This is a genomic window from Streptomyces sp. NPDC053750 (assembly GCF_044544295.1).
GTDB lineage: Bacteria > Actinomycetota > Actinomycetes > Streptomycetales > Streptomycetaceae > Streptomyces.
Genome location: NZ_JBITXB010000021.1, coordinates 1 through 57671 on the forward strand (window position 1 = coordinate 1; position 57671 = coordinate 57671).

Consider the following 57671-nt stretch of genomic DNA (forward strand, 5'->3'; position numbering starts at 1 on the left):
AACGAGAGCATGGACGCCCTCTACCCCGATGCCCCGACCGTCTTGCCCACCACGTCAGACGACTGATCGCCTACACCACGAGAAGGGACATGACCCAGGACGGAAACGCCCTTGGGACAAGGGGCACAGCGTCTATGGCCCTTACGTAGCCGGGCAACAATCCGGCGGCCCGACGAAGTCGTACTCGTTCTGCAGGCACGATCGATGCGATCGAGCGCACCTCAGAGGCGCCCTGCAGAGCGATCGCCGCAGCGAAGGGATACGCCCGATAGTCCGCCTCCACTGTGACACGGTGCTGTCCGCCATCCGCCCACTCGATGACGAACACGCCGCCGCCAACTCGACCACGTCCGCACCCGAAGGATCCGCGTCCGCAGTTCCGCCACCGACAGCCCGTCCGTGCACAACGGGAAGCTGCACGCGACGGCGAAGAGGCGCGCGGCATCCTCCACATGCGTCGCCGTGCCGATCAGCCGTGTCACACCTCGGTCCGTCTTGCGCACCACGTAGCCGTCATCGGCGCGGACCATGTCGTACCAGGCCTCGAAGTCCCCGAAGTGGATGAGCTGGTCCCCATTACGGGGCGGCAGTAGATCCCGCCGGTAGCCCCTGGACTCGGCCAGGGTGAACAGCCTTTCCTCAAGCCGAGGAAGAGACTCCAATGCGAAGAGATCCTCCGCCGCAGCGGCCGCACCACGCGCGCGGGGGCCGGAGCGGCCGGATCCGCGTCCCCGTTCCGACGGACCCTGGGACAGCAGCGAGATACGCGACCCGGGTGAGGGCCGGCTGCATCTGGGCGGCCGGTTCGTACCGCGCGTCGCCGGCATGGAACTACGAGCTGACGTCTCGGACGACGAAATCGTCGCGGCGACCGCGATCCTGAGCGACAGCGCCATCCAGTTGCAGGCATTCGCCGCACCCGGGCAGCAGAGCATCCCGAGGCCGGAGGAGACAGGCGCGCAACCCGCCTCTCAATGACTCGCGGTCACATCTAATACTTCAGGGCAATACCGGGCATCATCGACATAGTAATGACATCCATTTTCATGTATCGTCTGCCTCGCTCACCGATCACACCCGGAGGTCCTCATGGCCGTACCCAAACGCAAGATGTCGCGCAGCAACACCCGGCACCGTCGCGCGCAGTGGAAGGCCACGACGCCGCAGCTGGTAACGGTCACGGTGGACGGCGTGCCGTACCTCGTTCCCCAGCGGCTGGCCAAGGCGTACGAGCGTGGCCTGCTCCGCCCCGAAGGCTGACCCAGCATGTCCTACGCCCCCTCGCCGCGCCTTCCCGTCACCGTCCTGTCGGGCTTTCTCGGTGCCGGGCATCGGCTGCGGTGACGCAGAAGCGACCTGAGTGGGCTCATAGGCCGGCGTCCGCTCAAGCTCCGTCAAGGTGCGCAGGTCCAGCAGCCGGCCGGCGGCGCGCCTCTGCTGGGGCGGCTTCGCCATGCAGGCGGCGACATCGCGCAGCGCGGGTGGCACGGTGGTCAGGCCGGGATCGACGACAGCCACGACGCGCGGGCCGTCACCGGCCATGATGATGTTGCCCGGCTTCAGGTCATTGTGGACCAGTCCGCAGCTGTGGATGGCCTGCAGCGCTTCGGCCGGAGCCGGCCCGAGCTGCCGCAGCTCCCGTTCCCTCACCGCGCCCTGCGAGGCGAGGAGCCCTGCAAGAGTTGGCCCCCACCCACCGCGCGGGCCGCAGCAACCTCTATCGGAACCGCTCACGGAATCCCGGATCACGTGCCGGCTCCGGCTTGGCCACCTTCACCGCCACCGCACGCCAACCCCTCGAACGTGCGAGACAGACCGTGCCCATCCCGCCCTCACCGAGCACCCGCTCCCCCACACGCGCACCGATCCGCTCCACCACACACCCGTCCCCCGAACGATCCTGAAACGGTCCGTGATCTCGGGGACCCGGCGGCGACTTCCTGCGGTACGGATGGCATGACCCTCTTCTGTGGGAGCCGGATGCACGAAGACGGCTGCGCGCCGTCTCCGACAGTTTCGGTGACGGCTTGCCAGAGTTGGTCGCGTACACGTGCGAAGACACTTCCCGCGAAGGTGCCGGGTACGACTTGGCTGGTCGGCCCCTGCGTCCACCGGCCGGCGGGCAACCGGCGCGTCGCCCGGCCGGTGCGGCAACCGGAACGGCTCACCGACCTCGCGGACGTCCGCGAACAGGAAGGCGCGCGAGGTGACACACCGCCGTAGACCCCGCTTTGTTGAGCCACTCGGGTGAGTCCGCCCGGCACGGGTGCAGGACCGGGCAGGAATCAGCGCATCCGTGTCACGGCAGTCGGCGGAAGCACTGATGTGCAGACACCGAGAGTGAGAAGGGGTTGTGCCATGCCTGGAATGCCGCCGATGGTGGCCGCACCGGTCGACCGTGTCGACGACCCTCTCACCGCGCCCGACGCCGCGCAGGCCGTCGGCACCGTTCTGGAGCAGGTCCTCGACGCACGCCTACGCCATGCCCGTACCGTCGATCCCGTCTTCGCCCGGGAGCTGGCCGATCGCCTGGCCGCGCTGGCCGAGGGGGGCGGCAAACGGTTGCGCACGGCGTTCGCGCACTGCGGCTGGCGTGCTGCGGGCGGATCGGGTGACACCACCGCGGTCCTGCGGACAGGAGCCGCCCTCGAGCTGCTGCAGGCGTGCGCCCTTGTCCACGACGACGTGATGGACGGATCGGTGCAGCGCAGAGGCGCACCGGCCCTGCATGTACAACTCGCCCGCAGGCACTGGGCAGCAGGCATGCACGGCTCGGCGGAGTCGTTCGGAACGTCGGCCGCCGTGCTCGCCGGTGACCTGGCGCTGGCCTGGGCGGACGACCTGCTGACGGAGACGGCACTCGGTGCGCCGCACGGCCCGCGCCTGTACGAGGAATGGCGGGCGATGCGCACCGAAATGGTCGCCGGGCAGTACCGCGAGCTGCACGCCCAGGCCGCTCGCACGTCCGGTGTCGACGAGGCGCTGGCCATTGCCACCCTGAAGAGTGCCCTGTACACCGTCGCCCGGCCCCTCGCGCTGGGCGCTTCGCTGGCCGGAGCCGACGACCACGTGCTGGACGCGCTGCGGGCGGCCGGCCGTTGCGCCGGGCTGGCCTTCCAGCTCCGTGACGACCTCCTGGGCGCCTTCGGCGACCCGGCGCAGACCGGCAAGCCGGCCGGGGACGACCTGCGCTCCCGCAAGCCCACCTACCTCCTCGCCGTGGCCCTGCGACTCGCCGACGCCGCCGGCGATCACCAGGTCGCAGCGGCGCTGGCCCCGGACGCGGACCCGGGGTCCGCGAACGCCGTGCACCAGGCGCGGGCGGCACTCGAACGCACCGGAGCCCAGGACCTGGTGGAAGCGAAGATCAAGGAGCTGACGGACATGAGCTTCGGGCATTTCGAGCGCACGGGAGCACCCCCGGCCGTGCGCCACGAGTTCGCCGCGCTGGTCGGGCGCGCCACGGGCGTGGTCCCGCGCCGCGCGGAGGAGGTCGCGTGAAGAGGGTGCCGGGGCCGACTGGCCATGTCGTCGTGGTGGGTGCCGGGCTGTCCGGACTGGCCTGCGCCCTGCACCTGCTGGGTGCCGGTCGCCGGGTCACCGTGGTCGAACGGGATGCCGGCCCCGGCGGCCGGGCCGGCCGCGTACGCCTGGGCGGATACGAGATGGACACGGGCCCCACGGTGCTGACCATGCCGCATCTGGCCGACGAGGCGTTCGCCGCCGTCGGTGACAGTCTCCACCGCCGCGTCGAGCTGATGGCTCTGCATCCGGCCTACCGGGCGTGCTTCGCGGACGGTTCCTCGCTCGACGTGCACACCGACGGCGAGGCGATGGAGGCGGAGGTGCGGCGCTTCGCCGGACCGGCGCAGGCGGCCGGCTACCGCGACCTGCGGAAGTGGCTCGAGCGTCTGTACCGGGCGCAGATGCGTCGTTTCATCGACACGAACTTCGACTCGCCCTTCCAACTGTTGCACCCGGATCTGGCCCGGCTGGCCGCGCTGGGCGGCCTCGGACGGCTGGACGGCCGCATCGGCCACTTCCTCTCCGACGACCGCCTGCGCCGCGTCTTCTCCTTCCAGGCGCTGTACGCCGGCGTGGCCCCGGCCCGCGCACTCGCGGCCTATGCGGTGATCGCGTACATGGACACCGTGGCCGGCGTCTGGTTCCCGAAGGGCGGCATGCACGCACTCCCCCGCGCCATGGCGGACGCTGCGGCGGAAGTCGGCGCCGACCTGCGCTGGACGGCCGAAGTGAGCGCGCTGGAGCGCTCGTCGGGCCGCGTACGGGCCGTCCGCCTGACCTCCGGCGAGCGCATCCCCTGCGACGCGGTGGTGCTGACGTGTGAGCTGCCCGCTGCCTACGCACTGCTGGGACGCCGGCCTCGGCGTCCGGCCCGGCTGCGCCACTCACCGTCCGCCGTGATCCTGCACGCGGGCACCGACCGCACCTGGCCCCACCTCGCCCACCACACGATCTCGTTCGGCGCCGCGTGGGAGCGCACCTTCGACGAGCTGACCCGGACGGGCGAGCTGATGAGTGACCCCTCCCTGCTGATCACCCGCCCCACCGCACACGATCCCGCCCTGGCACCGCCGGGACGCCACCTCCACTACGTCCTCGCCCCTTGCCCGAACACCGCTGTCGGCCCCTCGGCCGCCACCTGGCGAGACCTCGGCCCGCGCTACCGCGACCGCCTGGTCGCCGAACTGGAGCGCCGGGGCCTGGAGGGGTTCGCGGACAGCGTCCGGGAAGAACTCCTGGTGACCCCACTCGACTGGGCGAGGCAGGGCCACGGCGCCGGCAGCCCCTTCTCGGTCTCCCACACATTCGCCCAGACCGGCCCCTTCCGCCCCCGCAATCTCGTACGGGAGGTGGAGAACGTGGTGCTCGCGGGATGCGGGACCACTCCGGGCGTCGGCGTACCGACCGTACTCATCAGCGGCAAACTCGCCGCCGCGCGCGTCACCGGCGGCAGCGGCTCCCGGCCCGCACGAGCACGTCGGCCCGTGGCCGCAAGCGACCCGTCCCCCGCCCCGGCCCCGGCCCCGGCAGGTGCTGATGACCCGTCGTGAACTCGACGCGGCCGGGATCAACGACCCCGCGCTCCGCGCCGCCTACACCCAGTGTCGACGGCTCAACGCCCGTCACGGCAAGACCTACTTCCTGGCCACCCGTCTGCTGCCGCTCGAACGCCGCTCCGCCGTGCACGCCCTGTACGGCTTCGCCCGCTGGGCCGACGACATCGTGGACGACCTCGACCGGCACCGGACGCCGGAGGAGCGCGACCGGCTGCTGAGCCGGCTGGAGGACGATCTCGCGGACGAGCTCCGTACCGGCGCCGGCGACGAACCGGTGGTCCGAGCCGTTGCCGACACCGCCGACCGGTACGACATCCGTCACGCGCTCTTCGCCGACTTCCTGTCGTCGATGCGTGCCGACCTGACCGTCACGGACTATCCCACCTACGCCGACCTGCAGAGGTACATGCACGGATCGGCGGCGGTGATCGGTCTGCAGATGCTGCCGGTCCTCGGTACGGTCACACCCCTCCAGGAGGCGGCGCCGCACGCGGCAGCGCTCGGTGTGGCGTTCCAGCTCACCAACTTCCTGCGGGACGTGGGCGAGGATCTCGACCGGGGCCGCATCTACCTGCCCGGGGACCTGCTTGCCACCCATGGTGTGGACCGGCCGCTCCTGGAGTGGAGCCGGCGCACCGGGCGCCGCGACCGGCGGATCCGCGCGGCTCTCGTCGCGGCGGAGGCTCTGACGCGGGACGTGTACCGGAGGGCAGAGCCGGGCATCGCCATGCTCGATCCGCGGGTGCGTCCCTGTATTGGCGCCGCGTTCACCCTCTACGGCGGGATTCTCGACGCGATCGCCGAGCAGGACTACACCGTGCTGCATCGTCGTGCGGTGGTGTCCCGTCGGCGGCGTGCGGCCACGGCCGCGGCCGGTGTGCTGCGCGGGGCCGGCGCCCGGTGGGGCGCTCGCGGCCCGCGCCGGGCGGTGGTGGCAGACGGGCAGGCAGTCGAGGGGAAGGGACCGGTGCGGTGAGTGAGCAGACGGGGAGGAAGCGCTGGTCGCCACCCTTGCGGCGTCGGGGTTCCGGCCCGGACTGGGCGGCGCAGACGCCGACCTGGCGTCAGGCGCGACCGGCACTCGTCGCCGAGGCGCTCGCACGGGCGTCCGCCCGGCCGTCCGGCAACTGGTTCGTGGTCGGGGCGTCCCGTCACGTGCGCGTGGGCGACCGCCCGTACGGCAGGACGGTCGGTGGTACGGAGGTCGTTCTGTGGCGCTCGGACGACGGTGCGCTGCACGCGGGTCCGGGCATCTGCCCGCATCTCGGCGCTCCTCTGCGCGAGAGCCGGGTGGTGTGCGGCACGCTGGTGTGCCACTGGCACGGCCTTGCCCTGGACGGTTCCGTGTCCGCCGGCTGGCAGCCGATCCCCGTGCACGACGACGGCGTCCTCGTCTGGGTGCGGCTGGACGAGGTCGGTGGGGAGGAGCCCACTGAGCGACCTGTGGTGCCCGAACGGCCCGCGCCGGGCAGCGGGGTGGACGCGGTGTTCACGACCGTAGGACGGTGCGAACCGCAGGACGTGGTGGCCAACCGGCTCGATCCGTGGCACGGCTCGTGGTTCCACCCGTACTCGTTCGTCGACCTGTCGGTGGTGAGGGAGCCGCAGGGCGAGGAGGACGACGCCTTCGTCGTCGACGTCTCCTTCCGGGTGGCCGGACGCCTGGTGGTCCCGGTGCGGGCCCAGTTCACCGCGCCGGATCCGCGCACGGTCGTCATGCGCATCACCGACGGTGAGGGCGTCACGTCCGTGGTGGAGACCCACGCGACGCCGCTGACCGGGCTGAACCACGAACGTCCACGCACCGCCGTGGTCGAGGCGACGGTCGCCGCATCGGACCGGCCCGGCTTCGTCCTCGCCCGGGCCGCCGCCCCCGTACTGCGCCCGTTGATGCGCCGTACGGCCGGGCGCCTGTGGCGCGACGATCTGGCCTACGCCGAACGGCGCTGGTCGCTGCGCAGCACCGGACGGTTCCCCGGGTGAGCAAGCACCGGTGGTCTCTCGCGCGCGTGTGTGCGCGAGGGAGGGCACCGGTCAGGAGGACGGGCGACCTCCCGCGACTGCTCCGAGCGCCCGAAGCAAGGGAGAACGCCCCGATCGCGGGACCGTCCACAGCACTTGTCCCCGCACACCCCGATCGGCAAGCAGGGCGTTCGCCGCCAGGAAGCCGGTGGTGGCGGCTCGTTCCATGAGAGCGACGGGCAGGTCGCAGCGGATCGCGTCACCGGCCAGGGTCAGCCATGGGTGGGGGGTGCGCACGGTGGGGCGCCGGTGGTGGGATCCGACGTCGAAGAGCGGGCAGTCGGCACGCCACTCGTGCCGGGCGTCGACGACGCGCGCCTCGCGGGTCTCCGGGTACACCTGGTGGAGCCGGTCGACGAGCATGTCCTGCACGTCTTTCCGTTCGGCCGCGGGATCGACGGCGTAGGCGTGCAGTTCCACGACCGAGCCCCCGGTCCGCGCGGCCCAGCGGGCGGCCTCGCCCTCGTACCGCTCCAGGGTGCTGATGTTGTCCAGCCCGCCATAGCCGCTGGTGCCGAGGAATCCGGGCCGGTCGGCGCGGACCGGCCGGTCGAGCCAGAGCCGGGAGACGAGGAAGGGCGGTGCGGTGCGCAGAGCGGCGATGCCGTCACGCCAGCGGGCGGTGCCCAGGCCGGGTGACGCGGCGACGGTCTGTCGCAGTCCCCCGGTGTCGAGGGCGAGCACCACGGCTTGGTGGCGGTCGGTACCGGGATGGGTGTGCACGTCCGCTCCTCCGCCGTCGCACGGAAGGACGGCCTGGACCGGGGTGCTGGTGCGCACGTTCACGCCGAGGCGCTGGAGGTAGGCGCCGAGCGGATCCCAGAGCGCCTGGGGGAAGGGCTCGCTCGGTACGTCGAAGAGCAGGCCCTCGGCCGATCCGAGGAAGTAGATGTGGAACATCAGCAGCAGTTCGGCGGCGGACAGTTCGCGCGGGTCGGCGAAGAAGCTGCGCGAGAACACCTCGAAGGCCAGGTGGTGCGCGGCTTCCGGGAAGCGAACGCCTTCCAGGAATCCCGTGGCGGTGACGCCGTCAAAGCGTTCGTAGACCTCGGGCACGCGGACGTCGAGGAGCGGGAGCGCGGCCCGGGCGTCCATGGCGGTCAGGTCCCGCCAGCCGAACGTGGGACTGAGGGCGACGAATCCGAGCGCGCTGAAGGGCGGGGTCCTCGGGACGCGGGCGAAACTGTCGGTCAGACCGCCGCTGTGCCGCAGGGGGTAGTCGGGCAGCGGGGTGAGTCGCGACAGGGCGGGGTCCGTGCGGCGGAGCAGACCGCGAAGGTTGTAGTACTGGCGGAAGAAGGCGTGGAAGCCGCGGCTCATGGTCACCGCAGAGCCGTCCGCCAGCGTGGTGCGCCGACCGGAGAGCCGGCCGCCGAGCGAGCCCTCCTTCTCGTACAGGGTCACGCGGGCGCCGCGTTCGGCCAGCAGGGTGGCCGCGGCCAGACCGGCGATTCCACCACCGATCACCGCGACGGACGGCTCGTCCCCGCGCCGGAAACGCTCCGCGCCGGGGGCGGGGAACAGGATCTCGGCCTTGCGGTCTCGGCCCCGTCGGGCTGAGGGAGTGCGGCGGGCCGTCACTGTGCGTTCTCCCCCGGTGTGGTCTTCCCTGTCGTGGTCGAGCCGCCGTTGCGGGCGAGGAAGGTGTGCACGATGCCCGTCTGCCATCCGGCGACGGGGGCGACGCGCACCGAGGTCAGGCCGGCTCGTGTCAGCCGGGCGGCGAAGGCGGGGGCGGTGTCGAAGGCGAGGACGCTGTGCCAGAGATGGCGGTACAGGGCACGGTCGCCGGTGACCGTGCCCGCGGGGACGACGAGCCCGCGGCACACCGCCGACCACAGCGCCCGGTGCACCCGGGAGCCGCTGAGGCTGTACTCGTGAGCGGCGAAACGCCCGCCCGGCCGCAGCACAGTCCGAACGGTCTTCAGGACCGCGTCCGGGTCGGTGACGTTCCGGAACAAGTAGGCGGCGAACACTGCGTCGAAGGGGCCTTCGACGGCAGTCGCGAGTTCCTCGGCGGTCAGATGGAGAAAGCGCACACGTGCGGGCCACGGCTTGGCCAGTGCGCGGCGCAGCATGCCCGCGGAGGCGTCCACTGCCGTGATCCGGGCCCGGGGCGCGGCCCTGAGCAGGGCCCGGGTGGAGGCGCCGGTGCCGCAGCCGAGGTCCAGCAGATGCAGTCCGGCTCCGTCGTCGGGGAGTCCGAGACGGCGGGCCGAGCGCAGCAGGTCGGTGCGGTAGCCGGGGTTGAGGGAGGTCAGGTAGTCGTAGGTGTGGCAGGCGTGGTCGAAAGCGCGGGCCAGGTCGTGGTCGCGCAGAAGGCTCATCGGTGGTCAACTCCTCTTCTTCGGGGCGGGCCGAGAGCGGCGGGGCAGGAAAGGCAGTTCGGCGGCTGTGGAAAGCATCGGCCGGACAGGGGCGCACAGTCCGATGCCCCACTCCTCCCGGAGCGAGGTGGCGCCGTCGAGGAACCGCAGCAGGCGCTCGGCGGGGACCCGGCGGAACAGGTCGGTGAAGAAGTCCGGGCCGTTGATCCGCCCGGTGTCCAGGGCACGCAGGAGTACCGCGTCCATGGCCAGCGCCCGCCGTCCGTGAGGGGCGGGGACGGTCCCGTGTCCGTCGCGCAGGGCGGCGGCGATGGCTCGGCTCTGTCGTTGTACCGCGGCGAAGGTGTAGCCGGTGGCCGGACGAGTGGCGCCGCCTGCGGTGCCGATACGGAACACGGCAGCCCCGGCCCGTCGCGAGAATCGGGCGTCGGTCATGGGAATGGCCCCCTGCTCCGTCCGCTCCACCGTGAGCGCACCGAGCCCCAGGATGTCGCGGCAGTAGGTACCGAGTGCCGACTCGTACGCCTCGGTGGTCAGCGCGCTGCCGGAGAACTCGGTGTACTCCACGAGCGCCCGGTCCGGCGCAAGCGGCAGGACATAGCCGAAGGCGAGCCCGTGGGCCGGCTGGGGTACCCGGAAGTCCATCAGCTCCGCGACCGCGGGATCGAACCGGTCGGTGTCGGTGCGCACGAACCAGCCTCGGAAGTGCTGCAGCAACCGCGTGCGCGCCGGTGGCAGGGCAGGCAGCGGCCGCGAGTCGAACACACGCCGGGCGTGCAGCGTCAGGCGCCGGCCTCCCGGCAGGGTGCACCGGACCTCCGCCCCTCCGGGCACGGCGCGCACCGTTTCCGCCGTCGCGCGCAGGACACGCCCGCCGTCCGCGCTTGCCAGACGGCCGTGGACCATGCGTTCCAGGTCGGCGGAGCGCACCATGCGGTAGGTGTACGGGGCCGGATCGACGGTGACCGGGCGGCCGTCGGCGCCGTGCAGGCGAAGCACGGACCAGGAGGCGCTGACGACCTCTTCGAGACCGTCGACGCCCGCGTCCCAGTAGCACCAGGTCCGCTCGTCCGGGCGCAGCGGGCCGTCCGGCGGCTCGATCACGGTCACGGTGGCGGCGCCGGTCTCCGTCAGCCGGTGCGCGAGGCTGAGGCCGGCCGCACCACCCCCGACGACGACCACATCGGACGCTTCGGCGTCGCGAGGCGTCACCGTGCTCGCCGTTCGACGACGGGCATTCCGTCCGGGCGCGTGGGCAGCAGTTCGGCGTCCGCCGCCGGCTTGTCCGCGGCGGCACCGGCCGGCCGGCGCGGGTCGCCGCCCCCGGGCGGCGGCGGGGCCGTACCCGCTACCGGACGGTGGGCGAAGCCCGTGTCGAGAGGCCCCGGCCGGGCCTCCAGCACTCCGACGACCAGGACACGGGCACCGCTGAGCTCCACACTGCACTCCTGGGAACAGAACCGACGAGGTCATTCGATCGGTGAGTACTTCGGTCCTGGGCCCGTCCATGGATGCGGCCGATCACGGCTGGCTCCCCGCCGTCATCTCTGCCGCTCCAGGCCGGCGGACACCTCCCGCGCGGCGCGCGCACCCGACGCCAGGGCGCCCTGCACGGAGCCGGTCGCCCGGTGATCGCCGCACACGTACCTGCCCGGGCCGAGGCGGGTGGTGCGGCTCAGCGGCCAGGGGGGCAGCATCGCCGGTAGCGCACCCTCGACGGTGCAGGTGGCGACCTGCTGCCAGCCGCTCGTGTCGGTGCCGTAGAGCTCGGCCAGACGCCGGAGCACCGCCTGCGCCCTGCCCGGAAGGTCCGTTCCCAGTACGGAGGTGGAGACCAGCCCAGTGCGGGGAGGCGCGTAGGTAGGAGCCACCTCGCTGAGTACGCAGGTGTTCAGGAGCGCTCCGGTGCTGTCCACAATCAGGGTCGGTTCGGCCATCGGTGTGCCGTCGGTGGCGTGGTAGTAGGTGGTGACGGTGCGTGTGTCCGGGACGGTCAGCTCCGGCAGCAGGCGCGCGGCGGTCGCCGGGTCCGTCGCCACCACGACGGTCCTGGCCGGCACCTCGCTGCCGTCCCTCAGCAGCACCCCGGCGTCGGTGACCTCCACGACGGGTGCACCGAGTCGCAGGACGCCGTCGGGCAGGTCGGCGGCGAGCCGGCCCGGTACGGCTCCGATGCCCTCCGCCGGCAGGCACAGGGACCCTCGCACCATGCTTCGCCAGACCAGGTGGAAGAAGCGCGCGGAGGTCTCCAGCCGGTCCTCCAGGAACACGCCGGACAGAAACGGTCGCAGGATGTCGGCGATCACCGCGTCCGACACTCCGGCCCGGGTCAGGGCCTCCGAGGTGGAGCCGTCCTGGCGCCGCCTGGCGGCGGAAGCGGGCAGAACGGCGTCCCGCGCGGTGAGCGCCGCAAGGGCGGCCAGATCGCGGGCGGAGAGGACCCGCCCGGGCAGCAGAGCCCCTGCCGCACCGGGCTCCCTCGTGGGGTCGGCGAGACGAACCGGCCCATTCGGTGTGTGGGCGATGACGCCCGCTGTGAACGGTCGCAGTCGCAGGCTTCTCAGATCCAGGCGTCGCTTCACCTGCGGATAGGAGGTGTTGAACACCTGGAATCCACGGTCCAGCAGGAATCCGTCTCGTCGGTCCGTGCGCATCCGGCCGCCCACGCCGTCGGACGCCTCCAGCAGGATGACCCGCCGGCCGGTACGGCACAGGTCCAACGCGCACGCGAGGCCGGCGAGACCCGCACCGACGACGACGGCGTCCGGTGCCCGGCGGTGTGCGTCGGTCATGCTGCTCCTCGCTCGGCGCGGTGCCTTTAGCCGATCGACGACGAGTGACGCAGCCGCGACCGCCGGTCCAGCGGACCACGTTCCGTCGGCCGATGCCAGGCGCCACGGCCAAGTGCGCCGAAACGACGCGACGTCACTGAGCGACCACCGACTCCACAGTGGTGACGGCCTCGGCCAGTCCCGCCGGACGTGCCAGGCCGGCCACCGCCTGACCTGCCCAACCGGGTCCGAGCGTCAGGACGACCGGCCCGCGACGAGCCCCTCGCACGCCCCACTCCATGCCGGCCACGTGCTGGGCCAGCGGCCTGCTGGCGGTGGTACGGGACTGCGCCCACAGCCCCACTGCGGCCGGACCGGTCCTGCGGACCGCGGCGACGAGCGACTCGACGGGCAGGGCACCGCCGAACATCCGCACCGGAAGGCCCCTCTCCGTCAGCGCGGCGGACAGCACTTCCAGCGGCAGTGTGTGGTTCTCCCCCGGCACGCAAGCGAGCACCGTAGTGGCGCCCGGACGATCGGCGACCGTGTCGGGCGCGGTGCGCCGCAGCGCACCCGACACGTGCCAGGAAAGGAAGTGCTCGACCTCGACGTACTTCTCCCCCGATGTCTCCCACTTGCGGCCGACGGCCTGCAACGTCGGCACGATCACCTCGGTCCAGGCCGCGACCAGTCCGTGCTCGGCGATCGCGGTGCGCAGCAGGTCGTCCAGCGCGGCGGCGTCAAGGCGCAGGGCGGCCCGGGCGATCCCCTTGCACTCCTGACGTACGTCGCCGAGCCTCAGCCCGCTCCCCGCCCGGCTGCGACCGCGGGCCTGCGACCGCGGTGCGCCGTCGGCCGTCCGTCCGGCCGATGCCGCCGTCGGCGGCTCCCCGCTGCGCGCCAGGCGTGCGGCCTCGGCCGGCGGCAGTCCGGTCGCCGTCCAGGCGCACATCCGCTCCAGCCGCGCCAGGTCGCCCGCGGTCCAGCGCCGGTGCCGGCCGGCTGAGTGCGCCTCGGGGCCGAGCCCGTACCGGCGGTCCCACGTACGGACCGTGGTGGGGGCCACTCCCAGACGCCGGGCCACCTCGCCGGTGGTCAGCCCGCCCGTCTGCGGACCGTCCTCGCCGTCCCGGGCCTCGCGGTTTCCCGTCTGCGCGCTCATGCCCTCAGTTTACGACGCACAAACGACGCATGTTGATCGCGTCGTTTGTGCGTCCAAGACTGGAAGCACGCGCCCGGCAGCCGCTCATGGCAGACCGGCGAACTTGCCGTCCGGCGGACGACCTTTCGCCCCGCACCACACACGGCAGGAGGAAGCAGGCCATGAACACGTACACGCGACCGATCACCGCCGTCGTACCTCCCATGGAGGAAACCCGGTACGAGGAGGAGCTGGCTCGTGGTCTCGTCGCCGCCGACGAGGAGGCGTTCGCGGCCATCTACCGGCGCTGGGGCTCACTCGTCCACACCATGGCCACCCAGTCCCTCGGCGACGCCCACGAGGCCGAGGACGTGACCCAGCAGGTCTTCGTCGGTGCCTGGCGCGGGCGGCACGGCTTCCGGCCGGAGCGGGGCGCACTCGGCGCCTGGCTGGTCGGCATCACCCGCCGCAAGATCGTTGACGCTCTGGCGGCCAGGACGAGGCGGCTGGCTCTTGTCGACTCGGCCGCGCACGACGCCACGCCCACCAGGCTCACCCTGGCCGCACCCGACGACGTACTGGACCGCGTGCTGCTCGTCCAGGCCCTGTCCCGGCTGCCTCACGCCCAGCGAGAGGTGCTGTGCATGGCCTTCTACGAGGACCTGACCCAGGTGCAGATCGCGGAACGCACCGGTGTGCCCCTGGGGACCGTCAAAAGCCACGCCCGCCGGGGTCTGCACCGGCTGCGCATGGCGATCGACCAGGACGGCGTGCGCGGCACGGACACCTGATCGCACCGGCGGAACGAACCGACGAGCGCGCATCCGTGGCACCCCGCACCCAAGAAACACCACTGAGGCTCCGCAGCGGGTGGAGACTCCAGCCGAAGGGATGATCCCCATGACCTCCCGCACCCCCATCGCCCTCGCCGCCTCGGCCTGCGCCTGCGCTCTGGCCCTCGGCCTGACCGCACCCGCCTTGGCGGCTCCCGCCCGGGCCCAGGACAAAGCCATGGTGTCCGTCTTCCACGGCATCCCCGGAATGACGGTCGACGTGTACGCCAACGGGGACGAGCTGCTCAGTGACTTCAAGCCCGGCACGGTGACCGACCCGCAGTCCCTCGACGCGGGGACCTACGACATCCAGATCTTCGAATCGGGCCAGGGCCCCGACGGCACACCGGCCCTGGAGAAGGAGGTGAAGGTGGCCGAAGGCGGCAGTGCCACGGTCGCCGCCCATCTCTCCGCCGACGGCAAACCCCGGTTGACGGCATTCACCGACGACGTCTCGAAAGTCGACAGCGGCAAGGCCCGTCTGACGGTCCGCCATGTCGCAGCCGCTCCCGCCGTGGACGTACGGGCCGGCGGACAGCCCGTCTTCACCGACCTGACGAACCCCAACGAGGACACCACCTCGGTCGATGCGGGCACCGTGAAGGCCGATGTCGTCCTCGCCGGCACGGACACCGTGGCCATCGGACCGGCCGATCTCGACCTCGAGGAAGGGAGGAACAACGTCGTCTACGCCTGGGGCAGCGCCGAGGACAAGAACCTGGCCCTGGCCACCCAGACGCTCAGCGGTACGGAATCGATGCCCGACGCCCTCCACACGGGCGGCGCCGCCGTCACCCCGAACTCCGCCTACCAGTGGCTGGCTTGGGCCGCCACGGCCGGAGCCGTCACAGTGACCGGCGTCCTGGTGGCCCGCCGAGTCGCCGGCCCACGTGGCTGACGCTGCGCGACGGCCGACCGGACTGACGATGACGGCTGCCGCGCTGGCAGCCGTCATCGGCGTTGCGGCGCAGCCGTCCGAGCCCGCCTCGGGCACCTCGTAGCCGCGCACGGTGGCGCGGGCGACGATGCGGCAGTGGTCACCCTCTGTGTTCCGCCGTACGGGCGAACCGGTTCTTACGCTGATCACCTCTGAGCCCCTGTGCGAAGGCGCGCGGGGAGGCTGCCTCGCGAACCTGGTCGTCACGGCCGAGCCGGTGCGGGAGTGACAACAACGAAAGCCGAGACACAGGAGGGCGCAGTGGGCCATGTGGACCCGTCGCACCTGGCGGAGCTGGCACTCGGCCACACAAACAGCGACGAGGACGTCAGCGCCCTGAGGCACGTGGCGTCGTGCCCGCGCTGCCGTGAGGAACTGAAGCGGATGACCCGCGTGGTGACCGCCGCGCGCGGTGCGCAGGCGTCGGATCTGTCGGCAGCTCCGCCCGAGCGCGTGTGGCAGAGCATCGCCCATGAGTTGTCCCGCGAAGCGGGCAGGGTGCCGCATTCCGCGGGGCACTCTGCCTGCCGCTCGGTCCCCGAGCGGACTCGCGGCGTTGGGCGCGAGCGGGCAGCCGGCGCCCGAACGAACGAGGGCCTGCTCGTGCTCGCTCTGGTCGCCGGCGTCCTTCTCGTTCGGTGGTTGCGGGTCAGGGCTCGTCGCGGGCCTGATCCTTCGGCGGCGGAGGTCGGACGTGGCGGTGGGTGATCAGGCAGACGGCGAGGCCGAGGAATGCTTCGTGGATGTCGTCGCGTCTATCCCGGCGGATGCGTAGGCGGCGGAAGCCGTGGAGCCAGGCGATCGTTCGCTCGACGACGTAGCGGAAGATGCCCAGGCCAGTGCCGTGTGGCTCGCCCCGTTTCGCGATCACGGGGCGGATGCTTCGTTGCCAGAGCAGGCGGCGCTACTTGTCGTGGTCGTAGCCGCGGTCGAGCGGCGGCTCGAGTTGGGTGACGTCGCCCACGGTTTCCGCCGGTCAGCGACACGGCGAGCGGGATGCCCCGGCCGTCGACGATGAGGTGGTGCTTGCTGCCCGGCCGTGCCCGGTCGACCGGGCCGGGACCGCTTTGGGTCCCGTCGGGCGGCCCGTACGTGCGAAGAGTCGATCACCGCCCGTTCCCAGTCCAGCTGGTTCTTCGACCGCAGCTCGTACAGCAGCAGCTGGTCCCAGACGCCGGCCTCGTTCCAGACCGCAAGGCGCCGCCAGCAGGTCATGCCCGAGCCGAAACCGAGTTCCTGCGGCAGGTACTCCCACTGGATGCCAGTGTGCAAGACGAAATGGATGCCGCACAGGGCCTGCCGGTCCGGCACCCGCCGTCTGCCCTCAGCCTTCTTCGGACCCGGCTTCGGCAACAACGGATCGATCAGCGGTGAGGGCGCCGAGTTCGACGAGGCGTGCGAGGTTGGCCTGGTTGCCCTTGACGTTCTTCGGCACTCGGCCTGCCGCAGCCGTTCCTGCAGGCCGTTGCTCCACTGCCACGAGCAACGGCTGGATCAGCGACCACCGCCCATTCGACAAGTCCCGACACCGGCAAGATCGTCAGAGAACAGCAGCCGAAGCCGCGACCTGCAGCCCTGCCACAAGCACCAGCCAGAATCGGACATCAACTCACGGGCCTTCGAAGCACCCCAGGACGGTCACCTGGTCGAAGCGCCGCGCCTTCACGTCCTTCCTCGCGCTCGTCCAGAAGACGTCACCGCCGATGCGGTAGTTACCGAAGACCAGGACGCCGCCATACCATTGAGCGAGAAGCGCCCAGTCGTCGGGACGAGGCCGTGCCCATGGGCTGGCCCGCCTGCCCTCCGGCTTTCCTGCCCTCAGTGCCGCCATGGCGGCGGACGCGGTGATGGGGTCGTCCTCGCCGTAGGAGTCCCTGGAGTATCCGTCGATCTGCAGGTGAGTCTCGTCGCGATGGGGCCAGTCCTCGTACAGCACGTCTGACCAGGCCTGGCGCAGTTCCTTGGCGTGCGGGTGCTCGACGGGGTCGATGAGCACCTCGTTGTCCGGCAGGGAGAGGTCGTACTTCAGCCGTAGCTCTGCGCGGTCATAGCCGTCGCCCCCAGGGCGTTCAACGAGGGGCGTGCCGGCGGGGACGTACATCACTCGGCCGGAAGCATCAAGGTCGTCGGGATGGAGTTGGGCGAAGAAGAGGAGCCGGCCGTCGGGGGGCAGTACCAGAGTCGTTGCGTCGTCGGGCAGCGCGGCGAGGTCCAGCATCGCGATCAGGTGCAGCCCTGCCGGGAGTTGGGGAGCGTCGGCGGGGAGCAGGTTGGCCCGCCGAAGTGGCCCACGACCGGCCCGTCCACGCTGGACGCCAGGGTGGCGCAGGGGCGGGCGGCCTCGAGCCACCTCTTCACCTCGGCGGACGGGACGCCGCCCGCGAGCGCCTTCTCACGGAACCGGTTCATCTTGTCGAGCATCTCGGGTTTCATGCGGTGAACATAGTGGCGGGTACTGACACATGGGCCGGACCATTGACGTACACCGGGCAACTGCCGGTACCCGCGGGGCGGCCGCCGACGCAGATCCCGGCCGGTCGGCCATCCGACCCCAGGTGTCGTCCTGGCCTTCGCGTTGGTCGTGGCGCTGGGTGCAGCGGCACGGGAGCGGTCGGCGGCGGGCTGTCCAGCGCTGGCGCGCTTTCCTCGGCCGGCTCCGACGGAGCGCATGACCGGAGGCCGCGCACCGGCCACCGGTCACAGCGCCGAGGGCGGGCCCCGGACCCCACAGCCTGACATCACTCGCGGTTGCTTCGCCGCTGGGGTCGGAGCTGGAAGTCCGGGACCCGTCGGCGTCGTTCGTACTCGCCCCCGGCCCCTACCGTTGCGGCACCGGGAACGCCACGGGACTCTTCGCGCCGTTCCGGCTCACCGCGCGCACGCCGAAGAACACGTTGTCCTTCGACAGGTCCACCTCGTGACGCGTCACGTCGCCGACCTCGATGGCACGCGTCCACTCGGGCGCGGTCGTCTCGCGCCACACCACCTCGTACCCCGCGAGATACGGCTCCGTGCCGCGGTCCCACACCAGCTCCGTGGAGTTGGTGAGGTTGCTGGTGACGATCCTGGCGTTCTTCGGCGTGCCCGGGGCCTGGGCGAGGGTCCACAGGGCCGCGCCGTTCACCCGGGTCACCCGCGCGATGTAGTCGAAGTCGCAGAACTCCGGCAGGTCGCCGAACTGTTTGCCGTCCTCGACGCGCACGTCCTGGTGCTGGTGGGCGAAGTCCTCGGCGGGTTCGGTGAACCGGGCTGCGGGATAGCCGCGTTCGAGGAACGGGATGTGATCGCCGCCGCGGAGATAGCGGTCGCGGCGGTAGATCACGCGGACGTTCATGCCGGTGGCATCGTTGTCGGCGGTGTCGCGGACGAAGCGGGCGAGCTGGCGCGACGGCGAGTCGTTCTCGCCGCCCACCGAACGCCGCGTGGCCGCCTGTTCGGGCGTCTCCGAGCTGGGCACGCCCTCGGCGAAGAGCCGGATGGTGTACGGATCGAGGGCGCCGTCGTCCGCCTTGGGGCTGCCGACGATGTCATCGGTGAACATGCCCTGGACGTCCGTGCCCGCGGCCTTGTACTGCGCGGCCATGTGCGTCGCCCCGTACAGGCCCTGTTCCTCGCCCGCAACGGCCGCGAAGACGATCGTGGCGGCGGGGCGGCGCGTGGCCATGACGCGCGCCAGTTCCATCGACACCGCGACGCCGGAGGCGTCGTCGTCCGCTCCCGGGGAGTCGCTGGTCGCGTCCATGACGTCGGTGACGCGGGAGTCGTAGTGCCCGGAGACGACGTAGACCCGCTCGGGGCTGACCGAGCCGCGCAGGGTGGCGACGACGTTGGTGATCCGGGTCGCGACCGGGATACGGGACGCCGGTTCCTGGATGTACGACTGGAGTTCGACGGTCATCCGGCCGCCCGAGGCTTCCGCGTACTTCTGCATCTCCGCGAAGATCCAGTCCCGGGCGGCACCGATGCCGCGCACGGGGTCGTCCTGGACGGACAGGGTGTGCCGGGTGCCGAAGGAGGCGAGCTTGCGCACGGTCGCCTCGATACGGCCGGGGTCGATCTCCTTGAGGAGCGCGCGCAGTTCGCGGGAGGGAGACTGCGCGGTGGCGGGGCGGCTTCCGTGCCCCCGGCCCGGCCCCTGGCCGGGGACGGCCGCGGTCGCCTGACCGGTGGCTGCCGCGCCGGCCGTGACCGCTCCGGCTGCGGCGGTGAGTACCGCTCTTCGGGTGGTGCCGCTGGTGGCGTGTGACCTCTGATGCGACATGGCTGAATCATCATGGACTCGTCAAACTTGTGACAAGTGGTCGGAAGCGGTCCCAGGACCGCACCTCCGACTGTCGTCACGTGCCTCGGCATGAGCTGCACGGGCGTGGGAAGAGGGGCGTGGCAGGTCGGGGCTGCACGGACAGGCACGGAGCCGGGCGGTTTCCGGACGTGTCCTGGGTACGCCCGGCCGAGGTGGCGGAGGGCGGTCTGTTCGGTGTGCGGTACGAGCGGGCCCTGGGCTCGGTGCCGTCCGCGTGGAGACGGCATTGCGGGAGTCGGCAGGCCGCTTGGTGCGCGGCCGCTTGCCCCTCCCGGGCATGCGGCGGCTGAGCACGCCAGGGCGGGTGCGGCGCGGGTCACTGCCGAGGGGCGGTGGGCAACGGCCGAAACCGGCCGGTCCGTAACCTTCCTGCCGGAAACCGGGTTTGCCCGGGGACAGCAAGTACTACAGTCGGCGGGCAGTCGCCGCCGCCGGCAGGCGGGGCCCCTTCCGGGGGAGCCGTGATCCCCCACCCGGCGGTCACCGTGGTGAGCCGTCAGTGAGGTGGTAGCCCATGAGCATCTTGGACCTTGCCGCGCTCGGTGAGTCCTTCACGCGCGACCCGTACCCCGTGTACGCCCGGCTACGGGTCCAGGGCCCCGTGCACCGCATCCGGATGCCGGAGGGGAACACGGAGGCCTGGCTCGTCGTCGGCTACGAGGCCGGGCGCGCCGTGCTCACGAACCCGACGCTCTCGAAGGACTGGGGCAAGGCGTCCCCCTCACTTCCGCTGGGTGCCATCTCCTCCGGTCCTCATATGCTCAGGGCCGACCCGCCGGATCACACGCGGCTGCGCAAGCTGGTCGCCCGGGAGTTCACCGCCCGCCGGGTGGAGGAACTCGCCCCGAGCATCCAGAAGACCACCGACACGCTCCTGGACCGGATGCTCAGCGCGCCCGACGGGCGTGCCGACCTCGTCGAAGCCCTGTCCTTCCCGCTGCCCATCTCCGTCATCTGCGAACTCCTCGGCGTTCCGGACCTCGACCGCGCTTCCTTCCGGACGTGGTCGAACGACGCCCTCGGCGCCACCGACCCCGAAGCCCGCATGGCCGCCGCGGCGTCCATGGCGCGGTACCTGGAGGAGCTGCTGGCGAGCAAGCGGCGGCAGCCCGGCGACGACCTCATGAGCGCGCTGATCCACGGTTCGGACGGCGGCGGCGACCGGCTGTCCGCCGACGAACTCCGCGGTATGGCCTGGCTGCTGCTGGTGGCCGGCCACGAGACCACCGTGAATCTCATCTCCAACGGCGTCCTCGCCCTGCTCACCCATCCCGAGCAACTGGCCGCCCTGCGCGCCGACCTCACCCTCATCGACTCCGCCGTCGAGGAGATGCTCCGCTACGACGGTCCCGTGGAGACCCCCACGTACCGGTTCACCACCGAGCCGCTGACCATCGGCGACACGGTCGTCCCCGGGGGCGGCGAGCTCGTGCTCGTGGCCCTCGCCGACGCCGACCGCGACCCGGCCCGCTTCCCCAGCCCCGACCGCTTCGACATCACCCGCGACAGCCGCGGCCACGTGGCGTTCGGCCACGGGATCCACCACTGCCTGGGGGCTCCGCTGGCCCGCCTGGAGGCACGCATCGCCATCAGAACGCTTCTGGAACGCTGCGAGAGCCTGGCCCTGGACATCCACCCGGCGGCGATCACCTGGCGTCCGGGGCTGATGATGCGCGGCCCGCAGAGCCTGCCCGTGCGGTTCGCCCCGTAGCCGGCGGGCGGTTGCCGGTGCTGCGTCCGGCCCTGATGCCCCCCGGTCGGAGCACCGGCGGAGTCGGTGACCGTGTGGACCGGCACCTTGGTCAGGGTGGCAGACGGACACATATGGTGACATGAAAAGCTCGCGACGCGGCCGGTCACGGAGCCGCGGCGGCGGAACCGGCCACGATCGAACCCGCCGTAAGCCGGTGGCAGTGCGACCGGCGGCGCGCCGCGGGAAGAGGAAGCAGCATGCACATCGGGAACGGTCTGCTCGACTCGGCGAGCCGGGGAACGCGGGTCCCGGTCGTCTCCCCGATCGGCGAGGTCGGCCATCCCTCGTACGACTCGCTGACCACGCCGGCCGCCGTCGCCCGCGCCACCTCGCGTATCGGCCTGGTGACACGGGCGACCACGTCGACACGATCGCGTGAGTCCGGCTGGTGCTGCGTGGCCCGTGCGGGCAGGTGGGTGGACCGGTGCCGGCCGCGTCCGGGAGTGCGCCCGGAGCCCGGCCGGCACCGGCCCTCGGGGGTCAGATGTGGGAGCCCGGGGTCACCGTGAACGTCGCGGGGCCGGCCGGCAGGTTCACCGTGTACTGGCGCAGATAGGTGTCCAGGAACGGCGAACGGGCACCGGCGGTGGGGACGTCGTCGGCCGGGTCGTCCAGGGCCAGCCTGAGCTGCGCGCCCTTGACCTTGATCGTCTCGCCGGACGGCGTGTCGCGCCACGAGCCGGTCTGGATGGAGCCGATCTCCACGGCCAGGACGTGCCCGGCCGCCAGGGTCCAGTCGGTCGACTTGAGGTCGACGGTCAGCCGGCCCGAGTCCACCAGGGAGACCTGCTCGTCGAACATGACGGCGGTGCCGTCCGGGGCGACGTCGTACAGCTTGAGCATCACATTTCCCTCGCCCCGAGCGGTCAAGGACACCTGCGGAGTCCCGGTGATGCGCACGGCACGCTCGACCGGCTGCGACCAGCGGAAGAAGCTCGACGTGACCTCACCGGAAGCCTGCTGCTTCGCGATGCCCTTGGCCAGGCCCTTCGGGGCGGGCTGCTCGGTCGCGGGCGCGTTCTCCATGTCCCACGCGCCGGACGGCTGCTTGGGAGCCTGCGGGGCCGGTTCGCCGGAGGCGGTCAGGGCTCTGCGGGCGGAGGCGCCTCCGTCGTCCACGTAGCTGCCCCCGCCGAGCGGGAGGGTGACGGAACGCTCCACGACCGGCCAGGTGTCCTGGGCGCGCCAGGCGCCGGTGTTGTCCTCCATGGAGTAGGCCGGGTACTCGACCGCCGGCCGGACGCCCTTGAGGTACTGGTCGAAGAAGGAGAGGGTCTCGTCGTACCAGCCCTCGCGGCCCATGGCCAGGCGCCCGTCGCCGACGCGGTCGCCGCCGCGCACGTGGTCCCACTGGCCGAGCCAGCCGCGCTCGGGGCCGGTGTGGTTGTCGAGGTACTCCTCCATCTCCTCGGGCTTGGTGTTGTTCTCGATGAAGCCCTGGGTGACGAACAGCGGGGTGTCGGATCCCTCGGCCATCTTCGCCAGGTCGCGGGAGGTCCAGTGCTCGTCCCACTGGTCGGATATGCGGTACCCGGCCGAGTTCCCGGTGAGGCACTCCGGGTGGGTGTCCTCGTAGGCGGCGTTGGCCAGGTAGTGCGCGTCGTCGTCCGGCATCTGGTCGAACGTGGCGATGCCGTTGTACGCGTTGGCGGTGCCGGTGACGTTCGGGCGGGGCACGCCATTGGAGTAGATGTACTGGTACATGTCCCAGACGGGCTCCTGGGCGACGACGGCCTTGAGCGCGTCCTGGTCCAGGTTGTTGCCGATGAGCCCCGTGACGGCGTCGTACGACTTGCCGTACATGCCCACCGCGCCGGTCGACCAGGGACGGCTCGCGGCCCAGTCGACCGCGGCCTTGACGTCGGCCTGCTCGCCGGGGCCGGCCCAGTCGAGGCAGCCGGTGGAGCCGCCGAATCCGCGCAGGTCCACCATGACGAAGGCGTAGCCCTGGTCGAACAGGTCGGTGCCCTCGATGAAGTCCTGGAAGCGGGACGAGGGGCCGGTGTGCGTCCAGCCCTCGGGACCGGTCTGCCCGGCGTGCCCGAAGTAGGGGCCGACCGACAGGATGACGGGTACCCGCTCGCCCTCGGCAAGTCCCTCGGGCAGCAGGACGTCGGCGTGGAGTTCGGTGCCGGAGCCGTCCGAGGACGGGAAGTAGTGCTGCGTCCAGACCGATCCCTCCGGGACGCGGTCGTTCTCCTCGTGCGTGACGGGGGCGGTCGCGGTGGCGACCGCCCCCGTCCGGGCCTGCGCCGTGGCGGCGGGTTCGGACCCTGCGTCGGGTGCCGCGGCGGCGGGGCCGGCGAGCGTGCCCGTCAACGCGAGGGTGGTGACGAGGACCGAGGCGGCCCGGGGGACCGAGCGGCGTGCTCTCACATGCTCCTCCGGAGTGATCGGTGCGGGGTGGTGCCGGTGGTGCCGGTCGAGCAGCGGCCGTCCGCCTGCCGTCTTCGGGGGTGCCGACGGGCGGCCGCGCGCGGAGTGCTGGAGCAATGGGGGGCAGCAGCCTGACCGCGGGCACGGGCTGGAGCCGCTGGCGGGCGAGCCTATGACTAATCACCAAAGTGCGTCAACGCTACTGTCTGACAGGCGTGTTACGCACGAGGCGGCTTCCCTTTCGAGGCAGTTGACGCTCGGGGCGGCACTGTTCACAGGTGCTTCTGGGGCGTCTAGGGTGACGCAGGAACTGCACGACACCACCCCCCGGGAAGTTCTGAGCGACACCTGAGGAGTAGTGAATTGTCTGCACGCAGGTGGACCGCCGCGCTGGCGAGTACGGTTCTGGCCGCGGGACTCGGTACCGCGGCCGTCACCGCGACCGCGACCAGCGCGGCCGCGATCCCACCCGTCTCCCACTGTGGCACCGAAGCCTCGGGCTCCGGCAGCAACGGCTTCGTGAACCACGAACAACTGACCTCTGCGCTGCAGCGGTTGGAGACCAGCACCGGCGGCACCATCGACGTGGACGTCGCCGGGTACTCCAACCAAGGCCGCGAGATCCACGTCGCGCGCGTCGGCGAGGGCGACGAGGTCGTGTTCGTGCAGACGCAGATCCACGGCAATGAGATGCACGGCACCGAGGCCGCCCTCGAACTGCTGAAGCAGTGGGGCTCCGACAGCCCGGCCGCGCGGGAGCTGCGCGAGAACGTCACCGTGGTCGTCATCCCCCGCCTGAACGTCGACGGCGGCGAGCTCGACCAGCGGCAGAACGCGATGACGTGGGACGAGGCCGTTGCCGACTTCCCGCAACTCCAGGGCGTGGCCCCGGCGTGGAACTACAACGCGCGCGTCGGCGGCTTCGACGTCAACCGCGACTTCAACCCTGACCTGGACCACGTCCCCGCCCCGGAGGACTTCCCCGGCACCAGCGCGGACACCGGTTGGTACATCACCCCCGAGGCACAGACCTCCCGGAACGTCTACAAGGCGCTCGAGGAGGAGTTCGGCACCGTCGACTACTTCGTGGACCTCCACAACCAGTGGTCCTGCTACGCCACCGACGACCTGGAGAACATGTCTCCCCTGTCGATATCGGCGAAGTTCATCGACAACCCCGGCGAGTTCGGCAACTGGCCGAAATTCGACATGAACGCATCGAAACGGGCCAACGTGGCCGTCTATCAGGCCCTGCAGGGGCGGGGCGAGTCCGGCTTCGGTGACCTGACCCTGTACCCGCAGGACACCAACCTGCCGGGCACCGCGCTGGGTTCCTACCAACTGCGCGGCTCCGCCGTCGTCCTGTTCGAGACCTCCTCCCAGACCCAGTACGACGGCATGAAGCGCAACGGCATGCTCACCCGGCAGATCGAGACCGGCCTCGGCGGCCTCGTGGACGCCGTTGCGGACGGCTCGATCGACGCCCTCGAGGAGAACGTGTACGACACCATCCCGCAGCGGGTCCACCTGCCCGCCGACTGAGCAAGGACCACTTGCCCACGGCATCGGTGCCGTGGGCAACAGCCGTGGGCAACAGGGGCGGCGCGGTACGGAAGGGGAACCACCACCGGCCGACCGCGCCCCCACATCACTGAGGCAGATTGAGAAGACCAGCAAGGGCCGGGTGCAGGTCGACGTCGCAGGGCACACGACCCAGGGCCGCGAACTGTGGGCCGCGCGAGTGGGCACCGGCCCCCGCGTCCTGATGGCGACCAGCGCCATTCACGGCACCGAGCGCAGCACGAAGGCCTACCGGCGCAAGGGCTTGTGGATCTTCGTGTCCGGTCTCGTTGCCGTCGGCGCGGTGGCCAACGCCACCAACGAGGACACCAGCGTCGACAACGAGGCCACGCCACACCCCCCCCCCCCCATTCCGACGGCCCCGCCGCCTAACGGCGCGGCCGTCAGGTATGACTGGCGGCGGCCTCCGTGGCGGTGGTGACCCCAGGACTGGTCGTCGACGAAACGGTCACGAGTTTGCTCAGGGTGGCGGTGCCGGAGCGGCTGTCCCAGACGTAGCGGCGGCGGTTCTGAGGGCCGGGGCAACGGTCCGCTCGGACCAGGTACTGAGGTCGCGACCGGGCCACTGCCCTGATCCGGTCGTGTGGTCATGGCCACGTGTTGCCGACGAGCAACCCGCAGGCGCAGCGGCCCCGGGAAAGGCTGGTGCGGCTGGACAGCGAGCCTTGTGGCCGTCGCCTCTGCCGACGGCATCTTGGCGGAGTTCCTTGGGCGCATGTGCCACAGCAGGCCCTCTTGTTGCGTGCGGAATTAACCGATAGACCTGCGTTTCCGCTCACTTCCGATCAACCGGAGGCACGAAACGTATGGGAATGCCCAGACCCGTTCTGGTCGCCACCGCAACTCTGGCCGGCGCGCTGCTGCTCGCACCACCGCCGGCGACCGCCGCTCCCCGGAAGCCACAGCCTCCCGTACGTGCAGGCGGCGGCCTGGACACGGCCGTTGGCGTAGCGCCGGCCGCCGCGGCCGGTCGCGCGCTCGGCGCGCCGACGCCGGCCCTGCGCCACGACACCGGCTATCCGCGCCGCACGGTACTCGTCCCGCCCCCGGTGAACCCGGCGGACAAGTCGGTCAAGCTGGGCCTGACGCCCTATCACGCCATCGCGCCGAAGCTGAATGAGCTTCAGAAGCTGAGCGACCGGGTCAGCGTCGAGGTGGCGGGGCGTTCGGCGGGAGGGCATGAGCTGTATCTGGTGACGGTCACCGCGCCGGAGACCGCGGCGCAGGCCCGTGACCAGGAGCGGATGCGGGAACGCATCGAGCACTCCCCCGCGGCCGCCGCCAAGGATCAAAAAATCAAGTCGGCCTACAAGGCACCGTTGTTCATCAACAACAACATCCACGGCAACGAGTGGGAGGGCACCGACGCCGCGCTGAAGCTCATCGAGCGGCTGGCCACGGCGAACGACGCCCGTACCACCGAGCTCCTCTCGAAGAGCCGTATCCACCTCAACGTCACGGCCAATCCGGACGGGAGGATCGCCGGCACCCGCGCCAACGCCAACGGTTTCGATCTCAACCGGGACTTCATCACCGCCAGCCAGCCCGAGACCCGCGCCATCCGGCAGATCGCCATCGACAAGCAGCCCGTGATGATGCTGGACCTGCACGGATACGTCAACGGCACCCTGATCGAGCCGACCACTCCGCCGCACGGTGAGAACTACGAGTACGACCTCTTCCTCAAGAATTCCTACGCCAACGCGCTGGGCATGGAGGCCGCCGTCAATGGCCTCGGCTACACCCCGCAGAAGGACGGCGTGCAGCCCGCCGTCATCCCCTTCCGCGACCAGCAGGAGGGCTGGGACGACTGGCCGCCGATCTTCACCCCGCAGTACATGCCCTTCCACGGCACGGTCGTGGCCCACACCGTCGAGTTCCCGATGCGGGTCAACGGGCGGGACTACGACACCCAGCCGGTCGGCGAGCTGCGGCGCAGGTCGACGATCAACACCGCCATCGCGGGCGCCGCGATGCGGGCCACGCTCGACTACGCCCTGGACCACCGCGCCACGGTGATTGCCGACCAGATCGAGATCTTCCGGCGCGGCGCGGCGGGCGAGGCTCAGAGGCCGGTATCGGAGGAGACCGTTCCGGGTGTGCCTGGCATCGGCCCCGAGGACGTCTACACCGCCGAGTTCCCCCGGGCGTATGTGATCCCGGCCGGGAGCGGACAGAGGTCCGCGACGGCCGCGGCCCGGCTGGTGGACGATCTGACCGCCAACGACGTGCGGGTGGTGCGGGCAGACGAACGCTTCCGGCTGAACGGACGGACCTATCCGGCCGGCTCGTACGTCGTCGACATGCACCAGCCCAAGCGCGGACTGGCCAATGCGATCCTGGCCGACGGCCGGGACATCAGCGCGGACGTGTCCGCGATGTACGACATCTCGGGCTGGAGCCTCGGACTGCTCTGGGGCGCGACGGTGAACCGGGTCGAGGACGGCCGACTGCGTGTCGAGGGACGTACGGTCCGTGCGGCGGCGCCCACCGGCCATGTCGCGCCGCACGGGGACCTGGCGCTGCGGCTCGACGACCCGAACGAGCAGACGGCGGTCAACTCCCTGCTGGCGCAGGGCGTCCGGGTGCGCCGTACAGACGACGGGACGGCGATCGTGCCCGGCTCGGCACGCGAGCGGGCACGGGTCCTCGCCGACCGGTACGGCGTCGTCTTCCGGGCGACGGAGCAGCGCGGCACGGCAGATCTGCACCGCACCCGGGTCGCCGCGGCGGTGACACCCGGCGAGCTGTTCTCGCTGCGCGAGATGGGCTTCGACGTGGTGCCGGTCTCGACGGCCATGCTCAACGCCGGCTTCGACTGGTCCGCCGCCGATGTCCTGTACGTGTCCACCGGACTGTCGTACAAGGCTCTCGACCCGGCGGCGCGCGCCGCACTCGACGACTTCCTGAAGGGCGGCGGTGGCGTGGTCGGCCTCGGCTCGACCGGCGCGGCCTTCAACACCGACGCGGGGCTTCTCGCCGCCACGGCGGTGGAGGGCCACGGCGACGCCAACGGCGTGGTGCGGGTGGTGAACGCGAGCGGCCCGGTCACCGGTGGCGCCCCCGGGCACAGTTTCGTCTACTCCCCCCTGTGGTTCACCGCTCTGGGCACGGGCGTACGCGCCGACCAGTCGTACGGAAGCGGCAATCCGCTGGTCTCCGGCCACTGGCGGCCCCTGGACAACGGTTCGGGCGGCCCCCTGGACGCGGCGGACCGCGCCTCGGTCGTCAGCGGTACGTCCGCGCAGGGCTCCCCGGTCGTGCTGTTCGGCACCCAGCCGCTGTTCCGCGCTCACCCGAAGGGGATGTTCACGCAGGTCGGGCGCGCGCTGCTGATCACTGGGGCATGACCGCCGACTGAACCCCTGGGCCGGGGCCCCCGGGTACGGCGGAGGGCCGCCCCTGCCGCCGACTGTCGAGGCCGTGTTCCCCGAATTCCGCGCCATCGTGGCCGTGCTCATATCCCTTCTGTCATCGGCCTGTTGTCACCGGGACAGCGGGAGGGCCGGCGGCTCCCCCCTTCCTCGCCGTGGTCGAAACCGATGAGCACCGGGCGTGAAAGCCGTCTCCGGGTACCAGGTGGCCTCATGCCCGGCTGCCGGCCGAGCGTCCCCGGCCCACACCCGTCTCCGCGAAGCAGTCACCGTTCATCCGGGTCAGCGCTCGGTGTCGAGAAGGACGCGGGCGGCGGCCTTCGCCTGGGCGGCCGGTTCGGCGGAGCCGGTGATGCCCGCGACGGCCATGGCGCCGTTGGCGAGCAGGGACAGCTGGTCGGCGAGGACGGGCGGGGCGCCGAGAGCGTCGGTCTGCTCGGCGAAGTACGCCCGCAGGGCCTCCTTGTGGTCGCGAGAGATCGCGGCGACCGCCGGGGAGACCCCTCCGAGCTCCCCGAAGCCGTTGATGAAGGCACAGCCACGGAACTCGGGCTCCGCGAACCAGGCGGCGAGCCAGTCGAAGACCGCGAGGGCCCGCTCGTACGGCCCGTCGGCGGTCCGCGCGCCGTGCGCGGCGAGGGAGCTCCGTACGGCCTCGTCGCGGCGCCGCAGGACTGCCTCGACCAGGAGGTCCTTGGAGGGGAAGAGCTGGTAGAGCCGTTTGAGCGAGACCCCCGAGGCGCTGCGGATGGCGTCCATGCCGACCGCCTGGATCCCGCGTGCGTCGAAGAGCCGCTGTGCGGTGTCGAGCACCTTCAGTTCCGCGGTTTCCGCGTCCAACATCCCTCATCCCTTGCACAGAGAACCATCGTTCTCCTACTCTACAAGGCATGGGGAGAACGATCGTTCTCCCAGACCGGTCACGGAACGGGGAGCACTCATGTCCACCTTCGCCGCGCGCGCCCACACCACCACCGTCGACGGCCTCGACGTCTTCTACCGGGAGGCCGGCGACCCGGCCGACCCCACCCTCGTCCTGCTGCACGGCTTCCCGTCCAGCTCGCACATGTACCGCGGACTGATGGCCGACCTCGCCGACGCGTACCACCTGATCGCACCCGACCACATCGGCTTCGGCTTCTCGGCCGCACCCTCCGTCGAGGGCTTCACCTACAGCTTCGAGAAGCTCACCGAGATCACCCTGGGCCTCATCGACCAGCTGGGCATCGACCGCTTCGCCCTGTACATCCAGGACTACGGCGCCCCCATCGGCCTCCGCATCGCCTCCCGCCGGCCCGAGCGGATCACCGCGATCGTCACCCAGAGCGGCAACGCCTACCTGGAGGGCTTCACCCCGTTCTGGGACGTCCTCTTCGCCCACGCCAAGGACCGGGAGGCCAACGAGGCCGCCGTCCGTGAACTCCTCACCGCCGACGCCACCCGCTGGCAGTACACCCACGGCGTCCCCGCCGACCGGCTCGACCGGATCGGCCCCGAGACCTGGACCCTCGACCAAGCCGGCCTCGACCGGCCCGGCAACAAGGAGATCCAGCTCCAGCTCTTCTGGGACTACCAGTTCAACCTGGACGGCTACCCGGTCTTCCAGGAGTACTTCCGCACCCACCGGCCCCCGCTGCTCGCCGCCTGGGGACGCGGGGACGAGATCTTCGGCCCTGCGGGCGCCGAAGCCTTCTCCCGGGACCTGCCGGACGCCGAGATCCACCTACTGGACGCCGGGCACTTCGCCCTGGAGACGCACGGCCCGGAGATCGCCGCGCTGGTCAGGGACTTCCTCGGCCGCCACGTGAAGTGATGCGGGGCTGACGTGCCCGGAGCCGGTGGCCGCGGTGCGAACCGAGGTTTCTCCCCTGGGAGAGCGATGAACGGGCGCACCAGAGCAGCGCCCGCTGCGCAGCCTCGGAAACGGTCCGCACCTGGGCCGACTCAGCCGTGCGCCGGTCACACACCAAGCAGACGACCACCGCCAGGATCGAAAGGACCGCCGGCCCCACGATCTGCGACAGGTGGTTGGGCGTTGCCAGGCCTCCTTGGAACACGGCGATCACCGCCGCCCTCGCCTTCCTCTTCTCGGACGGCCTGGCCGCTCTACCTGGGTCGTGCCCCCAGATCGTCCGTCACGGGCAGGCACTCGGCGAGCAGGTCGACGACGTCGCGCCACGCGCGCTGCGCGTGCCGTGGGTGGTAGCCGACGCCGGGGACCGTGGGGTGGTCGACCGGCGGGTGGTGGAAGGCGTGCAAGGCGCCGCCATAGACCGCGAGGCGCCAGTCGACGCCCGCGGCCTGCATCTCAGCGGTGAACGCGTTCCGTTGCGCGGGCGGCATGATCGGGTCTTCCGACCCGACCCCGGCCCACACCGGGCAGCGGATGCGCGCCGCCTCGCCCGGTCGGCCCGTGGTCAGTGCGTTGACTGTCCCGATCGCGCGCAGGCTGGCGCCATCACGCCCGAGTTCCAGCCCGATGGCGCCCCCGGTGCCGTAACCGACGGCGGCGATCCGGTCGGGGTCGGTCCGCGGTTCGGTGCGCAACACGTCGAGCGCCGCATGGCCGATGCCCCGCATCCGGTCGGGATCAGCCAGCAGTGGCATGCAACGGGCCAGCATCTCCTCGGGATCACCCAAATAGCGCCCGCCGTGAAGGTCGAAGGCCAGGGCCACATATCCCAGCTCGGCGAGAGCATCGGCCCGGCGGCGCTCGACGTCGCTGAGCCCCATGCCCTCTGGTCCGAGCAGCACCGCGGGCCGGCGGTCGACACCGGCCGGGAGCGCGAGGTGCCCGATCATCGTCAAACCGTCGGCCGGGTACTCGACCGTACGCGTCGTAATCGTCGTCATGAGACTGGACTGTAGTGATCGTCAAGCCCGGTCCGGCCTGCGCTCTGCCGCTGGCAGAACAGCGCGGGTGTCCCTCTGCAATACGGCGAGGGCTCACAAGAACCGACGGGCGCACGGACGTTGGCGTTGCGCCGGCGCAGGTAGGCGTGCAGGCCCGGGGCCTGGACGGTGTGGTGGGGGTGGTGGGAGTTGGCGATGGTGACCTGCCTCAGCGGTCCGACGTGCGCCTGGACGGGGTTCGCCCACGAGGCCCAGGTCGGGATGAAGCACAACTCGACCTTGTTCTTCTTCGCCCAGCTGCGGATGTCGGAGCCTTTGTGGGCGGACAGGTTGTCCAGGATGACGCACCGTCGGGCCGGGCGGTGCGGATCGACTTCAGCGCGGCCAGCGTGTTCGCGGCACCCTTCCTGAGGTGGTTGGCGCCCACAGGCGGTCGTCGCCGACCTCCGCCTGCCTCGGCGGGGACGTTCCTGAGTGGGGTGGGGGCCTCATGGCCCGGCTCTGCCGTGCCATGACGCTTCCGACCTCGATGTACGCGACGACGGCCACGGTGCACAGCGCCGTGACCCAGTACAGGAGGCGTACGCGTCCGACCTCGTCGGTGTACTGGCGCAGCTGGGGCTGGAGGAGTCGCCGGGCAGTACCTCGTCGATGTCGGGGGCGACGGAGACGACGACCAGGGTGCGGTCTCGTTGGCCTGTTGTCACAGGGATAGCGGGAGGGGTCGGCGGCCTCTCCTTCCTCGCCGTGATCGAAACCCCATCGAAGGCGGGAGCCGGGAGCAGCCGCGACGTCCGTGGCCGTGTGTGTCGTGCGCTGTGGGTGCGACAGCGTCGGCGGGGAGTGCCGCCGTGCGCGGGCGGGGCGCTTGGAGCCGGGCGTGCGTGTGCGGCGCGTGCCCGTTGGCGGCGTGCTGGTGAGGTTCTGTTGCGCGCGGACGACCGCCGGTCGCGCTTCATACGGAGGGGGTTGGTCCGCTTAAGACCCGCCCACCCAGCCAATGCTCACCGTGAACACGCCACCGCGTGGAGTGATCACCCCTGGAGCCGACAGGTGCGCGGTTCCTGTGGCGGCACCCGGCTCGGACACCAGAACCACCGTGACGCCACGGCGGGCAGGGCCTTTCCGGGCCTGCACGGCAGCGACCAAGTCCTCCAGGTTCCTTTACGGATGACTCAGCGCGGTGCGCACCGGCAGAACAGCCGAAAGAACCATCATCATCGCGGAATCCTGGGAGGAAATCAGTATGCGCACACTCACCACACGACTGGCCGGCATCTGCGCCGGCGCCGCCGCGCTGGCGGCGCTGGGCGGCGCAACCGTGCTCGCCACCGCTCCCCCGGCGTCGGCAGCCGTCATGGACTGGGACTGCGACGAACAGGTAGGACCCATCGACGGACAGGAACCGGCCCCCGGCCAGCCCGTCACGATCGAAGGAGACCGCTGTACCCCGCAGCCCGGCGACCCGGAAGAGGGCATCCACGTCATCTCCGTCTACTACGGGCAGGACTGGGTATGCCAGCGCGTGGAACAGACCGACGAACCGGGCCACATCATCGGCTACGACTGCGTCGAAGCCGACACCGCCTGACAAGAGCCGAACGCCCTTCGAAGGCCTCTGCCCCCAGGCGCGCCGGGGGGCAGAGGCCCTTCCCCCAGACACCGAACCTGTTGCAACCGCGCCATATGCCACCCCGTGGTCACAGCCCGGGCCCGCGGAACTGGGCCGGAACCGGTCGACGCGCACGACGTGCAGGGCGGGCGCAGCGCGCGGCGCCGCATCTGTCGGCGCTGGCCCGCAGCAACCGCATCCCTCGGCGCCGGGTGGACGAGGTGCTGCGGGAGGTCGGTTTCACCGAGGTCGCCCGGCGCCGCATCGGCGGATTCTCGCTCGGCATGAAACAACGGCTCGGCATCGCGTCCGCCCTGCTCGGCGACCCGCCCGTGCTGCTCTTCGACGAGCCGCTCAACGGCCTGGACCCAGAGGGGGTGAGGTGGGTGCGTGAGTTGTTCAGGCGGCTCGCCGCCGAGGGCCGTACCGTGTTCGTCTCCAGCCATCTGATGTCGGAGACGGAGCACACCGCCGACCAGCTGATCGTGATCGGCCGTGGCGAACTGCTCGCGGCGGAGAGCCTCGCGGAGTTCGCGGCCCGCAGCGACCGGCAGAGCGTCTCCGTGACCACGCCGCCCCCGCCCTGAGGGACCTGCTGACGGCCGCGGGGGCGGCCGTGCATGTGGAGGGCGAGCAGCTCACCGTGACAGGCCTGACCGCGGTGCGCATCAGTGGGATCGCTCGACGGCACGGTCTCCCGCTGCACGAGCTCAGTACCCGCTCCGCCTCGCTGGAAGAGGCCTTCATGGAGCTCACCCGCCGACCGTGTCCAGTTCCCCGGAGGAGATCCCCGATGACCACGACCCATACATGGAACCTTAGGCGCCGTCCCATAGACGATCAACACGCACGACTTGGACCATCGTCGGCGCGGCCCGCCGAGCGAACCCGACATCCCATGGCCACCCCACCTGCGGGTCCGGACCGACTGTCGCCCGTCGACATGCCGGTCCTCGGCACCGGACACACCGACCCCGTGATGAGACGCGCAGCAGCACCCGACCGTCGGCCCAGTGGGCGAGCTGGGCGCGGTAGCTGGCCCACGTCGGCTCCGCCGCCGACCCTCTCCAGGAGCCGAGGGCGCTGTGGGGCCGGCAGGCGCCGCAGGCTTTGGCTCCCTCGGTGAGAGCGCGCCGGGCTTGGTCCAGGCTGATGCCGCGAGTGCGCTTGCCCGCATTCCAGCAGTCGCCGCCGTGGACCTGGACGGGCGGGCTGTCCCGGTGCAGCCCCTGCTCGAGCAGCCGGCCTCCTGGACGCCGGCATCGACGCCTCCATCGGAACGGTCGGCGATGCCCTGGACAACGCGCTCATGGAATCCCAGATCGGCCTTCACAAAACAGAGCTGATCAAGCCCCGCAAGCCCTGGCACGGTCTCGCCGATGTAGAACCTGCCAGGGGCGGTTCACCCGCGCGCCGCAGATGTATGGGGATCGCACGCCGCCTCACTCCGGCACGCCCCCGCGCCTGCTCCAGTCCGTGGCGGTCCTGCGGGCCGATGCCCGGCGCTGCCGTGCGGCTGCGTCAAGCGCTGACGCATGCCGGCGAGGTGGACGCTGTCAGGACCGTCCGGACATCGTCCGGGCCTCCGTCCGGCGTCCTCGCGGTTCTGAGGTGTCGCGGCCGATCCCGTCCCGCCGGCCTCGTGCCACGCGCACCGGCCACCACATTCCCCGGCCCAGCAGTGCCGCGGCCGCCGGGACCAGCAGGAGTGACACCACAAAGGCGGACAGGAGGATGCCCAGGGCCGTGGCGAAGCCCAGCTGACGGGTGCCGGGGTCCGCGTTCACCGCGAGGCTGCCGAAGGAGGCTGCGAGGACCACACCGGCTGTGGCGACGGCCGGCGCCGTGTGCCGTACCGCGCCGGCAACGGCGGCGCGGACGGGGCCCCCGTGGGCCATCTCCTCACGCAGACGGTCGCTGATCAGGATGTTGTAGTCGGTGCCCAACGCCACCACGAACAGGAACAGCACCAGCGGCAGGACGAAGGTCACGCCCGCCTCGCCGCCGATGTGCTGGAAGACCAGCGCGGAGGCGCCGAACGTCGCCGCGAAGCACAGTCCGACCGCGAGCATCAGCACCACAGGCGCGGCCAGGCTGCGCAACAGCACCACCAGGATCAGTGCGATCAGTGCCGCCGCCACCGGGAACACCGTCCGCAGGTCCCGGTCGACTGCCGTCGCCACATCGGCGAACACGGCGGCCGTGCCGCCCACGTGCGTGGTGAGTCCGGCGGGCGTCGCTTCCCGTACGGCTTGGCGCACCGGGCCCGCCACGAGGTCCCGCGCGCGCTGCGACTGGGCGTCCACCGTCAAGTAGGCGTCCAGCCGGGCGGCGGTGCGGTCGGCGTCGAACACGGGGGCGGCCACCTTGCCCACTCCGGTCACCTCCGACAGCGCCCGGTGCACGACGCCCAGCTCTGCGGGGTCCAGGACCCGGCCGTCGTCGGCGGTGACGTACACCGTCGTCGGATCGGACACTCCCGGCGGCAGAACACCGGCGATTTCCCGCGCCGTCGCGGCGGCCGCCGTGTCGCGCGGGGTGCCGCCGGTGCCGAAGTCCATGCGGACGCCCGCCACACCCACCGCCAGCGCGCCGAGGAGGGCCACCGACGCCACGAGCACCAGCACCGGACGGCGTGCCACCAACTCGCCGGTACGGCCCGCCATGCCGGGCCGCGCGGCCTTCTCCGAGTGGATCCGCGACGGCCAGAACATCTTCGGCCCGGTCACCGCCAGCAGCGCCGGCATCAGGGTCAGACTCGCCACCAGCATCACCAGCACCGACACCGCCACCGACGGGCCGAGCACCCGGAACTGACCGAACGTCGCCACACCGAGCGTCGCGAAGGCCGCCACGATCGTCAGCGCCGCCGAGGTCACCGCCGTGCCCACCCGCCCGGCCACGTCCGCTGCCACCAGGCGGTGGTGCTCCTGCGGGCGCCGTCGCAGTTCCTCGCGGAAGCGGAACAACAGGAAGAGGAAGTAGTCGACGCCGATGCCGATCAGCACGGTGCCGATCATGCTCGGGGTGCCCGGGTCCAGTTCGAAACCGGTCAGGAGGGCAGCGCCCACGACCGTGCCGACGGCGGCGCCCCCCACCACGGTGACCGCGAACAGCGGGACGAACGCGGCCAGGACGCTGCGGAACACGAGCACGTTGATCAGAACGATCAGCCCGACCACCAGCAGGCCGACCACCGTCTGCGTGGTCTCCTCCGCGTCGGCGCGGTCCACCACGTCCGCCAGGCCGCCGGTGAACCCCGTGCGCAGCCCGGCCTCGCCGAACTCCTGCTGTGCGCGGTCGTGGAAGACCCGGTACAGGGAGTGCATGCTGGGGTCGGTGGAGTTGCCCCGCAGCCGTGCGTCGAGCAGCGCGAACGATTTGTCCGGGGCGGTCGTCATGAGTGCCACGCGGGGAATCTGGGAGTAGTCCTCGGAGAGCCCCCGTATCTGCTCGTCCGTCCACGGCATCTGCAAGCGCGTGGCGCTCAGGTCACGCGCCACGTCCTGTACGCGCTGCTCGTCCGCGTCCTGCAGCGGCTTGCCGTCGCGCCGCGCCACCAGGACCGTCACCGCATTGGCGTCCGGTTGGGCGCCGAACTCCTCCCGGTCGATCCGCAGCGCCGCGGCCGCGTCGTACTGCGGTGGCAGGAAGCCGGCGCTGTCGGTGTGCGTCACGCGGAAGACCAGCGCCTGACCCATGATCGTCACGAAGATGCCGACCACTGCCCACACGATGATGACCCGCCAAGGTCTGCGGGTCGAGAATCCGGTCAGGGAACGGATCACGGAAAGCCTCCGGGAAGGGTACGGGAGTACGGGTGCCACGAGACCGTGGACGTCCGAGGCGGCGCCTCTGCCGGGTCGTCCCGGCACTCGTCCAGCACATCAGCCGCGCGCGGCCCGGGACTCGGAGCCAAGAACGAGAAACCCTCTGGGAGCACGGCCCCGGATCGTCGCGCCGCTGGGAGCCTGCTCCCGGTCCCCGCCTGCTCCGGGCCTGGAGGCCATGGGCCCGGCGTAGCGGAGCCATGGGACACTCGGCGGAAGAACCGCAGGTCATCGGGCCGCTCCGGCGGCGGGGAAGCGTGGGCACGCACAGGGGGCGGAGATGGGACCAAGCGTGAACGAAGGGTGCGACGTGCGGGCACGGGGCGGGGCCGACGCGCCCCGTGCCGGGTTGCCGGGCCGCGCGAGCGGGACGCGTCGCGACAGGGCCGCGACGGCAAGCCGAATCGGAGGGCCGGGACTGTGGACCCAGCACGACGGACTCGTCGCCGCCGGCGCCGCGGCCATCGATCTCGTGGGCTTCACCGTCACCAGCCAGATGGACCAGGGCCATGTCCCGGTGGCCGGGTGCCTGGTCGCGGCCGTCGCCTCGCTGTTCCTGCTGGCGCGCCGCCGCGCGCCTGTGACCGTTCTCGCGTGCGTCCTCGCGGCGAACCTGTCGGTCAGCTGGTTCAGTTCCGTGGGCCAGCACTACGGGGCGGCCACGATCGTCGCCCTCTACACCGTCGTTCGTCATCACAGAGCCGCGGCCGGCGCGGCGGCCGTCGCCGGCTGCGTCGCGGTGCTCCAGTTCGTCCACCCCGGCAGGCCCGCGCCGTCCCTGATCGAGCTCGCCCCCAACGCCGTGTCCGCGCTGTTCGTGGCCGGCGCCGCCGTCGCCGTCGGCCGCTGGCAGCGCAACGCCGAGGCCCAGCAGCGGCTGCTCGCCGAGCGGGCCGCCTCCGACGAACGGCGCCGTATCGCCCGGGAGCTGCACGACGTCGTCGCCCACCACCTGACCACGATGCATCTGCTCGCCGGAGGCGCCCGGGCCAACCTGGACCGGTCCCCGGATGCCGCCCGCGAGGCACTCGTCGCGCTGGAGGGCTCTGGCCGCTCCGCCCTGCGCGAGATGCGTCACCTGCTCGACGTGCTGCGGGCCGGCGACGAGGGCGAGGAGGAGGGGGACGAGGGCGGGACGACGGCACCGCAGCCCGGCGTCGGCGACCTCGACCGCCTCGTCGAGGACAGCCGCCGCGCCGGCCTGCCCACCGCGCTCACCACCGAGGGCGACCCCCACTCGCTCCCGCCCGGTGTCGCGCTCACCGTCTTCCGCATCGTCCAGGAAGCTCTCACCAACGCCCGCAAGCACGCGGGCGACGGCGCGCACGTCGACGTGCGACTCACCTGCACGGGCCGCGAGGTGCGGGTCGCCATCACCGACGACGGCCCGCGTCCCGGCCGCTCCGTCGCACGCGGAACGGGCCACGGGCTCGTGGGCATGCGGGAGCGCGTCGCCCTCCACGGCGGCACCCTGCGGGCCGGACCGGAGGGCGACGGGTTCGCCGTCCGCGCCTGCCTTCCCCTGCCCGCCGACCGCCAGGAGGCGTACACGTGAGCGCGACCGTGACAGTTCTCATCGCCGACGACCAGCCCCTCGTCCGACGCGGCCTCGCCCTGATGCTGGCCCCCGAACCCGGTTTCCAGGTCGTGGCCGAGGCCGGGGACGGTGCCGAGGCGGTCCGGCTCGCCCACGCATACCGGCCCGACGTGGTCATCATGGACATCCGCATGCCGGTCCTGGACGGTATCGCCGCCACCGAACGGTTGACCACCGAAGTACCCGGTTGCCGGGTCCTGGCCCTGAGCACCTTCGACATGGACGAGTACGTCGTGGACGCCCTAAGAGCGGGGGCGTGCGGCTTCCTGCCCAAGGACATCTCGCCCGAGGACCTCGTCGCCGCCCTGCACGTGGTCCACGAAGGCGAGGCGATCCTCGCCCCACGGCTCCTGACCCGCCTCATCTCCACACACGTCAAGGCCTCTGCCCACCGGTCGCGGCACCAGCTTCCCCCCGGCGCCGAGGGGCTCACCCCCCGTGAGCGGGAGGTGTGGCGGCTGATCGCCGGCGGTCTGGACAACACGGAGATAGCCGACCGGCTCGGCGTGAGCGCCTCCACCGTGAAGAACCACATCACCGGCCTCTTCGCCAAGCTGCGGGTCCGTGACCGGGCCCAAGCGGTCATCGCCGCCTACGAGACGGGCCTGGTCACCGCGCGGCGGGAGGCCTAGACCCGGGCCGGGGCCGCCGGCAGTCGAACTGCCGGCGGCCTGCGCGGCCGAGGCGGCAACCCGAAGAGCGGCTCCACACGAGCAAGCACTCGGAGCCGATCACCTTCGTCCCGCAGGTTGAGACCGATCTCGCGAAGGTCCTTCTGGCCCGAACACGGCTCGAAGCCGTCACGCTCGGACATCTGGACGAAGTGGGCGAACCCGGAGGGCACCTGAGGCACCGAAGAGCCGACCGGCGCCGCGTTTCTGCGGGCAGCGGCTTCTCCGCCCCGAGACTGCTTCGTCCAAGACGTCTTGATCCACCGCACCGTGATGTCCACCGCACCTGCCTTTCATCGAGAGCCTACGGTCAACATTTGCTTGACGTCACCAGCTTCCGACGCAACTGCCTGCTGCCAGTTCTCAGCAACATTCCAGAGGGTTGGAGACCCGGACCGCTCTCCGAAACCGCCCGTAAGCGCTCTCCGATCTCGCCCACGCAGCCAAGCGGAGCTTCGTGCCGCCCACGCCGCAACCGCCATGAGTCCTCGGCCGGAGGTACCGAAGACCCGCACGGATCCGATGTCGGACGCCGGGCCCTCGGTGGGGCGGCTGCTCACCCGTCCGCGCCCGGCTCACGGCGCCGCCGGTTCGGCAAGCGCCATGCCGGCGGCGAGTGTCGTGCCGTCGGCCGGGTCGATCAGGAGGAAGGAACCGGTGCGGCGGGAGTCGGCGTAGGCGTCGAGGGCGAGCGGCTCGGCGGTGCGCAGCCGGACGCTGCCGATGTCGTTGGCGAGCAGCCGTCCGGGATCCGGGCGCTGGGACAGGTCGTCCGGTGCGAGGCAGGACGGGATCTCCTCGACCCTCGCCAACACGGTCCGCGTCGTGTGCCGGACGAGGACCCGCCGGCCGACGGTGAGCGGAGTGTCGGCGACGTGGCAGACGGTCGCCCGGACGTCCCGACGGGTGGCCGGCGCGGACGCGGAGGGGACGATCAGGTCGCCGCGCGCCACGTCGAGGTCGTCCGCGAGCAGGACGGTCACCGACTGCGGGGCGCGCGCCTCGTCGACCCGTGTGCCCAGCAGGTCGATCCCGGTCACGGTCGAGGTGCGGCCGGACGGGAGGACGGTCACCGCGTCTCCGACCCGCAGGACGCCGGCCGCGATCTGGCCCGCGTAGCCGCGGTAGTCGGGGTGGGCCGCCGTGCGGGGGCGGATCACGTACTGCACGGGGAAGCGCCCCTGGGCCTGTGCCGGATCGTGTCCGGCCGGGACGGTCTCCAGGTGTTCGAGGACGGTGGGGCCGCCGTACCAGTCCATGGCGGTGGAACGCCGCACGATGTTGTCGCCCTCCAGGGCGGAGATCGGGACGGCGTTGACCCGGGGCCCGCCCGACGCCCGCGCGTACGCCGTGAACTCCTCGGCGAGGGGGGCGAACACCGCTTCCGCGTAGCCGACGAGGTCCATCTTGTTCACTGCCAGCACCACGTGCGGGACGCGCAGCAGCGCGGCGATCGCGAGGTGTCTGCGGGTCTGCGCGACCACCCCCTTGCGAGCGTCGACCAGGACGACGACGAGGTCCGCGGTGGAGGTGCCGGTGACCATGTTGCGGGTGTACTGCACATGGCCGGGCGTGTCGGCGAGGATGAACCGGCGCCGGGGCGTGGCGAAGTAGCGGTAGGCGACGTCGATGGTGATGCCCTGTTCACGTTCCGCTCGCAGTCCGTCCGTCAGCAGCGCCAGATCGGGTGCCGCCGTGCGCGAGGCCCGGGTCACCGCCTCCAGCTGGTCGGCCAGGACGGACTTGGAGTCGTACAGCAGGCGGCCCACCAGGGTGGACTTGCCGTCGTCCACGGAACCGGCCGTCGCGAAGCGCAGGGTGTCCACGTCCGGCCGTGTGTGCACGGTGCTCATCAGAAGTACCCCTCGCGCTTGCGATCCTCCATCGCGGCCTCGGAGAGCCTGTCGTCGGCGCGGGTCGCGCCCCGTTCGGTGAGCCGGGACCGGGAGATCTCGGCGATGACCTCCTGGACGTCGCCCGCCCGGGAGTCGACGGCGCCCGTGCAGGACATGTCGCCGACCGTGCGGTAGCGGACCTGGCGGACCGTCACCGGTTCGTCCGCGGTGGGGCCGCCCCAGGCTCCCTCCGTCAGCCACATGCCGGACCGGGAGAAGACCTTGCGGCTGTGGGAGAAGTAGATCTCCGGCAGTTCGATGCCCTCGCGGGCGATGTACTGCCACACGTCCAGCTCGGTCCAGTTGGACAGCGGGAAGACCCGGACGTGCTCGCCGGGGGCGTGCCGGCCGTTGTACAGGTTCCACAGCTCGGGGCGCTGCCGGCGCGGGTCCCACTGGGAGAACTCGTCGCGCAGCGAGAACACCCGCTCCTTCGCCCGCGCCTTCTCCTCGTCGCGGCGCGCGCCGCCGAACACCGCGTCGAACCGCTCGGTGCGGATCGTCTCCGTCAGCGGGAGGGTCTGCAGCGGATTGCGGGTGCCGTCGGGGCGTTCCCGCAGCAGCCCGCGGTCGATCCAGTCCTGGACCGGGGCCACGTGCAGGAGCAGTCCGTGCTGCGCCACCACCCGGTCCCGGAACGCGATGACCTCGGGGAAGTTGTGTCCGGTGTCCACGTGCAGCAGGGGCATGGGGACGGGGGCCGGGGCGAACGCCTTGAGCGCCAGGTGCACCACGACCATGGAGTCCTTGCCCCCGGAGAAGAGGATCACGGGCCGCTCGAACTCGCCCGCCACCTCGCGCAGGATGTGCACGGCCTCGGACTCCAGCCAGTCCAGGTGGGACAGCGCGTACCGGCGCGGCGTCGCCCGCCGCGGGCGCGGCGCCGTCATGCCAGCCCCCGTTCGGCGAGCAGCCGGTGCACCGCGGCCGCGGACTCCTGGACGGACTGGGCGTGGGTCCGCACGCGCAGGTCGGGTGAGCCGGGCGCCTCGTAGGGGTCGTCGACGCCGGTCAGTCCGCTGATCTCGCCCGCTGCCCGGCGGGCGTACAGCCCCTTCACGTCGCGTGCCGCGCACACGTCCACCGGGGCGGCCACATGGATCTCCACGTAGGGAGTGCCTGTGGAACGGTGGCGTTCGCGGACGGCCGCGCGGCTGTCCGCGTACGGGGCGATGACGGGCACGAGGGCCAGGACGCCGTTGCGGGCGAGTACCTCGGCCATCATGCCGATGCGCTGGACGTTGGTGTACCGGTCGGCGCGGCTGAAGCCGAGGTCGGGCGAGAAGACCCGGCGGAGCCGGTCGCCGTCGAGCACCTCCACCCGCCGGGCCCGCGCGCGCAGCAGCGCGGCCAGCTCACGGGCGAGAGTGCTCTTGCCGGAGCTGGGCAGACCGGTCAGCCACACCGTGGCGCCGGGCCCGCACGAGCAGACCGGCCCGGTCGTCGCGCCGTCCTGTCCGCTGGTCCGCGTCGTCATGACCGGCCCTCCTGAACGTCGTCCTGTCCGGCCTGCTGCCGGGCCCTGCGGGTCAGTTCGTCGCGGACGGCCTCGGCGTCGGCGGTCACGGAGCGTTCGGCGGCCACCTGGCGTCCGGCGAGCCACAGTTCGACGTCGACCGCGCGGGGCATGGTGAGGGTGGCGAGGAGCACGGAGCCCGCGAGGGCGCGGGACAGGTCGGCCGCGGACAGCTCAGGGGCGGTGGCTTCCAGGGTCAGGCCGTGGAAGCGGCTGGGCGCCTCGCGGGTCACGTTGAGCATGCCGCGGGTGTCGAGGAGCCCCGCGGCCCGCAGTCGTACGGCGCCGTCGGGCAGAAGGGCGGTCAGTTCCGCGCAGAGCGCGGCGAGCAGGATCTCCTGCGAGTTCGGGGCCCAGTCGATGCCCAGCATCTGTTTGGCCTGGTCCACCCCCCAGGGGCCCGACCGGGCGTGTGCACCGGCGTCGCCGACGGTGCTGACATAGCGTCCCTCGGAGCCGTACTCCCAGGTCACGGTGGCCTCGACGGTGGTGCTGCGGGCGGGTGCCGGCGGTGGCGGCGCGGCGGGCGCGGGGAGGCCGAGGGGGGTGGCCCGGCCACCGGGACCGAGGAGGACGGCGGTGTCGGGCGGTGCCTCGTCCAGGACGACCCGGTGGTTCGGGCTGAAGGCGGTCACCAGGCGGTTGATGGAGCGGGCGGTGTCGGGGTCCGCCTCGCAGTCGACGTCGCACCGCCAGGCGAGGTCGTCCAGTGGACGGCCGGGGACGGGCCGGCCGGCCGCGTCGAGCGCGAGGTCTGCGCGGGCGGTGACGGACATCGCGCCGAGCGTGACGCCGCGGGCGGTGTAGCCGTTGACGGAGGTCACCAGGACGCAGGCGGCGACGGCGGCGAGCGCCGACTCGTACGGCGTGGGCAGGGGGCTCGCGGTGTCGTCGGCGGGGAGGGTGGTGCGGTGGCCGAGCCGGAAGTCGCGGGCCACCCGTACGGTGCCGTTGCGGGCGGTGAGGGTGCGGGAGGTGACGGTGCCCGGAGCCTGGGCCCCGGCGGGTGACTCCACCGCGAAGCGTGCGACGGCTTCCTCGGGGATCTCCCGGATCTCGTGCACCATCTCCGACACCCCGGAGACATTCAGTCCGTTGCGCATGCTGCTGGGTCCTTTCCCTCGCGGGTCGCGCGTGTCTGCGGCCGGGTCACAGGCCGCCGAGGGCCTGGTCGAGGTCGTCGACGAGGTCCTCGGCGTCCTCGATTCCGGCCGAGAACCGCACCAGCCCGGGGGCGATCCCGACCTCGGCCCGCTGGCGGGTGGTCAGGAAGCTGTGGGAGGTGTTGAAGGGCAGGCTGACCAGGGACTCCACTCCGCCGAGGCTGGTGGCGACCACGGGCAGGCGCAGCCGGTCGAGGAGCTTGAGCGCGGCCTCGTCGCCGCCGTGGAGTTCGAAGGAGACCATGCCGCCGAAGCCGTCGGGCGCCATCTCGCGCAACCACGGGTAGGGGTAGTCGGGCAGGGAGGGGTGGTGCACCCTGCGGACCGCGGGGTGTCCGGCGAGGAACCCGGCGAGGACGGTGGAGTTCTCGCTGTGCCGGCGCATCCTGAGGGCCAGGGTCTTGAGTCCGCGTTCCAGCAGGTAGCACATCATCGCGTCGAGCGAGCCGCCGAACTTCAGCATCTGGGCCCAGATCCGGTCGACGTACTTGCGGGGTCCGGCGACGGCGCCGGCCGTCACGTCGCTGTGCCCGTTGAGGTACTTGGTGGCGCTGTGCAGGACGAGGTGCGCCCCGTGTTCCAGGGCGCGCAGGCACACCGGCGGGAGGAAGGTGCCGTCGACGACCAGCAGGATGTCCCTCTCCCGTGCGAACCGGCCCAGTTCGGAGAGCGGGGCGGCCTTCAGGAGCGGGTTGGTCAGGGTCTCGAAGAACAGCACCTGGGTGTCGTCGCGTACGGCGGCGCGGATGGCGGCCATGTCGACCGGGTCGGTGAAGGTGACCTCGCGGCCGAGCTGGTGCATGTCCTCGCGCAGCAGGTTGAAGGTGCCGCCGTAGACGTCACGGGAGGAGACGATGTGCCCGCCCCGGTTGGTGAGGGCCAGCAGCGTCGTGGTGATGGCGGCCATGCCGGAGGAGAACAGCAGGGCGCTCTCCGCGTTCTCCAGCGCGGCGATCTTCTCCTGCACGGCCCACTGGTTGGGGCTGCCGTAGCGTCCGTAGATCGGCACGTCCCTGATGTGGCCCTGGTCGAAGGCCTGGTAGGTGTCCTCGCTGAAGGTGAACGTGCTGGTCTGGAACACCGGGGTGCCGACGGCGCCGGTGACCGGGTCCTCGTAGGTGCCGGCGTGGACGCTGCGGGTGCTGGGGCCGGTGCCGTCCACGACCCGCTGCTGGGGCAGCCGGGGGCCGGGCACCCGGCCGCGGCCGAGGGCGTTCATCCAGGGACGGTCCTGGCCGGCTCCGGAAGGTGAGCCCTGGGATCGGGTCATCGGTGTCCTACCTTTCGACGGTGTGGCTGCGGACGTCGCGCAGGGCGAGGGGGGCCAGGCTGACGGCCAGTTGGGCCAGTCCGGCGGCGAGCAGGGTGGTGCGCGTGCCGGCCTGGGCGGCCACCGGTCCGGCGAGCATCAGCCCGACGGGCTGGGCGGCGTAGGAGCCGAACCATTCGTAGGCGCTGACCCGGGACAGCGCGGAAGCGGGGACGCCCGCCTGGAGGGTGGTCTCCCACAGCGGGTTGAACAGCATGAGTCCGGCGCCGCCGACGAAGGCCGCCGCCGCGGCGGACGCGGCGTCGGAAACCTGGGACAGGACCAGGGGTGGTGCGGCGAACAGGGCGGTGGCCAGGAGGCCGAGGCGCAGTGTGTGGCGCGGGCGCAGCCACAGGGCGCCGGCGCCGCCGAGGACGGCTCCGGTTCCGAAGGCGGTGAGGATCACGCCCCAGGCGCCGCGTCCGCCGAGCTCGCGTTCGCTGAGGACAGGGCCGAGGACGGTGAAGACGGCGTACAGCATGTTGCTCAGGGAGGCCATGACGATGACCGACCAGATCCACGTGCGTGAGGTGAACTCGCGCCAGCCGTCCCGGAGTTCGTCGAGCATGCGTCCGCTCCGGCCGACGGGGGCGGTGGCCTCGCCGGCCACGTCCAGACGGGCCAGGCAGTAGGCGCTGACGGCGAAGGTCGCGGCGTCGGCGGCGATCGCCCAGCCCGTGCCGACGGTGAGGACGAGCAGGGTGGCCAGCAGCGGTCCCGCGATCATGGCGGCCGAGTGGGACATGCCGCGCAGGGCGTTGGCGGCCTGCCGCCGGGATGCCGGAACGCACTCCTGCACGAGCCCGGTCACGGCCGGCGTGAACAGCGCGCCGGCCGTGCCGTGCACGGCCTGCAGGACCACCAGGTGCCACAGGGAGGCCTCACCGCCGAGCACCAGGACGGCGGTGACGCCCTGGCCGAGGAGCCGGGCGAGGTCGCTGCCGAGCATCACCTTGCGACGGGGCAGCCGGTCGGCGAGCACTCCCCCGACGAGCATGAACAGGGTGAGGGGCACGACGCGGGCGGCGAGGATCAGCCCGAGGTCGGCGGCCGAGCCGCCGAGGTCCAGGACGGCGAAGGCGAGCGCGGGCGCGACGAGGAAGTCGCCGAGCGACGAGCCGGCCTGGGCGACGAAGAAGAGCCGGAACGGGCGCAGGCGCAGTACGTCCAGGGCTCCGGTCCGGGCGGCGGTGGGGCTCAACTCCCCTGCTGCGGGACGGTTTTCGCCGGTGGTGCCGGGATCGCGTCCTGAGCGTTGAGTACCTGCCATATGCCGATGTGCCGTTCCTCGTCGTGTTCGTACACCGTGACCGTGCGGATCTGCGGGGTGAGGGCGCAGATGTGCGGTGGGACGATCCGGGTGCCCGGCGGTGCCGTGCTGGCGAGCCGCTGGTGGTCGGCGGCGCGCTGCCACGGGTAGGGGTGCTGGTCGAGCACGCGGTCCGCCGCCTCCCGGTCCGTCGCGACGACGGTCACGGCCACGTCCTGCCCAGTGCAGGCGCCGACCGCGAGCATGCCCCCGTCGTGCAGGGCGTACGCCCCCGAGCAGATCTCGGTGACACCGGCTTCGGTGAGGGCCCCGTCGGCGGTGGGAGTGCCTCCGACGGCGACGTCCGGGCAGGGCAGGCCCGCCCTCCCCAGCAGTGCGGCGGTCCGCACGGTGTAGGCGGCCGTCGCGCGGCCGGCCGCGGCCGGGTCCTCGGCGTCGGCGGCGGTGAGCAGGGCCTGGTAGGCGGTGACGCCGTCGAGGCGCAGCGAGGGGCGGGCGGCCGCCGCGCGGGCCACGGTGAGGATCCGGTCGTCGGGTGTGGCGGTGGCGTCGAGGCCGGTGCCCAGCTGCACCCGGACGCCGACGGTGACACCGAGCCGGTCGGCGGCGTCGGCGATCCCCGTGACGGCCGCCTCGCTGTCGACGTGCGCGGACACCCGGCAGTGGCGGGCCAGTTCGGCGGTCTCGCGCCACCTGAGGGGTTCCGGCCAGGGGTGGGCGATCACCACGTCGCGGATGCCGGCGGCGACGTACTGGCGGGCCTGTGCCAACTGGGCGACCGCGATGCCCACGGCGCCCGCCGCGCACTGGCGCAGGGCGAGTTCGGCGGTGCGGTGCCCCTTGACGTGGGCGCGGACCCGGACGCCGTGCCGGGCCGCCCGGGTGTGCAGCCGGCGCAGGTTGCGGTCGACGCGGGCGAGGTCGATCAGGACCTGGACGGGGCTGTCGTCGGGGCGCCGGCGGTCGGTCACGGGGGTTCCCGCTCCGCCGCGGGCCGTGCGGGCGGCCGCGGCCGTGCCCGTCGCGTCGGGGGTGTGGTTCACTCCAGGCCGTCCCAGGCGTCGCGGGGGTAGGAGAAGCTCGCGGGGCCGCCGTCGAGCATCGCGGTCTGCCGCTCGGCCTCCTGGGGGTCGGGGACGCCGAAGCCGCTGACGCCGAGGGGGATTTCGCTGTTCCAGTGCAGGTCCAGTTCGCGTTCCACGGTCTCGTCGCGGATCGCGGCGGTGAAGAAGACCCCCAGTTCCAGTGCCGTGCCGGCGAGGTAGGCCGTCTGGCTGAGGTGGCCGAGGTCGGCGAAGAGCGCACGGTAGGTCCTGCCCATCGGGTACTTCCACGCCGAGCGCTCCAGGACCGCCGTGTACAGGAACAGCACGGGGGCGCGGGCGGTGAAGCTCTGGTCGCCGCACCAGTGCAGGATCTCCTCGTCGGTCGGCGGCTCCTCGCGCAGGGGTTCGAGGGCGTGGATGTCCGGGGCGTAGTGGTACAGGCCCGCGCGTATGCCGTCGGCCGAGCGGATCACCGGGTAGATCTCGACGGGGTGGCGGGCTCCGCCGGAGGGGCTCGTCTTCAGCAGGGAGACGCCGAAGCCGGGCAGGTCCACGCGGTGCTGGACCCCGCCCGTCCAGTGGAGCAGGGTGCTCAGCCGCCGGGCGCTCAGCGGGTGGCCGGCCGCGAAGCGCCGGGTGGTGCGCCGGTGCCGCAGCGCGCGGCCCAGTTCCATGGGCAGCGGGTCCGGGTCCGGGAGCGCGGCCGGTTCGGTGTCGTAGCGCTTGAACGGCTCGGGCTGTGGCTCCTGTTCGCCCTTCTCGCGGAGCCGGACGGTGTCCTCGGCCGCGGAGACGAAGCGCTCGTCGTCGTGGGTGCGGCTGGCCAGGTGAAAGTAGGTGGCGGCGGTGCCCCAGGTGTGCCAGGGGCCGAGGGTCTCCTCGCGCCGGTGTTCGGGCGAGCCCTCCTCGATCAGCAGGCCGGCCTCCAGAAGCTGCTTGACCACGGCGGTGTCGGCCTCGCGGGGCTCCTGCCACGCCGTGTAGTGCGGCAGAAGGGCCCACACCGCGGGTCGCAGGGCGAACTGGCGGTGGTCGACCGGATCGTCGCAGACGAGCTGCCCGTTCCTGCACGTGAAGATCAACAGGCGCGAGACGCGTACCCGCATCGGTTCGGCCTCCTCGGCGGTGAGTGGTCCGCCGCCCGGGTGGAGGCCCGGGCGGCGGTCGTGCGCTCAGGCGCAGGTGGGGATCAGACAGTGCTGCGCGGCCTCGTACTCGTCCTCGACGAGGATCTCGAACGCGAGGTCCTGCGTTTCGGTGTGCTGCATATTCACTCCTCAGATAAGTACCCTGAACGGGTGACGGACCGAATTGCTCAGCCATCTAAACACGGTGACCATCGGCATTCAAGAAGGAATACGTGCCGGTTTTCCAACCTTTTACAGCCCTTTTCGAGGCAGCACAAAATGCACTGGCACGCTCCCCCGCAACGGAACAATCGACGCTCACTAACCCGTTCTGAACTGCGCTTTACGAATCCACGCCACGCCTTTCCCGATTTCGTGCAGGGACTCGGGGAATTCGCCCGACCGGCGTCCGGGTACGCGCCACGGGATTTGCTTCGCGCACCACTTCGACGAATTCATTCAGGGTCGGATGGGAGAATATCGACTCGATCCCCAGATCGACCGAAAGCTGCCGTCCCACCTTGTCGACCATGCGCAGGGCGAGCAGCGAATGGCCGCCCAGCAGGAAGAAGTTGTCCTGCCAGGCCACGCCCTCGTGCTCGAGGAGCTCCGCCCAGACCGCGCGGACGGCCGCGACCACCGGGTCCTTGAGCAGTTCGGCGCTGACCTCGCCCGCCGGCGCCGCGGGCCGGTAGTCGAGCGCGCCGTAGTCGATCTTCCCGCTGCTCAGCAGCGGCAGGTCCGCACGGCGCACGAAGACCGTGGGGATCATGTGCCGGGGCAGCCGCTCGGCGAGGGCCCTCCCGATGTGCGCGTACTCGTCGGCCACGAGCTGACGCGGTTCCCCCTCCCCCGCCATGACCAGGTGGCCGACCAGCGACATGCCCTGCCGGGTGCGGTGCACCTTGGCCACCGCGTCCAGTACCTCCGGGATCTCGCGCAGTGCCTCCTCCACCTCACCGGGCTCGATGCGCAGCCCGCGCATCTTGAGCTGCCGGTCGACGCGGCCCATGTACTCGAGGTCGCCGTCGCCGGTGTACCGCACGAGGTCCCCGGTGCGGTACAGGCGTGCCCCCGGACCGCCGAACGGGTCGGGGACGAAGGCCTCGGCGGTGCGGGCGGGGTTGCCGAGGTAGCCGCGCCCGACACCCATCCCGCCGACCCACAGGGCGCCCACCATTCCGCGGGGCACCGGCTGCATCTCGGCGTCGAGGACATGGACGGTCATGTTGGCCAGCGGCCTGCCGATCGGCACCGGCCGGGACCGGTCGGCGTCCTCCGTCACCCGGTGGATGGTGACGTCGTCGGCGCATTCGGTCGGCCCGTAGGCGTTGTACAGCTCGACCCCTGGGCACTGGGCGAACCATTCCCGCGCGGTGTCCCAGCTCAGGGCGTCTCCGCCGGAGATCATCGCTCGCAGGGCGTGCGGCCGCCGCCCGATGCCGGCCTCCAGCAGGGTGGCCACCATGACGGGCACGACCTCCATGAGCGTCGTGCCGCTGTCGACGACGTCGTCCAGGATCCTCGACGGCGACATGACCCGCGTGTCGTCGACGATCCTCAGCCGACCGCCCACCATCAGCGGTGCGAGGAACTGCCACAGCGAGATGTCGAAGGTGGCGGGCGCCGTCTGGCCGACGCAGTCCGCCGGTCCGACGCCGAAGTGCTCGATCATCTGCCACTGGTGGTTCGTCAGCCCGCCCATCGTGACCGTCGCGGCCTTGGGTGCCCCGGTCGAGCCCGAGGTGTGGATGATGTACGCGCTGCCGTGCATCGGCGTCGGGCAGGGCGGGTTCTCCTCGACATGGCCGGCGGTGACCTCGTCGATGTCGAACAGGTGCGGGCGGGCGACGCCGGCCCGGTCGGCGAGCGCCCGCTCGAACAGGTCCCGGCCCGCGCGGTCGGCGATCACCCCGCGCGCGCCGAGGGTGGCCGCCATCTCCGCCACCCGCCGCGGGGCCTCGGCCGGGCTGACCGGCACGTAGCAGGCACCCGCCTTGTGGATGCCGAGCAGCGCCGCCAGGAAGCCGACGGTGCGGGCGGCGCACACGACGACCTGGGTCTCGGGGCCGACGCCGGCCGCGCGGAGGCGGCGCGCCACGTGGTTGGCCCGGCCGTTGAGCTCGCCGTAGGTGAGCCGTTCGGTGCCGTCGTCGACGGCCTCGGCCCCGGGGGTGAGGGCCGCCTGGCGTTCGAAGACGGCCAGGTAGTGCTCCTCGCGGGGGACGCGCGGCCCCTGTCCGGTCCGCAGCAGGTCCCGCGCACCGTCGGCGTCCACCAGGGGCAGCCCGGCCACGTCGGCGTCCGGGTCGGCGGCGACGGCGTGCAGCAGCGTCCGGTAGGCGTCCGCGATCATGCGGGCCTGCTCCCGCCCCAGCAGGGCGGTGTCGTACTGGAGCCCGAAGCGCAGCCCGTCCGGGAGTTCCACCACGTTGAGCGCGATGTCCGACTGCGCGGTGGGGTCCTCCACGGGGAAGCCGCGCAGCACGGCCCCGTCCAGGTCCAGTTCGGCGGCCGGGTCGCCGAGGACCGCTCCGGCCACGGCACGGCCGCCGGGCAGGGCGCCGGAGTAGTGGCTGAACATGGCCTGGAAGACGGGCGGCGCGCCGGAGCCGCGGTCGGGGTTGAGGCGGCGGGTCAGCACCGGGAAGGGCAGCTCCTGGTGGTCCAGCGCGTCCAGCATGTCGCCGTGGGCCCGCGTCGCGAACTCCGTGAAGCCGGTACCCCGGCCGAGGCGGGAGCGGATCGGCAGGACGTTGACCAGGTAGCCCACGTGGGCGGCGAGTTCGGGGCGGGTGCGGCCCGCCACGGGGACGCCGACGACCAGGTCGGGCTGTCCGGTCACGCGGTGGAGCAGCACCTGGAACGTGGCGAGCAGGACGTTGTGCAGGGTGTGTCCCTCGCTCCGGGCGACGCGCCGCAGGTCCCGCAGCAGACCGGCGTCGCCCTCGAAGGCGGCCGTCGCCCCGGCGTGGCCCCGGTGCCGGCCGGCGCCGGGAAGCTCCAGGACGGGCAGTTCTCCCGCGAGCCGCTCGGTCCAGAAGGCGGTGAGTTCGTCCTCCCGCTCGGCCGGCATCGCCCGCTCCCACCGGGCCGGTACCAGGACGGGGGGCCGTTCGCCCGCGGGCCCGTCCGCGGCGTATGCCTGTCGCAGGTCGGCGACGACGAGCGCCAGTGAGGTGAGGTCGCAGACGATGTGGTGGAGGCAGAGCACGAGCACCCGGCTGTCCTCGCGGCGGACGATCGCCGCCCGGATCAGCCGGTCCCGCTCCAGGTCGAAGGGGCGGGTGGCCAGCTCCCGGATCCAGTCCCGCACCGCGTCGTCCGGCCAGGTCCGCGCGTCCACCCGCTCGGGGCGCACCTCGGCCTCGGGCGCGACGTGTGCGCGCGGTTCGCCGTCGTGCGTGCTCAGGACCAGCCGCAGCGACGCGTGCCGGGCCACCACCTCGGTCAGCGCGGCGCACAGCCGTTCCTCGTCGACGTCGCCGGTCAGGCCGAAGGCCCGGGTGACGTTGTAGGCGTAGCTGTCGGGCGAGGTCCGCTGCAGGAACCACAGGGCGCGCTGGGTCTCCGTCAGTGCGTACTCCAAGGGCTCGCCGGCCGGGTCCGGCCCGGCGTCGGGGTCCGGGGCGCCCCTCCCCGATGCCGCTTGTGCCGCGTCCGCCTGGTCGAGCACGGCAGCGGCCAGCTCGGTGATCGAGCCGGCCCGCAGCACGAGGCTCGGCCGCAGGCGTACGCCGAGCAGGGCCTCCACCTCGTGCTGCAACGCGACGGCTCCGAGGGAGTCCAGGCCCAGTGAGGTCGGGGAGGCGGCGCCGTCCGGCGGCCCCTCCTCGCCGAGGCGTTGGCCGAGGCAGCGGCACAGGGCATCGGTGAGCAGGTCCCGGCGCCATGTGTCGGACGCCTCCCGCAGGCTCCGGGCGCTCACCAGATCGGCCAGCCGCGCCGGCCCGGCGGTGCCCTCGCGGGCCGTCCACGACCACAACACGGGCAGGCCGTCGGAGAGGTGCAGGGCGCGGGTGTCCTGGCGGCGGACCTTGCCGCTCGAGGTCTTGGGGACCGCCCCCGGCGGCAGCAGGGCGATGGTGCGGGCGGCCACGCCGTAGCGGCGCGAGAGCGCGTCCCTGATGCCCCGTGCGAGGACCGGGTACCGCTCCTCCGGGACGCCGGGGCGTACCTCCTGGCAGACGACGATCTCCTCCTCGCCGTCCGCGTCCACGCCGAAGACGGCTCCGCAGCCGGGGCGCAGCGACGGACTGCTCGCGGCGACGTCGATCTCCAGGTCCTCGGGGTGCAGGTTCCGGCCCCGGTGGATGACCAGGTCCTTCATCCGCCCGGTGACGTACAGCCGTCCGGCGTGGACGAACCCGAGGTCGCCGGTGCGGACGTGCCCGAGCGCCGCAGCGCCGGACAGCTCCACGCCGAAGACGGGGCGGTCGGGGTCGCCGCCGCCCCAATAGCCCGCGCCGTTGCTGTCGCTGTGCACCCAGATCTCGCCGATGTGCCCGTCGGGCAGCGTCCGTCGCCCCGCGGGGTCGACGATGCGCACGGCGGCGTGGTCGAGCAGCCGGTAGGCGACGAGTTCGCGCGGCGCCCGCCCGGCGCCGGGCGTGCCGTCGGGCACGTCCCCGTCCTGTTCCCGTGCCCGGCCCTGTTCCAGGGAGGCGACGGAGAAGGCGCTGCTCTCGCAGGCGGTGTCGGCGTCGGCGCTCGCCACCAGCAGAGTGACCTCGGCGAGCCCGTAGCAGGGCGTGTGGGCCGTGGGACGGAAGCCGGCGCCGGCGAAGGCCTCGCTGAACGCGCGCAGGCCGGCCGGTGACACCGGCGCGGCGCCGTTGAAGGCGAGCCGCCACGAGCCGAGGTCGAGGCCCGCCTTCTCCTCGTCGGTGACCTTGCGGACGCACAGGTCGTAGGCGAAGTTCGGGCCGCCGCTGATCTCGGCGCGCTCCCGTGAGATCTCCTCGAGCCAGGAGGCGGGGCGTTGCAGGAAGGAGAGGGGGTCCAGGATGACGGCGCGGGCGCCGGTGTACAGCGGTTGCAGCAGGCCGCCGATCAGTCCCATGTCGTGGTGCAGTGGCAGCCAGCTCACGCTGGTCGAGCCGGGCGTGACCTTGAAGGTCCGCCGGATCGCGGCCTCGTTGTGCATCAGGGCGCCGTGCGGGACGACGACGCCGCGCGGTGCCTTCGTCGATCCGGAGGTGTACTGGAGGAACGCGGTGTCGTCCGCCGTGATGGACACGGGCCGCCAGTCGTCGGCCTCGGCGGGTTCGACCAGGTCGACGTCGATCCAGGCGGCCGAGGCGCCGAGCCGCCGCACGACGGGCGCGTCGCCCAGGAACCCGCGGACGAGGGACGTGGTCAGCACGGCGGCGGGAGCGCAGTCCTCGGCGACGTTCAGCACCCGCTGGGTCGAGGACTCGTCGACCGGGACGGGCAGCGGCACGGCGACGACGCCCGCCGCCAGGCAGCCGAGGAACGCCGCGGCGAACTCGGGCACGGTGGGCATGACGATCAGGGCCCGGTCGCCGGGGCGCAACTGCCGCCGGAGCCGGCCGGCCACCGCGCGCGTGCGGAGATCCACCTCCGCGTACGTCAGGTCGGTGCGCGGGGTGCCCAGCGTGGTGGCGGCGAAGGTCAGCGCCTCTCGTCCGCCGTGCTGTTCGGCATGGCCGCGCACCAGCGCAGGAAGATCAGTGAACACGTGCAACCTCGCTCCGTCCGTGAAGGGGGAAGACGGCCGTCATGACGTGAACCGGGAGGCGAGCACCGGGCCGATCGCGGCCGCCGCCGACGGTCCGGTCAGCGCCCCGTGGGCGGCGTCCACCGGGTGGACGTCGATCCTGCCGGTCACGTACGGCCGCCACTGTGCGGCGTCGGGCGCGCCGGGGAGGCGGTCGGCCGTGGCGGCGAAGAAGAGCAGGTCGCCGTCGAAGACCTTGGGGGTGAAGCTCCGTTGGACGTCGATGTGGTCGGCGAAGACCCTGGTCATGGCCCGCAGGCCCGACTCCCCGAACCGGGCCAGAAGTTCGTCGTCGGCCGAGCGGTGGCCCAGTGATTCGGCGACGGCCGTCAGGAGGCTCGGGTCGTCGTGGGAGAGGGGTCCGGGGTCGTCGGTGAAGGCGAAGCTGTCCAGCAGGGTGAGTCCGGCGACGTGCTCCCCCTCCTCCTGGAGCAGGGTGGCGAGGGCGTGGGCGACGAGACCGCCGAAGGACCAGCCGAGCAGGTGGTACGGCCCCTCGGGCTGCACCCGGCGGATCTCCGCGAGGTAGTCGGCCGCCAGGTCGGCGGTGCTCGCCGGCGTGTGGTCCGGGTCCGCGAGTCCCCGGGCCTGCAGCCCGTAGACGGGCCGGTCGGTCGGCAGGTGGGGCAGCAGTCCGCGGTAGCCCCAGCTCACCCCGGCCGCGGGATGGACGCAGAACAACGGTGCTGCCGTGCCGCCCTCCCGCAGCGGCAGCAGGACGGGGAAGTCCGCGCCGCCGTCGCCGGCCGACCGTTCCAGCAGACCGGCCGGGGTGGGCGACTCGAACAGGTCGCGGATGGTGAGGCGCAGGCCGAGTTCCGCGCGGGCGCGCCCGACGAGGCGGGCCGCCAGCAGGGAATGCCCGCCGAGGGCGAAGAAGTCGTCGTCGACGCCGGCCTCGTCGCAGCCGAGGACGTCCGCGTACAGCGCGCACAGGCCGCGCTCGGCGGGCGTGTCCGGGCGGCGGCCGCGCGAGGTGGGGGCGGGGGCGGGCAGCGCCTTCCGGTCGATCTTGCGGTTGGGTGTGAGGGGCAGCGCGGGCAGGGGCACCAGGGCGGCCGGCACCATGTGGTCCGGCAGTTCCCGGCGCGCGTGGGCCCGTAGCCGCTCCACGTCGATCTCGGCGCCGGGCGTCGGGACGACGTAGCCCACCAGCCGCTGGAGGCCCGGCCGGTCCTCGCGCAGGACCACCGCGGCCTCGGCGACGCTCCCGTGGCGGCCGAGGACGGCCTCGATCTCGCCCGGTTCGATCCGGAAGCCGCGGAGCTTGACCTGCTGGTCGGCCCGGCCGGCGTAACGCAGTTCCCCGTCCCCGGTCCAGCGGGCCAGGTCGCCGGTGTCGTACATCCGGGAGCCGGCGGGGCCGAAGGGATCGGGACGGAACCGCTCCCCGGTGAGCGCGGGCCGGCCGAGGTAGCCGCGGGCCACTCCGTCCCCCGCGACGAAGAGACGTCCGGTCACCCCCACGGGCACCGGGCGCAGGGCCGCGTCGAGCACGTACACGCGGGTGTTGGCGATCGGCCTGCCGATGGAGGGGGTCGTCTCGCCCCCGGTGACCGTCGCGAGCGTGGACCACACCGTCGTCTCGGTGGGGCCGTAGCAGTTGACGACCCTCCCGGCGGTCCGGGCGAGCCGGTCGGCGAGGTCGGCGGGAAGGGCCTCGCCGCCGACCAGCACGGTGAGCCCGCGCAGCGCGTCGGGGTCGGTGGACGTCATCGCCCGGTAGAGCGACGGCGTGGCCTGGACGATCGTGGCGCCGGCGGACCCGACGAGGCCGCACAGGGCCGCCGGGTCCCGCACGGTGTCCGCCGGAGCGACGACCAGAGTGGCGCCGGTCAGCAGCGGCAGGTACATCTCCACCGCCGCGATGTCGAAGGCGAGGGTCGTCACCGCCACCAGGACGTCCTGCGGACCGATCCGGGTCGCGTCCCCCATGGCGAGCAGCAGGTTGAGCAGGGCGCCGTGGGAGACCATCACGCCCTTGGGCCGTCCGGTGGACCCCGAGGTGAAGATCACGTACGCGGTGCGCTCCGGGTGCCGGGCCGCCGGGCGTTCCGCGTCCGTCACGTCGTTCGCCGGCGCACCGGCGGCCTGTCGCTCCGCCTCCTCGAAGCGGAGCGCCGGTACTCCCGGGGGCAGCAGGTGCTCGTGGGCGGCCGTGGTGAGGACGAGGGCCGGCGCGGCGTCGTCCAGCATCTGGCGGATGCGCGCGGCGGGGTATCCGGTGTCCAGCGGGATGTAGGCGGCGCCGGCCTTCAGCACCGCCAGCAGGGCGACCGGCAGGTCGGTGCCGCGCGGCAGGAGCAGGGCGATCATCGGGTCGGGTCCGGTGGCCGCCGGCAGGAGGGCGCGGGCCAGCCGGTTGGCGCGCTGGTTCAGCTCCTCGTAGGTGAGCGAGGTTCCCTCGCCCCGGACGGCCGTCGCCCGGGGGGCCCGCGCGGCCCGCTCCTCGAACAGGTCGGTCAGCCACCGGGTGCGCGGACGCTCGACGGCCGTGTCGTTCCAGCGCACCACCTGGGTGTGGTGCTCCTCGGGGACGAGGAGGTCGACCGAGCCGATGGGCCGCTCGGGGTCGGCGGCCACCGCGCGCAGGAACCGCACCAGGCGTACGGTCAGCGCCTCGACGCTCTCCCGGTCGAAGAGGTCGGTCGCGAAGTCCACCACGCCGGTGATGCCGTCCGGCGCGCCCGTGGCGTCCCGGCGCTCGGACACGGAGAACGTCAGGTCGAACTTGGTGAAGCGGGTGCCGACGGGTTCGGCGTCGACCCGCAGGCCCGGCAGCGCGAACTCGGGCTCCTCGTTGTTGTGCAGCATCAGGCTCACCTGGAACAGCGGGTGGCGACCCAGCGACCGGGCCGGCCGGAGCACTTCCACGAGCTGTTCGAAGGGCACGTCCTGATGGGCGTAGGCCGCGAGGTCGGTCTTCCGCACGCGGGCCAGCAGCTCGGCGAAGCCCGGGTCGCCCGAGGTGTCGGTGCGCAGCACCAGGGTGTTGAGGAAGAAGCCGACCAGGTCGTCGAGGGCCTCGTCGGTCCGTCCGGCGACCGGGGTGCCCAGGGGGATGTCGTCGCCCGCTCCCATGCGGGTCAGCAGGGCCGCCACGGCCGCCTGCAGCACCATGAACAGGGTGACGTCGTGCGCCCGCGCCACGTCGAGGAGGCGGGCGTGGAGTCCGGCGTCGATCTCGAGGCCGACGAGCATGCCGCGGTAACCGGCGATCGCGGGACGCGGCCGGTCGGCGGGCAGGTTCAGTTCGTCGGGCAGGTCGGCGAGCTGCCGTCTCCAGTAGGCGAGTTGGCGTGCGGCCAGGGACGCGTCCGCGGTCTCTTCCGCCGCCTGCGGGTCGGTGCGCGCCGCGGTGTCGTGGGCGGGGCCCATCAGGTCGCGCTGCCACAACGTGTAGTCCGCGTACTGCACGGGCAGCGGTACCGGGTCCGGGGCCCGGCCGTCGAGGCGGGCGGCGTAGGCGGCCGAGAGGTCGCGGGCCAGGGGGACGGCCGACCAGGCGTCCCCCGCGCTGTGGTGGAGCACGAGGAACAGGAC

General features: G+C 72.2%; 39 protein-coding genes and 7 pseudogenes (1 of these 46 running past the window's edge). 17 read left to right on the forward strand and 29 right to left on the reverse strand.

Annotation, left to right across the window (positions count from 1 at the left end):
• Positions 1-717: 717 nt before the first annotated feature.
• Together ACIGO6_RS35965 and rpmF are read left to right on the forward strand one after the other, a co-directional pair.
• Positions 718-936, forward strand: a pseudogene (locus ACIGO6_RS35965) (DUF3710 domain-containing protein); the annotation flags it as partial.
• 153 nt (positions 937-1089) lie between these two features.
• On the forward strand, positions 1090-1260 hold the full coding sequence (rpmF, locus tag ACIGO6_RS35970) for a 50S ribosomal protein L32 (protein ID WP_007387878.1): 171 nt from the start codon (positions 1090-1092) through the stop codon (positions 1258-1260).
• A 216-nt stretch (positions 1261-1476) separates the two neighbouring features.
• Here the strand turns inward: rpmF and ACIGO6_RS35975 are convergent.
• Positions 1477-1749: pseudogene (locus ACIGO6_RS35975) on the reverse strand (phosphotransferase); the annotation flags it as partial.
• Positions 1750-2358: 609 nt separating this feature from the next.
• On the opposite strand from ACIGO6_RS35975, the gene ACIGO6_RS35980 reads away from it, so the two are divergent.
• From ACIGO6_RS35980 to ACIGO6_RS35995, 4 genes are read left to right on the forward strand one after another with little or no spacing between them, the layout of a single operon-like run.
• Entirely contained in the window at positions 2359-3501 is a 1143-nt protein-coding gene (locus tag ACIGO6_RS35980) for a polyprenyl synthetase family protein (protein ID WP_399883964.1), read from the forward strand.
• On the forward strand, positions 3498-5075 hold the full coding sequence (locus ACIGO6_RS35985; protein ID WP_399883966.1) for a phytoene desaturase: 1578 nt from the start codon (positions 3498-3500) through the stop codon (positions 5073-5075). The genes ACIGO6_RS35980 and ACIGO6_RS35985 overlap by 4 nt, the downstream gene beginning before the upstream one ends.
• Entirely contained in the window at positions 5062-6057 is a 996-nt protein-coding gene (locus ACIGO6_RS35990; RefSeq protein ID WP_399883968.1) for a phytoene/squalene synthase family protein, read from the forward strand. Before ACIGO6_RS35985 ends, ACIGO6_RS35990 begins: the two co-directional genes overlap by 14 nt.
• The gene (locus ACIGO6_RS35995) at positions 6054-7064 is read left to right on the forward strand and encodes a DUF5914 domain-containing protein (RefSeq protein ID WP_399883970.1); all 1011 of its coding nucleotides are present in this window, start codon (positions 6054-6056) and stop codon (positions 7062-7064) included. Before ACIGO6_RS35990 ends, ACIGO6_RS35995 begins: the two co-directional genes overlap by 4 nt.
• Before the next feature lie 51 nt (positions 7065-7115).
• Here ACIGO6_RS35995 and ACIGO6_RS36000 read toward each other — a convergent pair whose 3' ends face one another.
• The 6 genes from ACIGO6_RS36000 to ACIGO6_RS36025 form a co-directional block, all read right to left on the reverse strand.
• Complete coding sequence (locus tag ACIGO6_RS36000) at positions 7116-8684, reverse strand: FAD-dependent oxidoreductase (protein ID WP_399883972.1); 1569 nt, start codon at positions 8682-8684, stop codon at positions 7116-7118.
• Positions 8681-9430, reverse strand: coding sequence for a methyltransferase domain-containing protein (locus tag ACIGO6_RS36005; RefSeq protein WP_399883974.1), 750 nt, complete (start codon positions 9428-9430; stop codon positions 8681-8683). Before ACIGO6_RS36005 ends, ACIGO6_RS36000 begins: the two co-directional genes overlap by 4 nt.
• 6 nt (positions 9431-9436) lie before the next feature.
• A complete protein-coding gene (locus ACIGO6_RS36010; RefSeq protein ID WP_399883976.1) occupies positions 9437-10642 on the reverse strand; it encodes a lycopene cyclase family protein in 1206 nt (401 codons plus the stop codon).
• Entirely contained in the window at positions 10639-10869 is a 231-nt protein-coding gene (locus ACIGO6_RS36015) for a hypothetical protein (protein ID WP_399883978.1), read from the reverse strand. The genes ACIGO6_RS36010 and ACIGO6_RS36015 overlap by 4 nt, the downstream gene beginning before the upstream one ends.
• 102 nt (positions 10870-10971) lie before the next feature.
• The gene (locus ACIGO6_RS36020) at positions 10972-12222 is read right to left on the reverse strand and encodes an NAD(P)/FAD-dependent oxidoreductase (protein WP_399883980.1); all 1251 of its coding nucleotides are present in this window, start codon (positions 12220-12222) and stop codon (positions 10972-10974) included.
• 133 nt (positions 12223-12355) lie between these two features.
• Positions 12356-13363: a MerR family transcriptional regulator gene (locus ACIGO6_RS36025; protein ID WP_399883982.1), complete on the reverse strand. Its 1008-nt coding sequence runs from the start codon at positions 13361-13363 to the stop codon at positions 12356-12358.
• A 161-nt stretch (positions 13364-13524) separates the two neighbouring features.
• Between ACIGO6_RS36025 and ACIGO6_RS36030 the strand changes: the two genes are divergently transcribed.
• Positions 13525-14133 (forward strand): sigma-70 family RNA polymerase sigma factor, encoded by a 609-nt coding sequence (locus ACIGO6_RS36030; RefSeq protein WP_399883984.1) that lies wholly within the window; start codon positions 13525-13527, stop codon positions 14131-14133.
• A gap of 109 nt (positions 14134-14242) precedes the next feature.
• A complete protein-coding gene (locus tag ACIGO6_RS36035) occupies positions 14243-15073 on the forward strand; it encodes a DUF4397 domain-containing protein (protein WP_399883986.1) in 831 nt (276 codons plus the stop codon).
• A gap of 688 nt (positions 15074-15761) precedes the next feature.
• On the opposite strand, the pseudogene ACIGO6_RS36040 reads toward ACIGO6_RS36035, so the two are convergent.
• From ACIGO6_RS36040 to ACIGO6_RS36055, 4 genes and pseudogenes are all read right to left on the reverse strand, one after another.
• A pseudogene (locus tag ACIGO6_RS36040) lies at positions 15762-16480 on the reverse strand (IS5 family transposase).
• Between the two features lie 241 nt (positions 16481-16721).
• Positions 16722-17330: a hypothetical protein gene (locus ACIGO6_RS36045; RefSeq protein ID WP_399883988.1), complete on the reverse strand. Its 609-nt coding sequence runs from the start codon at positions 17328-17330 to the stop codon at positions 16722-16724.
• A 5-nt stretch (positions 17331-17335) separates the two neighbouring features.
• Positions 17336-17545: a hypothetical protein gene (locus ACIGO6_RS36050; RefSeq protein WP_399883990.1), complete on the reverse strand. Its 210-nt coding sequence runs from the start codon at positions 17543-17545 to the stop codon at positions 17336-17338.
• A 385-nt stretch (positions 17546-17930) separates the two neighbouring features.
• The gene (locus ACIGO6_RS36055; RefSeq protein WP_399883992.1) at positions 17931-19373 is read right to left on the reverse strand and encodes a M20/M25/M40 family metallo-hydrolase; all 1443 of its coding nucleotides are present in this window, start codon (positions 19371-19373) and stop codon (positions 17931-17933) included.
• Between the two features lie 556 nt (positions 19374-19929).
• Between ACIGO6_RS36055 and ACIGO6_RS36060 the strand changes: the two genes are divergently transcribed.
• Positions 19930-21126: a cytochrome P450 gene (locus tag ACIGO6_RS36060; protein ID WP_399883994.1), complete on the forward strand. Its 1197-nt coding sequence runs from the start codon at positions 19930-19932 to the stop codon at positions 21124-21126.
• A gap of 145 nt (positions 21127-21271) precedes the next feature.
• Here the strand turns inward: ACIGO6_RS36060 and ACIGO6_RS36065 are convergent, their stop codons facing one another.
• Both ACIGO6_RS36065 and ACIGO6_RS36070 read right to left on the reverse strand, forming a co-directional pair.
• Complete coding sequence (locus tag ACIGO6_RS36065) at positions 21272-21529, reverse strand: hypothetical protein (RefSeq protein WP_399883996.1); 258 nt, start codon at positions 21527-21529, stop codon at positions 21272-21274.
• A gap of 119 nt (positions 21530-21648) precedes the next feature.
• Complete coding sequence (locus ACIGO6_RS36070) at positions 21649-23544, reverse strand: CocE/NonD family hydrolase (RefSeq protein WP_399883998.1); 1896 nt, start codon at positions 23542-23544, stop codon at positions 21649-21651.
• Positions 23545-23907: 363 nt separating this feature from the next.
• Here ACIGO6_RS36070 and ACIGO6_RS36075 point away from each other — a divergent pair, with 363 nt between their 5' ends.
• Positions 23908-25086, forward strand: coding sequence for a M14 family zinc carboxypeptidase (locus ACIGO6_RS36075; RefSeq protein ID WP_399884000.1), 1179 nt, complete (start codon positions 23908-23910; stop codon positions 25084-25086).
• 845 nt (positions 25087-25931) lie between these two features.
• Positions 25932-28475, forward strand: a complete 2544-nt coding sequence (locus tag ACIGO6_RS36080) for a M14 family zinc carboxypeptidase (RefSeq protein ID WP_399884002.1) — start codon at positions 25932-25934, stop codon at positions 28473-28475.
• Between the two features lie 306 nt (positions 28476-28781).
• Here ACIGO6_RS36080 and ACIGO6_RS36085 read toward each other — a convergent pair whose 3' ends face one another.
• The gene (locus ACIGO6_RS36085; RefSeq protein ID WP_399884004.1) at positions 28782-29342 is read right to left on the reverse strand and encodes a TetR/AcrR family transcriptional regulator; all 561 of its coding nucleotides are present in this window, start codon (positions 29340-29342) and stop codon (positions 28782-28784) included.
• Positions 29343-29439: 97 nt separating this feature from the next.
• Between ACIGO6_RS36085 and ACIGO6_RS36090 the strand changes: the two genes are divergently transcribed.
• On the forward strand, positions 29440-30312 hold the full coding sequence (locus ACIGO6_RS36090) for an alpha/beta fold hydrolase (protein ID WP_399884006.1): 873 nt from the start codon (positions 29440-29442) through the stop codon (positions 30310-30312).
• 293 nt (positions 30313-30605) lie between these two features.
• Here the strand turns inward: ACIGO6_RS36090 and ACIGO6_RS36095 are convergent, their stop codons facing one another.
• Together ACIGO6_RS36095 and ACIGO6_RS36100 are read right to left on the reverse strand one after the other, a co-directional pair.
• Entirely contained in the window at positions 30606-31352 is a 747-nt protein-coding gene (locus ACIGO6_RS36095) for a dienelactone hydrolase family protein (RefSeq protein ID WP_399884008.1), read from the reverse strand.
• A pseudogene (locus ACIGO6_RS36100) lies at positions 31349-31796 on the reverse strand (transposase); the annotation flags it as partial. The gene ACIGO6_RS36095 and the pseudogene ACIGO6_RS36100, both read right to left, overlap by 4 nt.
• A gap of 802 nt (positions 31797-32598) precedes the next feature.
• Between ACIGO6_RS36100 and ACIGO6_RS36105 the strand changes: the two are divergent.
• Entirely contained in the window at positions 32599-32943 is a 345-nt protein-coding gene (locus ACIGO6_RS36105) for a hypothetical protein (RefSeq protein ID WP_399884010.1), read from the forward strand.
• Between the two features lie 144 nt (positions 32944-33087).
• A pseudogene (locus tag ACIGO6_RS36110) lies at positions 33088-33761 on the forward strand (ATP-binding cassette domain-containing protein); the annotation flags it as partial.
• Between the two features lie 21 nt (positions 33762-33782).
• On the opposite strand, the gene ACIGO6_RS36115 reads toward ACIGO6_RS36110, so the two are convergent.
• Positions 33783-34205 carry a DUF6233 domain-containing protein gene (locus ACIGO6_RS36115; protein WP_399884090.1) on the reverse strand — a complete coding sequence of 141 codons (423 nt, stop codon included), beginning with the start codon at positions 34203-34205 and terminating at the stop codon, positions 33783-33785.
• Positions 34206-34210: 5 nt separating this feature from the next.
• Between ACIGO6_RS36115 and ACIGO6_RS36120 the strand changes: the two are divergent.
• A pseudogene (locus tag ACIGO6_RS36120) lies at positions 34211-34351 on the forward strand (IS3 family transposase); the annotation flags it as partial.
• Positions 34352-34520: 169 nt separating this feature from the next.
• Here ACIGO6_RS36120 and ACIGO6_RS36125 read toward each other — a convergent pair.
• Positions 34521-36752 (reverse strand): MMPL family transporter, encoded by a 2232-nt coding sequence (locus tag ACIGO6_RS36125; RefSeq protein WP_399884012.1) that lies wholly within the window; start codon positions 36750-36752, stop codon positions 34521-34523.
• Between the two features lie 334 nt (positions 36753-37086).
• Between ACIGO6_RS36125 and ACIGO6_RS36130 the strand changes: the two genes are divergently transcribed.
• Together ACIGO6_RS36130 and ACIGO6_RS36135 are read left to right on the forward strand one after the other, a co-directional pair.
• The gene (locus ACIGO6_RS36130) at positions 37087-38349 is read left to right on the forward strand and encodes a sensor histidine kinase (RefSeq protein ID WP_399884014.1); all 1263 of its coding nucleotides are present in this window, start codon (positions 37087-37089) and stop codon (positions 38347-38349) included.
• Positions 38346-39023: a response regulator gene (locus ACIGO6_RS36135; RefSeq protein ID WP_399884016.1), complete on the forward strand. Its 678-nt coding sequence runs from the start codon at positions 38346-38348 to the stop codon at positions 39021-39023. Before ACIGO6_RS36130 ends, ACIGO6_RS36135 begins: the two co-directional genes overlap by 4 nt.
• Before the next feature lie 20 nt (positions 39024-39043).
• Here the strand turns inward: ACIGO6_RS36135 and ACIGO6_RS36140 are convergent.
• The 11 genes and pseudogenes from ACIGO6_RS36140 to ACIGO6_RS36190 all read right to left on the reverse strand — a co-directional run.
• A pseudogene (locus ACIGO6_RS36140) lies at positions 39044-39343 on the reverse strand (hypothetical protein); the annotation flags it as partial.
• Positions 39344-39637: 294 nt separating this feature from the next.
• Positions 39638-40915: a sulfate adenylyltransferase subunit 1 gene (locus ACIGO6_RS36145; protein WP_399884018.1), complete on the reverse strand. Its 1278-nt coding sequence runs from the start codon at positions 40913-40915 to the stop codon at positions 39638-39640.
• Positions 40915-41847 (reverse strand): sulfate adenylyltransferase subunit CysD, encoded by a 933-nt coding sequence (gene cysD / locus ACIGO6_RS36150; protein ID WP_399884020.1) that lies wholly within the window; start codon positions 41845-41847, stop codon positions 40915-40917. The genes ACIGO6_RS36145 and cysD overlap by 1 nt, the downstream gene beginning before the upstream one ends.
• On the reverse strand, positions 41844-42434 hold the full coding sequence (gene cysC / locus ACIGO6_RS36155) for an adenylyl-sulfate kinase (RefSeq protein ID WP_399884022.1): 591 nt from the start codon (positions 42432-42434) through the stop codon (positions 41844-41846). The genes cysD and cysC overlap by 4 nt, the downstream gene beginning before the upstream one ends.
• Positions 42431-43576: an OsmC family peroxiredoxin gene (locus ACIGO6_RS36160; RefSeq protein WP_399884024.1), complete on the reverse strand. Its 1146-nt coding sequence runs from the start codon at positions 43574-43576 to the stop codon at positions 42431-42433. Before ACIGO6_RS36160 ends, cysC begins: the two co-directional genes overlap by 4 nt.
• Before the next feature lie 46 nt (positions 43577-43622).
• Positions 43623-44906, reverse strand: a complete 1284-nt coding sequence (locus tag ACIGO6_RS36165) for a trans-sulfuration enzyme family protein (RefSeq protein WP_399884026.1) — start codon at positions 44904-44906, stop codon at positions 43623-43625.
• Between the two features lie 7 nt (positions 44907-44913).
• On the reverse strand, positions 44914-46146 hold the full coding sequence (locus ACIGO6_RS36170) for an MFS transporter (protein ID WP_399884028.1): 1233 nt from the start codon (positions 46144-46146) through the stop codon (positions 44914-44916).
• Positions 46143-47258 carry an alanine racemase gene (locus ACIGO6_RS36175; RefSeq protein ID WP_399884030.1) on the reverse strand — a complete coding sequence of 372 codons (1116 nt, stop codon included), beginning with the start codon at positions 47256-47258 and terminating at the stop codon, positions 46143-46145. The genes ACIGO6_RS36170 and ACIGO6_RS36175 overlap by 4 nt, the downstream gene beginning before the upstream one ends.
• Entirely contained in the window at positions 47255-48367 is a 1113-nt protein-coding gene (locus tag ACIGO6_RS36180) for a SagB family peptide dehydrogenase (protein ID WP_399884032.1), read from the reverse strand. The genes ACIGO6_RS36175 and ACIGO6_RS36180 overlap by 4 nt, the downstream gene beginning before the upstream one ends.
• Before the next feature lie 364 nt (positions 48368-48731).
• The gene (locus ACIGO6_RS36185) at positions 48732-54089 is read right to left on the reverse strand and encodes an amino acid adenylation domain-containing protein (RefSeq protein WP_399884034.1); all 5358 of its coding nucleotides are present in this window, start codon (positions 54087-54089) and stop codon (positions 48732-48734) included.
• A gap of 39 nt (positions 54090-54128) precedes the next feature.
• Positions 54129-57671, reverse strand: partial view of an amino acid adenylation domain-containing protein gene (locus ACIGO6_RS36190; RefSeq protein WP_399884036.1) — the end only. Its footprint extends 3693 nt past the window's final position; only the last 3543 of its 7236 coding nucleotides appear in the window; its start codon lies beyond the right edge, outside the window; its stop codon occupies positions 54129-54131.

Coding starts and splice junctions, on each gene's coding strand:
- rpmF (WP_007387878.1), top strand. CDS start 1,090: ATGGCCGTACCCAAACGCAAGATGTCGCGCAGCAACACCCGGCACCGT.
- ACIGO6_RS35980 (WP_399883964.1), top strand. CDS start 2,359: ATGCCTGGAATGCCGCCGATGGTGGCCGCACCGGTCGACCGTGTCGAC.
- ACIGO6_RS35990 (WP_399883968.1), top strand. CDS start 5,062: ATGACCCGTCGTGAACTCGACGCGGCCGGGATCAACGACCCCGCGCTC.
- ACIGO6_RS36005 (WP_399883974.1), bottom strand. CDS start 9,430: ATGAGCCTTCTGCGCGACCACGACCTGGCCCGCGCTTTCGACCACGCC.
- ACIGO6_RS36020 (WP_399883980.1), bottom strand. CDS start 12,222: ATGACCGACGCACACCGCCGGGCACCGGACGCCGTCGTCGTCGGTGCG.
- ACIGO6_RS36025 (WP_399883982.1), bottom strand. CDS start 13,363: ATGAGCGCGCAGACGGGAAACCGCGAGGCCCGGGACGGCGAGGACGGT.
- ACIGO6_RS36030 (WP_399883984.1), top strand. CDS start 13,525: ATGAACACGTACACGCGACCGATCACCGCCGTCGTACCTCCCATGGAG.
- ACIGO6_RS36035 (WP_399883986.1), top strand. CDS start 14,243: ATGACCTCCCGCACCCCCATCGCCCTCGCCGCCTCGGCCTGCGCCTGC.
- ACIGO6_RS36045 (WP_399883988.1), bottom strand. CDS start 17,330: ATGCTGGACCTCGCCGCGCTGCCCGACGACGCAACGACTCTGGTACTG.
- ACIGO6_RS36050 (WP_399883990.1), bottom strand. CDS start 17,545: ATGAAACCCGAGATGCTCGACAAGATGAACCGGTTCCGTGAGAAGGCG.
- ACIGO6_RS36055 (WP_399883992.1), bottom strand. CDS start 19,373: ATGTCGCATCAGAGGTCACACGCCACCAGCGGCACCACCCGAAGAGCG.
- ACIGO6_RS36060 (WP_399883994.1), top strand. CDS start 19,930: ATGAGCATCTTGGACCTTGCCGCGCTCGGTGAGTCCTTCACGCGCGAC.
- ACIGO6_RS36080 (WP_399884002.1), top strand. CDS start 25,932: ATGGGAATGCCCAGACCCGTTCTGGTCGCCACCGCAACTCTGGCCGGC.
- ACIGO6_RS36085 (WP_399884004.1), bottom strand. CDS start 29,342: ATGTTGGACGCGGAAACCGCGGAACTGAAGGTGCTCGACACCGCACAG.
- ACIGO6_RS36090 (WP_399884006.1), top strand. CDS start 29,440: ATGTCCACCTTCGCCGCGCGCGCCCACACCACCACCGTCGACGGCCTC.
- ACIGO6_RS36095 (WP_399884008.1), bottom strand. CDS start 31,352: ATGACGACGATTACGACGCGTACGGTCGAGTACCCGGCCGACGGTTTG.
- ACIGO6_RS36105 (WP_399884010.1), top strand. CDS start 32,599: ATGCGCACACTCACCACACGACTGGCCGGCATCTGCGCCGGCGCCGCC.
- ACIGO6_RS36145 (WP_399884018.1), bottom strand. CDS start 40,915: ATGAGCACCGTGCACACACGGCCGGACGTGGACACCCTGCGCTTCGCG.
- cysD (WP_399884020.1), bottom strand. CDS start 41,847: ATGACGGCGCCGCGCCCGCGGCGGGCGACGCCGCGCCGGTACGCGCTG.
- cysC (WP_399884022.1), bottom strand. CDS start 42,434: ATGACGACGCGGACCAGCGGACAGGACGGCGCGACGACCGGGCCGGTC.
- ACIGO6_RS36160 (WP_399884024.1), bottom strand. CDS start 43,576: ATGCGCAACGGACTGAATGTCTCCGGGGTGTCGGAGATGGTGCACGAG.
- ACIGO6_RS36165 (WP_399884026.1), bottom strand. CDS start 44,906: ATGACCCGATCCCAGGGCTCACCTTCCGGAGCCGGCCAGGACCGTCCC.
- ACIGO6_RS36180 (WP_399884032.1), bottom strand. CDS start 48,367: ATGCGGGTACGCGTCTCGCGCCTGTTGATCTTCACGTGCAGGAACGGG.